The organism is Parachlamydia acanthamoebae, assembly GCF_000875975.1.
GTDB classification, from domain to species: Bacteria; Chlamydiota; Chlamydiia; order Chlamydiales; family Parachlamydiaceae; genus Parachlamydia; species Parachlamydia acanthamoebae.
The window spans coordinates 1-57,671 of the sequence record NZ_BAWW01000055.1 but is presented as its reverse complement, the minus strand read 5'-3'; the positions used below and the strand labels follow the sequence as shown (position 1 = coordinate 57,671).

At 39.1% G+C, this 57,671-nt stretch carries 59 protein-coding genes, 1 tRNA gene and 3 pseudogenes; 27 read left to right on the top strand and 36 right to left on the bottom strand.

Going from position 1 to position 57,671, the window contains the following annotated elements; genetic code table 11:
- Window positions 1-72: 72 nt before the first annotated feature.
- From AOM43_RS08955 to AOM43_RS08945, 3 genes are all read left to right on the top strand, one after another.
- Window positions 73-816 carry a DnaB-like helicase C-terminal domain-containing protein gene (locus AOM43_RS08955; protein ID WP_059359931.1) on the top strand — a complete coding sequence of 248 codons (744 nt, stop codon included), beginning with the start codon at window positions 73-75 and terminating at the stop codon, window positions 814-816.
- Window positions 817-909: 93 nt separating this feature from the next.
- A complete protein-coding gene (locus AOM43_RS08950; protein ID WP_226987466.1) occupies window positions 910-2,103 on the top strand; it encodes an ATP-binding protein in 1,194 nt (397 codons plus the stop codon).
- A gap of 63 nt (window positions 2,104-2,166) precedes the next feature.
- Window positions 2,167-2,442, top strand: a complete 276-nt coding sequence (locus AOM43_RS08945) for a hypothetical protein (protein WP_059359929.1) — start codon at window positions 2,167-2,169, stop codon at window positions 2,440-2,442.
- Window positions 2,443-2,527: 85 nt separating this feature from the next.
- Here the strand turns inward: AOM43_RS08945 and AOM43_RS08940 are convergent, their stop codons facing one another.
- The 4 genes from AOM43_RS08940 to AOM43_RS08925 form a co-directional block, all read right to left on the bottom strand.
- Entirely contained in the window at window positions 2,528-2,758 is a 231-nt protein-coding gene (locus AOM43_RS08940; RefSeq protein ID WP_059359927.1) for a hypothetical protein, read from the bottom strand.
- A 114-nt stretch (window positions 2,759-2,872) separates the two neighbouring features.
- Complete coding sequence (locus AOM43_RS08935) at window positions 2,873-3,628, bottom strand: SDR family NAD(P)-dependent oxidoreductase (RefSeq protein WP_006341469.1); 756 nt, start codon at window positions 3,626-3,628, stop codon at window positions 2,873-2,875.
- A 171-nt stretch (window positions 3,629-3,799) separates the two neighbouring features.
- Window positions 3,800-4,804: a cupin domain-containing protein gene (locus tag AOM43_RS08930; protein WP_013925543.1), complete on the bottom strand. Its 1,005-nt coding sequence runs from the start codon at window positions 4,802-4,804 to the stop codon at window positions 3,800-3,802.
- Window positions 4,805-4,914: 110 nt separating this feature from the next.
- Window positions 4,915-5,613: a pirin family protein gene (locus AOM43_RS08925; RefSeq protein ID WP_152618861.1), complete on the bottom strand. Its 699-nt coding sequence runs from the start codon at window positions 5,611-5,613 to the stop codon at window positions 4,915-4,917.
- An 82-nt stretch (window positions 5,614-5,695) separates the two neighbouring features.
- Between AOM43_RS08925 and AOM43_RS08920 the strand changes: the two genes are divergently transcribed.
- Together AOM43_RS08920 and AOM43_RS08915 are read left to right on the top strand one after the other, a co-directional pair.
- Window positions 5,696-6,616 carry an NAD-dependent epimerase/dehydratase family protein gene (locus tag AOM43_RS08920; protein ID WP_059359922.1) on the top strand — a complete coding sequence of 307 codons (921 nt, stop codon included), beginning with the start codon at window positions 5,696-5,698 and terminating at the stop codon, window positions 6,614-6,616.
- Entirely contained in the window at window positions 6,609-7,643 is a 1,035-nt protein-coding gene (locus tag AOM43_RS08915) for an NAD(P)H-dependent flavin oxidoreductase (RefSeq protein ID WP_059359920.1), read from the top strand. Before AOM43_RS08920 ends, AOM43_RS08915 begins: the two co-directional genes overlap by 8 nt.
- Before the next feature lie 113 nt (window positions 7,644-7,756).
- Here the strand turns inward: AOM43_RS08915 and AOM43_RS08910 are convergent, their stop codons facing one another.
- From AOM43_RS08910 to AOM43_RS08885, 7 genes and pseudogenes are all read right to left on the bottom strand, one after another.
- Entirely contained in the window at window positions 7,757-8,335 is a 579-nt protein-coding gene (locus AOM43_RS08910; RefSeq protein WP_059359918.1) for an IS200/IS605 family accessory protein TnpB-related protein, read from the bottom strand.
- Window positions 8,269-8,646: a hypothetical protein gene (locus AOM43_RS08905; protein WP_059359916.1), complete on the bottom strand. Its 378-nt coding sequence runs from the start codon at window positions 8,644-8,646 to the stop codon at window positions 8,269-8,271. The genes AOM43_RS08910 and AOM43_RS08905 overlap by 67 nt, the downstream gene beginning before the upstream one ends.
- Window positions 8,647-8,817: 171 nt before the next feature.
- Window positions 8,818-9,258: a hypothetical protein gene (locus AOM43_RS08900; RefSeq protein WP_059359913.1), complete on the bottom strand. Its 441-nt coding sequence runs from the start codon at window positions 9,256-9,258 to the stop codon at window positions 8,818-8,820.
- Window positions 9,248-9,340, bottom strand: a pseudogene (locus AOM43_RS14190) (IS607 family transposase); the annotation flags it as partial. The gene AOM43_RS08900 and the pseudogene AOM43_RS14190, both read right to left, overlap by 11 nt.
- A 40-nt stretch (window positions 9,341-9,380) precedes the next feature.
- On the bottom strand, window positions 9,381-10,370 hold the full coding sequence (locus tag AOM43_RS08895; RefSeq protein WP_013925535.1) for a zinc-dependent alcohol dehydrogenase family protein: 990 nt from the start codon (window positions 10,368-10,370) through the stop codon (window positions 9,381-9,383).
- A 78-nt stretch (window positions 10,371-10,448) separates the two neighbouring features.
- A complete protein-coding gene (locus AOM43_RS08890) occupies window positions 10,449-11,462 on the bottom strand; it encodes a hypothetical protein (RefSeq protein WP_052234784.1) in 1,014 nt (337 codons plus the stop codon).
- Between the two features lie 459 nt (window positions 11,463-11,921).
- Entirely contained in the window at window positions 11,922-13,277 is a 1,356-nt protein-coding gene (locus AOM43_RS08885; RefSeq protein ID WP_059359910.1) for an outer membrane beta-barrel protein, read from the bottom strand.
- A 181-nt stretch (window positions 13,278-13,458) separates the two neighbouring features.
- Here AOM43_RS08885 and AOM43_RS08880 point away from each other — a divergent pair, with 181 nt between their 5' ends.
- Window positions 13,459-14,310, top strand: a complete 852-nt coding sequence (locus AOM43_RS08880) for an oxidoreductase (RefSeq protein ID WP_013925531.1) — start codon at window positions 13,459-13,461, stop codon at window positions 14,308-14,310.
- 2 nt (window positions 14,311-14,312) lie between these two features.
- On the opposite strand, the gene AOM43_RS08875 is transcribed toward AOM43_RS08880, so the two are convergent.
- The 9 genes from AOM43_RS08875 to AOM43_RS08835 form a co-directional block, all read right to left on the bottom strand.
- Complete coding sequence (locus tag AOM43_RS08875) at window positions 14,313-15,260, bottom strand: hypothetical protein (protein ID WP_006342500.1); 948 nt, start codon at window positions 15,258-15,260, stop codon at window positions 14,313-14,315.
- Between the two features lie 104 nt (window positions 15,261-15,364).
- Window positions 15,365-15,574 carry an alkylphosphonate utilization protein gene (locus AOM43_RS08870; RefSeq protein WP_006342499.1) on the bottom strand — a complete coding sequence of 70 codons (210 nt, stop codon included), beginning with the start codon at window positions 15,572-15,574 and terminating at the stop codon, window positions 15,365-15,367.
- Between the two features lie 216 nt (window positions 15,575-15,790).
- The gene (locus tag AOM43_RS08865) at window positions 15,791-16,756 is read right to left on the bottom strand and encodes a DUF2156 domain-containing protein (RefSeq protein ID WP_006342498.1); all 966 of its coding nucleotides are present in this window, start codon (window positions 16,754-16,756) and stop codon (window positions 15,791-15,793) included.
- Between the two features lie 914 nt (window positions 16,757-17,670).
- Entirely contained in the window at window positions 17,671-20,067 is a 2,397-nt protein-coding gene (locus tag AOM43_RS08860) for a hypothetical protein (RefSeq protein WP_059359909.1), read from the bottom strand.
- Window positions 20,068-20,383: 316 nt separating this feature from the next.
- Entirely contained in the window at window positions 20,384-20,842 is a 459-nt protein-coding gene (locus tag AOM43_RS08855) for a hypothetical protein (RefSeq protein ID WP_006342496.1), read from the bottom strand.
- 41 nt (window positions 20,843-20,883) lie between these two features.
- Window positions 20,884-21,786 (bottom strand): NUDIX domain-containing protein, encoded by a 903-nt coding sequence (locus tag AOM43_RS08850; RefSeq protein ID WP_059359907.1) that lies wholly within the window; start codon window positions 21,784-21,786, stop codon window positions 20,884-20,886.
- Between the two features lie 125 nt (window positions 21,787-21,911).
- Complete coding sequence (locus AOM43_RS08845; RefSeq protein WP_059359905.1) at window positions 21,912-22,685, bottom strand: SDR family oxidoreductase; 774 nt, start codon at window positions 22,683-22,685, stop codon at window positions 21,912-21,914.
- Between the two features lie 575 nt (window positions 22,686-23,260).
- The gene (locus AOM43_RS08840; protein ID WP_059359903.1) at window positions 23,261-23,509 is read right to left on the bottom strand and encodes a hypothetical protein; all 249 of its coding nucleotides are present in this window, start codon (window positions 23,507-23,509) and stop codon (window positions 23,261-23,263) included.
- A gap of 74 nt (window positions 23,510-23,583) precedes the next feature.
- The gene (locus tag AOM43_RS08835; RefSeq protein WP_059359901.1) at window positions 23,584-23,928 is read right to left on the bottom strand and encodes a hypothetical protein; all 345 of its coding nucleotides are present in this window, start codon (window positions 23,926-23,928) and stop codon (window positions 23,584-23,586) included.
- A 124-nt stretch (window positions 23,929-24,052) separates the two neighbouring features.
- Here AOM43_RS08835 and AOM43_RS08830 point away from each other — a divergent pair, with 124 nt between their 5' ends.
- From AOM43_RS08830 to AOM43_RS08820, 3 genes are read left to right on the top strand one after another with little or no spacing between them, the layout of a single operon-like run.
- On the top strand, window positions 24,053-25,276 hold the full coding sequence (locus tag AOM43_RS08830) for an AAA family ATPase (RefSeq protein WP_059359899.1): 1,224 nt from the start codon (window positions 24,053-24,055) through the stop codon (window positions 25,274-25,276).
- Window positions 25,273-25,536, top strand: a complete 264-nt coding sequence (locus AOM43_RS08825) for an RloB domain-containing protein (RefSeq protein WP_059359897.1) — start codon at window positions 25,273-25,275, stop codon at window positions 25,534-25,536. The genes AOM43_RS08830 and AOM43_RS08825 overlap by 4 nt, the downstream gene beginning before the upstream one ends.
- A complete protein-coding gene (locus tag AOM43_RS08820) occupies window positions 25,467-25,883 on the top strand; it encodes an RloB family protein (RefSeq protein ID WP_079978254.1) in 417 nt (138 codons plus the stop codon). The genes AOM43_RS08825 and AOM43_RS08820 overlap by 70 nt, the downstream gene beginning before the upstream one ends.
- An 84-nt stretch (window positions 25,884-25,967) precedes the next feature.
- Here AOM43_RS08820 and AOM43_RS08815 read toward each other — a convergent pair whose 3' ends face one another.
- The 5 genes from AOM43_RS08815 to AOM43_RS08795 all read right to left on the bottom strand — a co-directional run bounded on the left by AOM43_RS08815 (window position 25,968) and on the right by AOM43_RS08795 (window position 31,303).
- The gene (locus AOM43_RS08815) at window positions 25,968-26,303 is read right to left on the bottom strand and encodes an ASCH domain-containing protein (RefSeq protein WP_161792765.1); all 336 of its coding nucleotides are present in this window, start codon (window positions 26,301-26,303) and stop codon (window positions 25,968-25,970) included.
- A gap of 72 nt (window positions 26,304-26,375) precedes the next feature.
- Window positions 26,376-26,458, bottom strand: a tRNA-Leu gene (locus tag AOM43_RS08810).
- Between the two features lie 72 nt (window positions 26,459-26,530).
- On the bottom strand, window positions 26,531-29,041 hold the full coding sequence (locus AOM43_RS08805) for a bifunctional UDP-N-acetylmuramoyl-tripeptide:D-alanyl-D-alanine ligase/alanine racemase (RefSeq protein ID WP_013925521.1): 2,511 nt from the start codon (window positions 29,039-29,041) through the stop codon (window positions 26,531-26,533).
- 31 nt (window positions 29,042-29,072) lie between these two features.
- The gene (locus AOM43_RS08800) at window positions 29,073-30,164 is read right to left on the bottom strand and encodes an LptF/LptG family permease (RefSeq protein WP_013925520.1); all 1,092 of its coding nucleotides are present in this window, start codon (window positions 30,162-30,164) and stop codon (window positions 29,073-29,075) included.
- Window positions 30,164-31,303: an LptF/LptG family permease gene (locus AOM43_RS08795; RefSeq protein ID WP_013925519.1), complete on the bottom strand. Its 1,140-nt coding sequence runs from the start codon at window positions 31,301-31,303 to the stop codon at window positions 30,164-30,166. Before AOM43_RS08795 ends, AOM43_RS08800 begins: the two co-directional genes overlap by 1 nt.
- Before the next feature lie 195 nt (window positions 31,304-31,498).
- Between AOM43_RS08795 and AOM43_RS08790 the strand changes: the two genes are divergently transcribed.
- From AOM43_RS08790 to ftsH, 3 genes are all read left to right on the top strand, one after another.
- The gene (locus AOM43_RS08790; RefSeq protein WP_226987465.1) at window positions 31,499-31,852 is read left to right on the top strand and encodes a DUF4339 domain-containing protein; all 354 of its coding nucleotides are present in this window, start codon (window positions 31,499-31,501) and stop codon (window positions 31,850-31,852) included.
- A gap of 9 nt (window positions 31,853-31,861) precedes the next feature.
- A complete protein-coding gene (gene tilS / locus AOM43_RS08785) occupies window positions 31,862-33,142 on the top strand; it encodes a tRNA lysidine(34) synthetase TilS (RefSeq protein ID WP_059359893.1) in 1,281 nt (426 codons plus the stop codon).
- 517 nt (window positions 33,143-33,659) lie between these two features.
- Entirely contained in the window at window positions 33,660-36,407 is a 2,748-nt protein-coding gene (ftsH, locus tag AOM43_RS08780; RefSeq protein WP_006342484.1) for an ATP-dependent zinc metalloprotease FtsH, read from the top strand.
- A 69-nt stretch (window positions 36,408-36,476) separates the two neighbouring features.
- Here the strand turns inward: ftsH and tal are convergent, their stop codons facing one another.
- Window positions 36,477-37,433, bottom strand: a complete 957-nt coding sequence (tal, locus tag AOM43_RS08775; protein WP_006342483.1) for a transaldolase — start codon at window positions 37,431-37,433, stop codon at window positions 36,477-36,479.
- Between the two features lie 15 nt (window positions 37,434-37,448).
- On the bottom strand, window positions 37,449-37,823 hold the full coding sequence (locus tag AOM43_RS08770) for a hypothetical protein (protein WP_006342482.1): 375 nt from the start codon (window positions 37,821-37,823) through the stop codon (window positions 37,449-37,451).
- Between the two features lie 247 nt (window positions 37,824-38,070).
- Between AOM43_RS08770 and AOM43_RS08765 the strand changes: the two genes are divergently transcribed.
- A complete protein-coding gene (locus AOM43_RS08765) occupies window positions 38,071-40,056 on the top strand; it encodes a hypothetical protein (protein ID WP_226987464.1) in 1,986 nt (661 codons plus the stop codon).
- Here the strand turns inward: AOM43_RS08765 and AOM43_RS08760 are convergent.
- The 3 genes from AOM43_RS08760 to AOM43_RS08750 form a co-directional block, all read right to left on the bottom strand.
- Window positions 40,045-40,572: a hypothetical protein gene (locus AOM43_RS08760; RefSeq protein WP_226987463.1), complete on the bottom strand. Its 528-nt coding sequence runs from the start codon at window positions 40,570-40,572 to the stop codon at window positions 40,045-40,047. The two genes, AOM43_RS08765 and AOM43_RS08760, sit on opposite strands and share 12 nt — an antisense overlap.
- Complete coding sequence (locus tag AOM43_RS08755) at window positions 40,544-40,789, bottom strand: hypothetical protein (RefSeq protein WP_006342479.1); 246 nt, start codon at window positions 40,787-40,789, stop codon at window positions 40,544-40,546. The genes AOM43_RS08760 and AOM43_RS08755 overlap by 29 nt, the downstream gene beginning before the upstream one ends.
- A 197-nt stretch (window positions 40,790-40,986) precedes the next feature.
- A complete protein-coding gene (locus AOM43_RS08750) occupies window positions 40,987-41,544 on the bottom strand; it encodes a hypothetical protein (protein WP_059359888.1) in 558 nt (185 codons plus the stop codon).
- 318 nt (window positions 41,545-41,862) lie between these two features.
- Here AOM43_RS08750 and AOM43_RS08745 point away from each other — a divergent pair, with 318 nt between their 5' ends.
- From AOM43_RS08745 to atpC, 10 genes are read left to right on the top strand one after another with little or no spacing between them, the layout of a single operon-like run.
- The gene (locus AOM43_RS08745) at window positions 41,863-42,087 is read left to right on the top strand and encodes an AtpZ/AtpI family protein (protein WP_006342477.1); all 225 of its coding nucleotides are present in this window, start codon (window positions 41,863-41,865) and stop codon (window positions 42,085-42,087) included.
- Window positions 42,077-42,448: a hypothetical protein gene (locus AOM43_RS08740; RefSeq protein ID WP_006342476.1), complete on the top strand. Its 372-nt coding sequence runs from the start codon at window positions 42,077-42,079 to the stop codon at window positions 42,446-42,448. Before AOM43_RS08745 ends, AOM43_RS08740 begins: the two co-directional genes overlap by 11 nt.
- Window positions 42,449-42,454: 6 nt before the next feature.
- Window positions 42,455-43,213 (top strand): F0F1 ATP synthase subunit A, encoded by a 759-nt coding sequence (gene atpB, locus AOM43_RS08735; protein ID WP_006342475.1) that lies wholly within the window; start codon window positions 42,455-42,457, stop codon window positions 43,211-43,213.
- A 14-nt stretch (window positions 43,214-43,227) separates the two neighbouring features.
- On the top strand, window positions 43,228-43,461 hold the full coding sequence (gene atpE / locus AOM43_RS08730; protein WP_006342474.1) for an ATP synthase F0 subunit C: 234 nt from the start codon (window positions 43,228-43,230) through the stop codon (window positions 43,459-43,461).
- Between the two features lie 4 nt (window positions 43,462-43,465).
- A complete protein-coding gene (atpF, locus tag AOM43_RS08725) occupies window positions 43,466-43,951 on the top strand; it encodes a F0F1 ATP synthase subunit B (protein ID WP_006342473.1) in 486 nt (161 codons plus the stop codon).
- Complete coding sequence (atpH, locus tag AOM43_RS08720; RefSeq protein ID WP_013925515.1) at window positions 43,948-44,499, top strand: ATP synthase F1 subunit delta; 552 nt, start codon at window positions 43,948-43,950, stop codon at window positions 44,497-44,499. The genes atpF and atpH overlap by 4 nt, the downstream gene beginning before the upstream one ends.
- Complete coding sequence (atpA, locus tag AOM43_RS08715; protein ID WP_059359886.1) at window positions 44,496-46,010, top strand: F0F1 ATP synthase subunit alpha; 1,515 nt, start codon at window positions 44,496-44,498, stop codon at window positions 46,008-46,010. Before atpH ends, atpA begins: the two co-directional genes overlap by 4 nt.
- Window positions 45,994-46,854: an ATP synthase F1 subunit gamma gene (atpG, locus tag AOM43_RS08710; protein ID WP_059359883.1), complete on the top strand. Its 861-nt coding sequence runs from the start codon at window positions 45,994-45,996 to the stop codon at window positions 46,852-46,854. The genes atpA and atpG overlap by 17 nt, the downstream gene beginning before the upstream one ends.
- A 15-nt stretch (window positions 46,855-46,869) precedes the next feature.
- Window positions 46,870-48,279, top strand: coding sequence for a F0F1 ATP synthase subunit beta (atpD, locus tag AOM43_RS08705; RefSeq protein ID WP_006342469.1), 1,410 nt, complete (start codon window positions 46,870-46,872; stop codon window positions 48,277-48,279).
- The gene (atpC, locus tag AOM43_RS08700) at window positions 48,272-48,523 is read left to right on the top strand and encodes an ATP synthase F1 subunit epsilon (protein ID WP_006342468.1); all 252 of its coding nucleotides are present in this window, start codon (window positions 48,272-48,274) and stop codon (window positions 48,521-48,523) included. The genes atpD and atpC overlap by 8 nt, the downstream gene beginning before the upstream one ends.
- 1 nt (window position 48,524) lies before the next feature.
- Here atpC and AOM43_RS08695 read toward each other — a convergent pair whose 3' ends face one another.
- Complete coding sequence (locus tag AOM43_RS08695) at window positions 48,525-49,088, bottom strand: GNAT family N-acetyltransferase (RefSeq protein ID WP_036746585.1); 564 nt, start codon at window positions 49,086-49,088, stop codon at window positions 48,525-48,527.
- 319 nt (window positions 49,089-49,407) lie between these two features.
- Between AOM43_RS08695 and AOM43_RS08685 the strand changes: the two genes are divergently transcribed.
- The 4 genes and pseudogenes from AOM43_RS08685 to AOM43_RS08670 all read left to right on the top strand — a co-directional run bounded on the left by AOM43_RS08685 (window position 49,408) and on the right by AOM43_RS08670 (window position 53,545).
- A complete protein-coding gene (locus tag AOM43_RS08685; RefSeq protein WP_059359880.1) occupies window positions 49,408-50,271 on the top strand; it encodes a hypothetical protein in 864 nt (287 codons plus the stop codon).
- Window positions 50,272-50,593: 322 nt separating this feature from the next.
- Window positions 50,594-51,570 (top strand): annotated as a pseudogene (locus tag AOM43_RS08680) (IS256 family transposase); the annotation flags it as partial.
- A gap of 298 nt (window positions 51,571-51,868) precedes the next feature.
- Entirely contained in the window at window positions 51,869-52,210 is a 342-nt protein-coding gene (locus AOM43_RS08675) for a hypothetical protein (protein WP_059359878.1), read from the top strand.
- 106 nt (window positions 52,211-52,316) lie between these two features.
- Window positions 52,317-53,545: pseudogene (locus AOM43_RS08670) on the top strand (IS256 family transposase).
- 106 nt (window positions 53,546-53,651) lie between these two features.
- Here the strand turns inward: AOM43_RS08670 and AOM43_RS08665 are convergent.
- The 5 genes from AOM43_RS08665 to AOM43_RS08645 form a co-directional block, all read right to left on the bottom strand.
- Complete coding sequence (locus AOM43_RS08665) at window positions 53,652-54,128, bottom strand: hypothetical protein (protein WP_059359876.1); 477 nt, start codon at window positions 54,126-54,128, stop codon at window positions 53,652-53,654.
- The gene (locus AOM43_RS08660; RefSeq protein ID WP_059359874.1) at window positions 54,118-54,588 is read right to left on the bottom strand and encodes a polymorphic toxin type 24 domain-containing protein; all 471 of its coding nucleotides are present in this window, start codon (window positions 54,586-54,588) and stop codon (window positions 54,118-54,120) included. The genes AOM43_RS08665 and AOM43_RS08660 overlap by 11 nt, the downstream gene beginning before the upstream one ends.
- Window positions 54,589-55,070: 482 nt before the next feature.
- Complete coding sequence (locus tag AOM43_RS13540; RefSeq protein WP_193374864.1) at window positions 55,071-55,715, bottom strand: hypothetical protein; 645 nt, start codon at window positions 55,713-55,715, stop codon at window positions 55,071-55,073.
- A 337-nt stretch (window positions 55,716-56,052) separates the two neighbouring features.
- Entirely contained in the window at window positions 56,053-56,286 is a 234-nt protein-coding gene (locus tag AOM43_RS08650) for a hypothetical protein (protein ID WP_013925500.1), read from the bottom strand.
- On the bottom strand, window positions 56,286-57,671 hold a 1,386-nt coding region (locus AOM43_RS08645), incomplete at its 5' end, for an RHS repeat domain-containing protein (protein WP_275452239.1). The genes AOM43_RS08645 and AOM43_RS08650, both read right to left, overlap by 1 nt.

The following is a 57,671-nucleotide window of genomic DNA, read 5'->3' as shown; positions in this document are numbered from 1 at the left end:
TAAATGAAGGGCTGCGTGCGCACTCTCTACTGACAATTGGAGCCAGGCCATCAATGGGTAAAAACAGCTCTGATGGTAACAATGGCTTCCCATTTAATAGAAAATGATGTTCCATTTGCATATTTCTCTTTTTGTGAAAGTGAAAATGAAATCGCAAGAAAGATGATTTCCAATACTTCTGAAGTGCCACTTGAGAAGTGTATTCTTCCGTTGAATGATAAATCTCAGGCTAAAACTGGATTAAAAGCAGAAGAATTTCAGTGGGTTGTTTTAGCTATAAATATAATGCAAAAAGAGTCGCATGTTCTTATTTCCGATGATCGATGTTCAATTAGCGAATTGATTGAATCGCTTGAATCTGCTGTAAAACAAGAAGTTTCTGTAATTTTTATTGATTATTTTCAGGTTTTAGGCGGCATACGTACGGGAGATGTATATCAAGAGAGCTCTAAAATGATAAACGAGCTAAAGCTTTTTGCTAATCAGCACAACGTTTCTATCGTAGTTGCTTCCCAGCTTTCTAGAAAGGTTGAAGAAAGACCTGGTCATAGGCCAATGATGACTGATTTTTGCGATACTGGAGTCATAGAAGAAGCCTCAGATCAAATTTTATTTTTGTTGAGACGAGAATATTATGATCCTATAGACAAGCCTGGAATTGGAGAGATTATCGTTGCTAAAAACAGGTTTGGTTTGACAGGGGCAGTTAATGTAACGTTTCGAAAGGAAGTGGGGAAATTTGAAAACTACACAAGCTATAAACAGAATTATATATCTAACATCGAGTTAGATGAGTTCAGCCATTTTAGATCGTAATACTGTAATACAGTAGATCTTGACTTTACTCAATGCATTGAGTAAAATTACTCAAAACACTGAGTAAATTTAATCAATGCGCTGAGTAAATCCATGATGAAAAAAAGACCTTCCTTTGAGTTGCTATTGAAAAGGGTTCAAGAGCCTCGTCGCTTTATCCAGTCTCTTATAGGTCCTCGGCAGGTTGGAAAAACAACGTTAGCGCGTCAAGTGGCAGACGGATTGAGAATACCAAGCCGATATATCACAGCCGACCTTGCTACACTTCAAGATGTCTCTTGGTTAAGACAGCAATGGGATGTTGCCAGGGAACTAGCAAAATCTGAAGGAAAAGCCCTCCTAATTGTAGATGAAATTCAGAAGATTCCTCATTGGTCAGATATGGTCAAACTTCTTTGGGATCAAGATACTGCTTCTGGGATTGATCTGTCTGTAATGGTTCTTGGTTCTTCGCCTTGGCTAATGCAAAAAGGATTGTCTGAAAGCCTTGCTGGTAGATTTGAGACTATCCCTATTACCCATTGGTCCTTTAAAGAAATGCATGAAATCTTTGGATGGTCTTTAGAACGTTATCTTTATTTTGGTGGCTATCCTGGAGCGGCTCCTCTTGCCGATGAAAAAAATCCAGAGCGTTGGACTAACTACATTACCGAATCTATTATAGAAACAACGATTTCTCGCGATATTTTATTGATGAGCCAAGTAAATAAGCCAGCTTTATTGAGAAGGCTTTTTCAGTTGGGATGCCATTACTCAGGGCAAATTCTTTCATATAATAAAATGCTTGGCGAATTGCAAGATGCTGGTAATTCGACTACTTTGGCGCACTATTTAGATTTACTTAATGGTGCTGGGCTTCTTACTGGATTACAGAAATTTGCGAATCAGAATGTAAGAAGAAAAGGATCTAGCCCTAAATTTGCCGTTTACAATAACGCTCTTATGAGCGCGCAATCTGGGAAAAACTTTTTTGAAGCTATGTCGGATAAAGTCTTTTTAGGCAGGCTTGTCGAATCGGCTGTAGGGGCGCACTTGCTTAATAGCATTCGAGGAACACAAATAGAACTTTTCTATTGGAGAGAAGGAGATAAAGAGGTCGATTTTGTCCTTCAATTAGGGGACAAGCTCATTGCCATAGAGGTTAAGAGTAATCAAGAGTCTATCCAAAACTCGGGAATAGATTCTTTTGTAAAACAATTTAATCCAGATAGAATTTTGTTGGTCGGAGATCAAGGAATCCCACTAAAGTCATTTTTATCAACAGCTCCAAGTTCCTTATTTGAATAGAGTCAATCTATGTATGAGAATGTGACTGTAATACGATAATACACAATGCACCAAGGAGTTTCAATGAAGTCTAGCCGTGACCAGTTTGCCTTTGACGATAGATGCTTTATAGATAGCTCTCTCTTCCATCAACTTCCGATAGAATTAGCCCCTGGAGTTTTCTTAGCTTCTACCCCTCAACATACGCTAGCACAAGCCGCTGGGAAAGGTTCAACGGAACGAGAAAACATAGCTTTAGCTGAATGGGTCTATCCAGGCTTTGGACTAGGAATGGGCATCGTTAATGCTTGCGAAATCAGTATTGTCGGGGTTCATCTATGTTTTAATGAGATCGGTTGAACAATGTTAACGGTGATTTCTTTAGGAGCGAGATCTCGAGCCCATCCTCTTGTATATCCAATCAAAGCCGCTTGTGGCACATTAGTCAACATTTCCTGGGTTTACCCCTACAGAGCCAGCCTTCATGAATGGACAGTCGTCCTACAGCTGTGACAACACCATCGACATGGATGATTTGTTGACGTGCCAAAGCTTTAAGATCTAATTCAAAATTTCCGAGAGTCTCAGGGAGAAATATCTCGGCATTGTTGACGAGGATATTGAGTTTCCCAAAATACTTATACTGATCGGCTTGAATTAGAATGGCTAATGGCAATATTTGCACCTTCTTCAGCCAACCTTTTAGTGATCACTGCACCAATGCCACGCGACCTCCACGTAATTAAAGCGACTTTATCTTTGAGTTTTTTTATTATGTTCATATCATTTTTTAAATTTGTGCAAAACCACCATCTACAAATAGTTCAATGCCTGTAATGTAGCTGCTGTCATCGGTTGCAAGAAATAAAACAGGCTTTGCGACCTCTTCTGGTTTGCCTACTCGCCCCAAAGGCGTCACTACGGCTGTTTGAGATTCATATTGGCTAATTTGCTGTGCGGTTAATTTTAAGGCATTGCTATAGCCTTCAGTGGGGACCGTGCCTGGGCTTATCACGTTTACCCGAATTTTTCGTTTCTTTAGGTCAAGGATCCAGCAACGTGCAAATGAGCGTATGGCTGCTTTACTTGCGCAATAGACGCTAAAAGCCTCGATCCCTTTTGAGCTTACCATAGAAGCATTTAAGATAATTGAACCGCCTTCACGCATTAGGAAGAGCGATTTTTGCACACTAAAAAGTAATCCCTTTACATTTGTGTCAAAAATTTTATCGTAATGTTGTTCGGTTATGTTTTCTAAGGAAGCGAATTCTCCTGTCCCGGCATTCGCAAAAAGGATATCGATGTGACCACTTTCTTCCTTGACAGTGGCGTATAACCGGTCAAGATCCTCTAGATTGGAGACGTCGCCCTGTATTCCTTTAACGTTGTAACCAATGCGTTCAACGGCTGCATCCAATTCTTTTTGTCTACGTCCTGTAATATAGACATAAGCCCCTTCTTCAACAAACAATTGCGCTGTGGCAAAACCAAGTCCACTATTTCCACCAGTAATTACTGCAATTTTTCCTTCAAGTTTTTTAGTCATTCACTGCTCCTACAAAATGGGTATTTTTCAGTCTATATAGACCAAGACGATGTTTTGTAAAAGAGTAACCATAAAAGACGAGTAAATGTGGCCCGAATCAGTCCTTAAAGAGATAAGAATGGCCAAATTAAATGGAGGGGCGGGAGATAACCCGCCTGCAGATTGCTACAATTAGATAGGCACAATCACGAGAGGTTCTTCTTCTTTTTTGAATGCATCGAAATAGCTTGGGGACACATTGAAAATAGATCCTAGAACTTCGTTTGAGTAGGAACCGATCACTTCACCAATTCCAATATAGTCTGGAGTTGCATGGCTAAAGAAGGCAATCACTTCCACATTTTCTGAACCGACATTTTCGATATTATGAAAATGGGATGCCGGAGCAAAAGCGCCTTGTCCGCCATTCACCTCCATGACATTTAATTGTCCATCAGGTGAAAGTACTGTAATACGAGTTTTCCCCTTCACAATAAAAACAAGCTCACCCGCATTTGTATGCCAGTGAGGTTCGACAATTCCTTTTGGATTCAATCCAAATCCCAAAATGCCCAATCCTTCTAGTTTGGGCAGAGTAGATTTTGTTCCAATTTGAAGATAGCCACCCTTGGTTAATATCGGTTTATTGCTATCTTTGATGTCAAATTTATACTCATTCTTTCCATTTGTTTGTGGATGAGATGACTGAGAAAGTACTTTAATCAGTTCATTATTTTGTGTTTTTTTAAGACCATCAACAAAATTAGACGAGGTATTAAATGTAGAGTTAAAGACGCTATCTGCAAGAGATCCGATCGCTTTCGAAATACGCATTGTTTCTGGATGTGTATGATTTAATGCGAATTGAATGACACTATTTTTTTGACTGATGTTTTCTACACGGTGTATGTATCCTTGAGGAATAAAGAAGATTTCCCCTGCTTGCACTGTAAATTCTTCCGCTTGATCAGGGGTGCGCATTTGCACCAAAACTTCACCTTCTGTGCAATAGCCGATTTTATTCGCATTTGTATGCCAGATAGGTTCTGTGGACCCTCTTGGATTTAACTTTAGGCTGGCAAACGAAATGTTGACAAAGCCGGGGGTTTCATTTGAAGTGACATGTATTAGACTTCCACCAGAATTATTGATTTGAGGCTTAATCGAATCTAGACTAAAAAAATATTTGCTAGTCATAAAACACCTCATAAATAGAGCTATTTATTTAAATGCTTCATAATACTCAATTATTTTCAAATAAGATCCCTTATCATTTTAATTTAGTTTAAAGAAATTAATTAATCAATTTAATTCATATCAAAAAATAAAATGCGTGATGGTTTTATTGCTTTTAATATTAAGTTTGTATCGGGATTAATGGCAACGCCATCGCCTGATTGAATGGTATCTGCATTTAAAGATAATTCACCTTCAATGACTTGTATCCAACCATAACGATGATCAGGAATATTTTTTTCAAAGGATTTTCCAATTTCGAGTGAGGCGGTATAAAGCATCACATCTTGTTGAATTTTAATGGAATTTTGTTGTCCGTTTTCAGAGGCAATTAATATCCATTCATTTAGACTGGTGGGCAGTGGCATTTGTTGGTAACGAGGCTGAATGTTTTCCTGATTTGGCAAAATCCAAATTTGTAAAAAATGCACAGGTTCAGTGCTTGAAGGATTGTATTCGCTATGATTAACTCCAGTGCCTGCACTCATTTGTTGAATATCATTGGCATGAATGACAGATTCTGTTCCCATGCTATCTCGATGAGCAAGACTTCCTTCTAGCACAATGCTAATAATTTCCATATTTTCATGATGGTGCATGGGAAATCCGTTGCCTGGAGCAACCCGATCTTCATTGATCACACGTAGGCTTCTAAATCCCATAAAATTTGGGTCGTAATAGTGTGCAAATGAAAACGTATGGAATGTTTTTAACCAACCATGATCGAAAAATTTACGCTCATGACTTTTTCGAATTTTATAGCTCATCATTTCTCCAAAAGTTGTATTTTTCTTTATAATCTGAAAAGATCATTCATAAGAAATGTAAGTTATTTTTAGAAAGAGGTTTTTCATGAAGATTTTGATTGCTGGTGCTACAGGGGCGATTGGACAACCTTTAGCTAAAGAACTTTTAAAAGAAGGCTATGAAGTTTATGGAATAACTTTGTCGAAAGAGCGTTCTGCTAAGTTAGCCAAAGAGGGAGCAAAGCCTGTGATTTTGGATGTTTTAAATACAGAGGCGGTAGCTGCGGTTTTGAGTGATGTTAAACCAACGATTGTGATCGATATGTTAACACGTTTACCTAAAGAATATACACCGGAATCCATGCGTCAAGCAGCTCTATTAGACGCACAGATTCGAATGGAAGGTGGGGCTAATCTCTTGACGGCTGCTGTGCAACAGGGTGTGAAGCGTTATATAGCGCAATCAAGCGGATTTTGGTATGAGCCTGGCGAGGGAATGGCCGATGAAAATACATCGATGGCTTTTCAAGCATCACCTGGAATTGCTGCGGGCGTACGGTTATATGAAGAAATTGAAAAACGTCTCTTTAAAGCAAGTTCCTTAGAAGGAGTCGCATTGCGATTTGGTTTTTTTTATGGACTTGGGACATGGTTTAATCCAGAAGGTGATGTTGCAGAGCAAATTCGGAAGCAGCAGTTCCCCATTATTGGGGCGGGAGAGGGGGTGTGGAATTTTGTACATATTGAAGATGCTGCTCATGCTATTGTGTCTGCTATTAAAAGTGTGCCAGGAGTTTATAATGTTGTAAATGATCACCCGTCACCTATGCGTGAATGGCTACCTGCTTTCGCAAAGTATTTAAAAGCGGCCGCTCCTCCTTTCATTTCAGAAAAGGAAGGATTTAAGCTAAGAGGGGCTGACTCTGTTTATTACGCAACAAAATTGCGGGCGGCATCAAATGCAAAAGCTAAAAAAGAATTACACTTCAAACCTAGACTTTTTGAATGGATTAAACAAGATGGATGAAAGATTAGCCCTTAAACTTCCTTTGATTCAAGCTCCCATGGGAGGTGTAGCGACTCCTCAGCTAGCTGCTGCGGTATCAAATACAGGCGCTTTAGGCTCTTTAGGTGGAGGATATATGACACCAGAGGAGCTTCAAAAGGTTGTTCGGGAAACGAAAGTGTTGACGAAGCATCCTTTTGGAGTGAATCTTTTTGTTTTGGAAAAAGACATTCTCCTCCCTGACCTACTAGCAGCTCTCGAATTCATTAAACCCTTTTGGAAAGAGCTTACAGATGAACCATTAGAAGTTCCCACAGAGCTAAAGCTTCCAGCCTTTGAAGAGCAAGTCGAAGTTTTATTAGAGGAAAAGATTTCTGTTTTTAGTTTTACATTTGGGATCCCTTCAGAAGACATCATTCAACGTTTTAGAAAGCAGGGAATATTAGTGTTTGGAACAGCCACTAACCCACGCGAAGCCATTTTATTGGAACGAGTGGGATGTGATGGAATTGTTTGTCAGGGCTATGAAGCCGGAGGGCATCGAGGATGCTTTTCAAATCCAGATCCTTGCTATAGCTTATCCGTGCTACTTTCATTAACAAAGCGGGTTGTTAAATTGCCTTTAATCGCTGCGGGGGGAATTATGGATGGCTATGGGATCGCAGCGGCTCTTGTGATGGGAGCAAAGTATGCGCAATTGGGAACGGCATTTGTCACGACTATCGAAAGCGGAGCAAACCAGGCCTATAAAAAAGCTTTACTTGAAGAAAATGCTCCAACAAAATTATCTAAGGCTTTCACTGGAAAATTGGCACGGCTAATAGAAAACCGATTCGTGGCGGAACTAGGCAAGAAAGCTGTACTCCCTTATCCTGTACAGCATTTTCTTACGGCAAAACTGCGAGCATTGGCCGCACAAAAAGGGCGCATGGATCTCATGTTTCTTTTGGCAGGGCAGGGTTATCCCTTATGCCAATCGATTTCAGCGCGTGATTTGATTCAGCAAATGGCTTATCAGCTTTTCATAGCTAAAGCGCGGGGGGAGTAGTGCAAACCGCTACTTAAAATCTATACATATCTACTCTTTACTGAGCTGAATGATAAAACGCTAGCCAAGCAGTTTTGCTAACGATTCACATATTGGAATCTCACCAATAACAGTCAGGAGCTATTCGCTGTCGCAAGAGCCGGAATAGGCGGACTCGAGGATCGATGGATCGCCTGAAAGTGTGCTACAAGCACTGTTGTTAATTTCTTCTTCACACTACCCCAGAAATGCCATACGTGTTTTATTCGATTCCTCACGGGTAGAACAAAAGCGACATGGCCTCCTTTCCCATCGGGAATTTGTCCATGGGAAGAGCAAGGTGCTTCAGAAAATTTTTGGTAACGTCTTGCTATGCAAAGAGCTGCTGCAAGATGGATACTTAGGCCATAGCGTTTCGCATAATTGATACGCCCGATGGTTGAGGTAAATGCCGGATTGACTCGGTAGATCTCAATCCCTTCTTTGAAGGCGCGTGCGATGAGACATGCGAAGAAGAGCCCGTAAGCAAAACCGGATAACAGTCGTGAAAATTTCTTATTTCCACTGTCTTGTAAAGTGAGCTTTTTCTTTCGAAAATCTAAGTTTTCAATGACAAGTGGCTTCTTTGTGGCTTTTGCTTGATCGATTATCTTCTTGCAGAGATCTCCTGTGATCGCTTTAAGCTGTTCTTTTCTCTTTCCATAAGAACCCAAGAAAGTATTCTTGATTTTATCGGCTTGCCAAAGCGATCTGTTTCCATATAGGCGATATGATCGGCGTTAAGATCGATTCCAATGACTCCAAGTCCCTCTTGTGAAATACAGTCAGCCTTTGGAAGGGCTGTCGAAGTGAACACTCTCCAGCTCTTTGCATCTTTTTTAAAGCGATAGGATATCGCCTGTCCCTTGGGATTATTCATTGCAGCTAAGACTTGTTGTTGGCCGTAAGCGAACATAACGTCTGGATGTAGAGGTATTTCCCATGCTTGTCCTCCAAGGCTTTGGGAAGGCGCAAGCGCAAACACAACGTTTCATTGCTCTGTAAGGTAGCCACACATGTCTGATTGCCTGAAGATTCATCCTTAGATCCCAAGCCAAAAAACTCGCTATTTCGGCTTTCTTGCCATACCTTTTTCCATTCCAAATGAGAGGAAAACCCATTTTTCTCAAGATAAAATTGAGTGTTAAATAGCTTTTTACTTCCAAAGCAGAGCCTGACGCGTTTTTGCTTGCGATCTCTCCTCAATGGAATCACGACGTTGGAACAAAATCGCTCGGCGCCGTCTCTTTTGATGCAGAATAAATTGCTTTGAGGGCTTCTTTTCCAAAAGTTGAATCCTTCGGTCTAACAAAGCGATTTGTTGATTAAGACTCTCAATGGCACGATCTTGTCCAACTCGACATCCTTCCACTTTGCTGTCCAAACTCACTCGACAGGCATTAAATTGTCGTGCTGTGATATTAAATCTTGTCAGAAACCGATTTTTGCAGGAAGCAGACGCTTTTCCCTGAGCAACTTCTGCGTACAACGAACGTTCTACTTGGCTGAGCAAATCCGCGTATTGTTGCAAGATGTTGTCTTGTTCGTCATTCAGCACAAGGCGTGTTTGGTAGGTGAACATCATCTCAGTTGTCATGGTCAATCAACACTTTAGCGGCTTCAATCAATTTTTTGTTCTTTTTGCTTCTGCTGCCATACAATCTTGCTGAAAACTTTGTATATGTTTTTGCAAGCTGTTTCTAACCCCGCTTTTTCTCTCTAGACTGTTACAATAATTTTTCCAATTTGTTGATTCGACTCTAAATATCGATGTGCGTCCACAATTTTATCAAGAGGAAAAGTCTTGGCGATGACTGGCTTTAATTTTTTAGAGGCGAGTCCGTTGAGAATAAATTTTTTCGCTCTCTCGAATCTTTCAGGATCACTCACAATTTCAAAAAGAACATATCCGCGCATAGAAAGAGATTTGGCTAGCGCGGGCATCAAAGGAAATGGGGTAGGATCTGGACTAAGAGCTCCATATTGAAATAAGATACCGCCATTCGCCATTCCTTCCGCTAAAGCAAGCACAGTTTTCCCTCCAACGGGATCAAATACGATTCTAGCACCCTTACCGCCTGTGATCTCTTTTAGCTTTGTTGCAAGATCTTCTTCTTCCGTCGCAATAACATGTGCAGCTCCTTCATCCAGCAGAGCTTTCTTCTTATTGCTTTTACGAGTTGTAGCGATAGGGATGGCCCCAACCATGTTACACAGCTGGATGGCTGCTAAGCCAACGCTGCTAGAAGCGGCTGGGATGACAACATAATCGTCTTTTTTCATTTCGGCAATATCATTAAGAGCCCCATAAGCTGTCATGTATTGCATCCAAACGGCGGCAGCTTCTTCAAAAGATAAAGATGGAGGATTTTTGACTGCATACTGTGCGGGGATAATTGCAATTTCACCATAAACACCATATTTACCTTGATCTGCTGCAGGAACAATACTAATACTGTCGCCAGGTGCGAAATCCTTAACATCCGGACCAACCGATTCGACAATCCCTGAGGCTTCGTAACCTATACGAGAAGGGAATGTTGGTTGAAAAAAATAGCGTCCACTTCTAAACATGGCTTCTGCTCGGTTGAGGCCGAGAGCCTTCACTTTTATTCTCACTTCACCAGGACCGGGAGAGGGAACTTCTACTTCGTCAATTTGCAAAACTTCAGGTCCACCAACTTTATGAAATCGAACAATGCGTGCCACAAGAGCCTCCTTGATATGAATAATCTTTAGAGATGGTATGATAGATTTGACGATATTTTTCAAATAATTTATTTTTAATTAATAAAAAGACCACGCGAAATTAAGGTTTAGAGCAAAATCCACTTTGTGCTGTTTTCCAAATAAATTTTGAGTGACAGGAACACTTACCCCAAATTGTAATAACCATTCTTTGGTTGAAATCCAAATGGAGGGGGTTACATAAACGACATTTCCGCCTGAATTGGGATCGATCACTCGGTCGATTCGATTTTTTTTGTTATATTGGCCATCAATTTCTAACATCCAGGCATAGATGCGATCTGTCGTGCTGGGAATATTTCTGCCAAATCCAAATTGGTAGAGGAATTGATCCCCGATGCGAGTCCCCCCATTTGAACTCATTAAAATAGCTCCATGTGAGGTGAATGCAAACCAATCGACCATTGTATGGTAAAAAGTGCCTCCAATAAATACGCTGGGTGCTCCAAAACCAGTGGGTGGGTTTTTTTTAGTCGATCCAGTAGGTGCTGTAATGTTCGCAACAATAGTGGCTTCATCAACATAGAAAGCTGTCGACTTGTTATAAAAAGCATACTCAAATTGTATGAAGAAATCCTCTATACCACTTGATCGGTTTTTGCCGTCTCTCAAATAGGGATTAACTGGGAAATTGAAATAGATAGAAAATTCATTCGTTACGCCAAACAAAACGCTTGGAATTATGTCTGAGTTAACTCTTTTCTTTCCGCTAAAATAATCTGCAAAGAGATAGAGCTGCACTTCATCTTTATCAAGAATATTTCCTCCAAATCCAAACAGTGCAGCAGGTTGTTGGGAAGTAGGTAACGCGAAATTTCCAACTTTTGGGGGTTCTTCTTTAATCTCTTCGCTGTTCTTTTCTTTCTCTTCCTGTTTTTTTTCACATGGATTGGTTACTTCTTTTGTTTCTGCTTTTTCGTCGGTTTTTTCTTTTTCTTCTTTTTCACAAGTTGTTTTTAAATTCTCTTTTTCATCTGTTTGCCCCATTGCTTGGTTATTGAAAAAAAGGATCCACAAAATACAGAAAAACAATAATCGGAAGTCTTTATTCATGCATTATCTCATTGTCGTAGGATAGAGATCAAATTTATCAGGCTATTATTTTTGATAACACAACCCCTTATTATATTTTAAGAGATGTTAATCTCCTAAAAAAAATATTGAGATTATGCACTAAAGGACCTAAATTTTTATAAACCACCTCCAGATAGCTCTATGTGATGACTTCTGATTTGGAAGATATTTGCACGCCAATTTTTTGGTGATGTCGCACATACTCGGATTCGTCCAACACCTGACATTTCGAAATTATTAGTGAGAAGGTGAAAACACTCCGAGTCTATTTCCCCAGAATTGCCGCTCATTGGAATCATGCAATCCCAGTACACACGTGCGCGATCGCATACCAGCACGTTTGGTGTTTTGCGTATACATGTAAAAGAAGCACGAACAATTTTGCCCTAGCAGGCCCTTAATTTGGCTAATCGCTAAAGTTAACCTGAGGTACTATTCTCAAAAACGTATTGTCATATCCAGGCCCGCCAAAACAGTTCCTTTTCTTTTTCCCCGATCAAATGCATCACGATTCCAATTTCTATAGTAGCCAATTTCAGGGCGTATTTGAAGTTCTTCGGTGAAATTGTATGTAAATCCAACCGTATGACCCGTATATGTACCTGGATAATTCGTTCTTTCTCCTTGTGCATCTCTCCAAATTTCGTTGCGCAAAGTCACAAAACCCTTTTCTGAAAATTTAAACAATGCATAATTCACAAACCCATATGTCAAAGATGTTCCATGGATATTTGGACCGATGCCTCCGCCTCCGCCAAAAGAGCGAACCGGTCCGGCACTTGGTGTTCCCCCGCGTACGGCATTCCGCTGCCACATAAAATAACCTTCTGTTTTTGTGTGAATATCATCAGAAAATTTATGCTGCCAGGTTGCGACAACATAGTTGTAGTTATCGTGACCAAGTCGTTGACCGTACATGCGAAATCGACGAAATTTTGCGCTGTTGATAGAGTTTAGCATCAGATACACAGAGTCTAGATTATCGCAGGAAACCCATCGAATTCCGAGCATTCCAGTAGGAACAGCTCCTTTATACCAGGGTGCCATATCGGTGCCAGCGTGTAAAGCAGCTTGCACTGTCCAGTACTTATTGAGCATGACTGTTAACATGGCCCCTGTCTGAGTAGAAGTATCAAAGGTAAACATCAGCGAGTGAGTTCCCAAGTAATTATCTGGAACAAACTGCGTCTCAATATCTGGACAAGAAGCCCAACGACCTATTCGGATGATCGCACCTTGAGCAATCTTTGGGATGTACGTATCTATGTATTGCTCGGTAAAATCATATCCGTATAAATAGTTGTGTTTTAACAATTGTCGGCTTGTCCAACCCCCAGCTGTTGTATAACGATAATCAATCCCATAGAGAATGGTGGAACGAAACCCTATGTCAATGTGATCAGTTTGGAGAGTATCAACTTCTCTTTCCAGGCGAAATACAAATTGGTCGAGCTCGACTCGATTTGGAACAATCCAGTAACCTTCAGGAGCATTTGAGTGGCTACAGCTACTTATATTGCCCGAACCGTTAATCCAACCATAAGCTTTTACCCTGCTTTTTTTAATTCTTTCTCCACAAGGAAGTTTGTAAATCACTTTCATTAACGGATAAATTGTGTCACTGATGGGTATCCCTATTAGAGGAGTGCCTAGAAATTCTCCAGAAGGAAAGGGAGGAGAGTCAAAAGGTGCAGGAAGAGCTCTTCTAGTCGGTTCTTTTTTCTCAGATTCTTCTGCATAGAAAACCGTTGGTGATAAAAAGAAAATCCCAATAAGAAGGTAGAGGATATTCATGACAGCCTTTTAAAAATTTTCATTCGTAGTAATGATGTCTGTTTATTTAGATCCATTCAATCATTTTCCAAAAATATTTAAGAAGCAAGCATAACTAACTTTTTGTAAAAAAATCTATTGAAATTTTAAAAGGATTGATTACTCTAACACCAACAACAGGGTTCAAGAAGGAGTATTTTTTATGAGCGATAATCAAAGCAAACAGCTCGTTTGGTTTATTACAGGGACTTCACAAGGATTTGGTTGGGAAATTGTTAAAGCTGCTCTTGAAAGAGGTGATTTTGTGGTGGCTACCTCTCGTTCGCCCCAAAAAGTGGCTGCCGATTTTGTGGAATTTTCTGATCATTTATTAGCCATCACATTGGATTTGCATGATCCAGATATGGTTTTAAGAGGGGTGCAGTCTGCAATCACGCGGTTTGGAAGAATTGATGTTCTAGTCAATAATGCGGGGTATGGTTTGTTAGGAGCTGTAGAAGAGGCAAGTGATTCCGAAATTAGAAACGTTTTTGAGACAAATGTTTTCGGATTATTACGTGTGACGCGCGCTATCCTGCCCTACATGCGTAAGCGGCGGAGCGGACATATTATTAATCTCTCATCGATTGGTGGTTTAGTGGGATTGGCGGGATGGGGAATTTATAATTCCACCAAATTTGCCATAGAAGGGCTTTCAGAAGCTCTAGCTTTAGAGGTCGCTCCCTTGGGAATACATGTCACCATTGTGGAGCCGGGACCATTTCGCACCGATTTTTTAGGAGGGTCCTTAACACCTGCAACTAATGTATTATCAGATTACGAACAGACATCCGGTCAAACACGATCATCCGCTGTTGAGAGAGATGGAAATCAGCCGGGTGATCCTGCAATAGTTGCAGAAGCAGTTGTACAAGTGGTGAATTCTGAAAATCCACCCTTGCATTTACTGTTAGGAAGGATCGCTTATGAACTCGCCAATAAAAAATTGGATGAATTGCGTAAAGAGTTTAAAACTTGGCAAGAGTTGGCATTGTCTGCAGATTTTAAGGCTTAAACTTATAGATAGATTAATGTTTCCACATGGCGGGATTGAGGGGAGAAATGCTTGTGCGATTTTAGCAACAAGAAACGTTCACAAAACGCAAGGAGTTCACTCCGTAAGGAAGAGGCCCTCTCTGCCAATTGTTGCTGTTCGTTTTGGTACTGTTTTCGGCCTTCTTCTGTTTCTATGCATAAGGGGGCGTAACCTTCTTCGAGCAAATCATAGGGACTTGCACGCATATCTAATTCTCTGCCTTGAACAGCCAGAAAGAACGTTTTTGCGATGAAATCGGAGCCTATCCAGGGCCATAATTTTGTGGACCATTTGTATAAATCCATATTGGCATGTAAGCAGCCTCCTTGCTCCATTTCTTGCCGGGTTTCAAGTGTTGGATTTAAGGTATTCAGGGGGCGGGCTTCATCTGTGAAAAAGCGGAATGCATCATAATGGGAGCAACAAATTGTTTGACTTTCAACAAAAGTTACGAGTTCTTCTTGAGACAGTCTAAGACGATGTTTTTTATGTCTGATTGTTTCTGGTGATAATTTGTAAACCATGGCCCATTCGTGAAGACCAAAACAGCCAAATCGAGGAGGCTGCTGCAACACTTTTTGACATAAATTTGCCACGAATTTTGCAAGTCCTTTGGTATTTTCGTGGATCCGATTTTGATTGAGGGACAGCACATTGCCATTGAGCTGAAACCAATAATCATTCAACCAAGGATAGTCTTTACGGAAGTTATCTGAAATGGTGAGATCTTCTTCAAAAGAAGGCACCCATTGTTTTAACTTTTGAGGGGAAAAACTGTAATATGTAAATAAAAAGTCATGCACGGCATGTGTGAAACCTAAAGAACGTCGCTTCAGAAAAGAATCTGCGAACGGGCTGATTCGTTCAGCATGCATTCTTGCTCGCTGAGTCCAGCTATCCAGGGAAAGTTGAAAAGGTGAGAGAGTCATACAATCGCTAAATTTATTAAATATCTACGGGTTTCTTACAAAAACGAATGCTTGTGACCAACTAAGCGGGGCTAGTTTTCACAAACATTCTAAAAATGGAGGAATTAAGCTTTCTTTAAAAAGCAGGTTTTTAATACGATGGTATTTCTGCCTTTACCGCATTCTACCTCTTCATCATTGTCAGTTAAGCGAATGTCCTTATAAAGTGTTCCTCTTTTGATGGTCATGGAAGCACCTTTCACTTTTAAATCTTTAATAACAGTAATGTTATCACCATTGTTGAGCTCGGCACCATTGGAGTCTTTAACGCTCATGAAATTCCCCTTTATTAATAGAGTTGTTTTGGATAATGATCGAATGACAGTCTCGCTTATTATATGCTTAGAGATAAAAAAAACGAATGATTTGTTTATAAGTCCTTGAAGTAAAAAGAATCATTTAGGTAGTTTTGCTTTAAAGACATTCTCGTCATTAGAATTTTAGAATAACACGATACCGAACACGTTCTTCAAGGACTACGGCTGCTTTCATCATATAATGGCCTTAAAGACTTTCATTAGCGCTCTTATCTCATTAAAACCGATGTGAGGGCGATGAAATAAAAGGTAAGAAGGGACTATTTTTGGATCATATCTTAACCAATATTCTTTACGTTTTTCAAATTTAAATACTTTGCTAATGACTTTGTACATACCACTTAAGAGATGTGTGGAAACGTAACCTAAACCACTCACTTCTCCCAATAAATTAGCAGGTGCAGTCCCTTTTGATAAAAAGCGACAATTTTCTTTTCTTAAAACATCCAAAACAGAAGTCATTAAAAATTCAGATGTGGCTTGTGGTGCTTCAGGGGAAGTAATTAAGAATTTGAGTAACCAGCCATCGCTAGATTCCACTCGGCTTAACATAATCATTGCTGTGATTTTGTCCCCTTCTTTTGCATAAAACCACCGTTTTCCGATGTAGCTCTCAAAAAAGTTAAGATGTCCCAAATAAATATGAGGGCCTCTTATGGCTTGCTGCCATGCAATTCCAATCTGTTTAAGAGCTTCTTCTATTTTAGCGTCAAAAGGAATATACTCATGGATCATTAACCCACGTTTTGAAGCTTTTTCTACACGATGTCTTAATCTATTGCTGGTTTTACATGGATCAATTTCAGGATCAAAAATAAGCTCGGAACATGCTTCAATTAAAATATTGCAGTAGGAATTTTTGGCCCATTTGGCAAATTTTTCTGATACAATAATGTAAATGACATTCAAATTGGATTTTTGACAATGCTGATGAAAAGCTTCTGCTAGCTTGGCTGTTTCTTCAGGAGGACAGATCGGCTCTCCAAAAACGACAGCGCATCCGTATTCGATACGATAGGCAATGACTCCTTTGCAGGCAGGCACTTGAAAGAAATGGCAGGGGAAATCAAACATCGCTTCGGAAGCAGCTGAACCGTAGCGAATAAATAACTTTTTTTCTTTTTCATCAATTTCGTTCATAAAGTCAATCCTTCAAAGATATTTAGTTAATTCTATTTCGGTTGAGTAGTTCTGTTAATTTAAATTTTAAATAAAGTTAATTAAAGTTCAATATATCTTTAATTATTTGTTGTTTTGTTAATTCAGATAATTCGAACAATTTTGCTGGAAGAAATGAACAATCACATAGGTTGCTGGAAAAATGCGGATGGCATTAGCCTAGCAAGCTAAAAAGTGGGATCTCATTAAAAAGAGTTGATCTATAGTATTGAAAACCAGGCAAATCTGCCTCTTTCTCTAATTAGGCTGATTGTTTAGATGGCAAAAAATAGCCTTCTACGGAAAACCAACTTTTTGACCTATTTTACAAATTGTGCCTCATTGGCTACTTCTATTTAAAAATTTATTTGGAACTGAAAATAAACTGATAAGTTTGTATTGCCCTAAAGATCTTATTTAGTTGGAAGCGGATGCCTGCTAAACAACAGGAATTAGAGAATATGCCTATCCTGAATTGCTAAAGATGCTCGATTCTCAAAAATGTTCCTCAAGAGAAAAAGACGTAAACTACCTTCAAAAAGATTTATTTGAACTGTTTTTCCCATGATTTAACCGAAGCAATGCGCAATGAATTGAGTGAAGAATATGGGAAGGTTACGACGAAGAAGCTTTTCCAACCGCCGAAGGTACAAGGTGATTGTTTTACAATATGAGCCAGAGCCATACAAGCCCCCATTCAGATTCCAAGGAGATAAATTTTATCATACGAATCGGAGGTCGAAATTTTTATAAACTTAATCTTGGTGGAATAATGACTGTGTTTTAGTATAAAGAGATCAAAAAATGTGAGTGTGATTTACAATTTTTTAGCGACAAGGCGAGTCTCCCTAAAGAGACTCGCCTTGTTAAAAACAGGCAATATCTAGAAGAAATGACTAGACTTTCTGTCGCAAGCTAAGAATTGACCAGTAGGTTAGATCTGAGCCTGGTCCCCTCTGAAATCTATCTTTAGGTGGATTTATTTCAAGCGTTTGAATCGGGGAAAAAGGATCAAAAGGTGGATGCATAAGTTCTTCGAGAATGCGTATTTCCTCACTTTTTTTAGGTATAAAAATAAATTCATTTTGCTTTAGGCATGGCTCTGGATCAACAGTTTCCATCATCCATGTTTTATCAGCTGTCATGAGCCATCCACCGGTGTTCATAGATTTTGCAATGTGTGGTAAAAATTGGGAATAAGCCTGCGCTGCAAAAAAAGCAGCCTTCATATAAAATATATCGATGCCTGTTTCTAATAGTCTTTTAAGAGATGCTGGATATAGATCAGGTTTTGTAATATCGGCAGTCATAAATGTAATGCTTCTTGATCTAGGCGAAGTGGCTCCATGGTATTGCCAAGGAAAGTCAATGCGTATTCCATCTTCAATAGAAGAGAGAGCCACTTCATTTACATCGACGCCAAGTCCTGTTAAGTCAGAAAATAATTTCATGGCCAGCTTGTCCATATGGTGCTTGCCTTGACCTAAGTATTGGCTTACACCCCCTCCATATCGTGCTCGTAAGCTAAAAAAACTATGCGTTTTTTCAAGCTGATTGAGTTGGTCTTCAAGCAAAGAATTGCGAGCCTTAAATAGAGCTAATGCAGTCTCAAATTCGGCAAAAGAAACGCGTGTTAGGTCCACAAGAGTTAAATTATAGGCATCGGTGGTGGCAAGGATGCTCATACAATCTCCACCTGAACAACCATACATCACACTTAGATCTTTCCCATCAGGATTTACTGTTTGTCTGAGAGCGCGATAATAAGCATTTAAACTAATATCTATTCCTATATTGATTTGCATCCGAGGGTCTATATCAAGCAAGGACGCATATTTAGCTCGCATTTTTCTTGGGAATTGTGCGATCAAGGTCAAGGCTTCAAACGAATTTTTGTTTTTTAATGTTGGATCTTTAAGTAACTCGTCTAAACGCATTTCTAGCTCCGCATAGGAATGACGATAGGTTTGAGAAGCAATTCCCATTGCTTTGACATATTCATGCGTTTTCTTCCCTATCCCTACACTGTTAAAAATCTCTTGAAAGCCCATGTCTGAAAGAATTGGACTATAGGTTGAAAGTCCCCAGATTTTTTTGAAAGATTTTCTTACCCATTCTTCTGGGCTAGAGAGAATGTGTTCTTTGGCAAATTTGGTTTTGTGAAATGTGTATAATAGACTTTGGTCTTGCGTGTACAGTTTGTTAAGCGTAGGCTTATGATCCTCGGAGACTAACTTGAAAGTAGCTTTCCAATGAACCATAATGTTATTCTCTATGTAATCATCGAGTTCATTTTCAGACAATATGAGAACAGGTGATTTTGGAAGCTGAGCGTAATCTAACAAAACATCCTTATGAAATTGAATGTAACTGGGATCGATCATATATCTTAAATGATCAGGGCCCTTCACTTCTACGACATTATGTGCGGTTGCGAGAGTTACTCTTGGCTCAAGGTCGCTGCGCCCCATAATTCTTGTATTGTATCCGAGTACATTCAGACAAGACTCCAAAACAGTAGCTGCAACAAGCCCGTGATGGTTATATCCAGTGGGATTTCGGAATGTTAGAGGGTTTTTCGGGCAGCTTTTCGCATTTTCTCTAAGATAGATTTTTGTAATTTTTTGAACAAAAGGGATTAATTGTTCCACATTGGACAAAAGATTTTCTCGGAAAGGGCTTTCTTTTCTTTTAAGAGTATGAAAATGAAGGCTTAGTGATTCTCGAATAAAGCTCATCCCCTCTTCTTTGATACTTGAGATACTTTGCCTAGGGATTTTATTTTGAATCTGGTTCTTATAAATAGCTTCAGGGGTATGTATGGCAATCAGAGCATTTTTTAAGGTGAAAATACGTCCTTCAATGGCTGATTTCAGATTACTTGGAAATGGCTTTTGATTTAGTACATCTGCGCAGGCTTCATAGAAGGTTCTCAGATGAGGGCTTGAATCTAGTCTGAACATTTTTTTGATCTCAGCTAGAATTTCGCTGTTTTCAAAGTGCTTAGCAATCAAAGCGCAGTCAATTGAAGCCGACTCGGCCAGTGAAATGAGAGATATTGCGATTTGCCTAAGAAATATTTGATCTTTTATAAATAAACTTAAATCTATTTTTAATTTCGGAGTAAACAATGTTGAGATAGGCATATTATTTCGAATGGTATGAAGTACCTGAGCTCTAACTGAAGATATTTTACGATCAACTTCTTGGCAAATATCGTGATGAGATTGAGATTGACTTGTATTCCAATTTGGTAAAGAACTGCATATATGAATCGTGGGATCAGAAAACATTAGATACTCCTTATTTTAGTGTGAAAAAATAAAGTAAATAATGCATTTGTTCAATCTTAAAATTATTTGAATGATTAATTGTGACGATTTTTAAATAAAGAATTATATTTACTGGCAGAGTAGCAAACAAAAAGGATTTTTAAAGTTCTTTATGTCACACGTCTTTCCATTTTTTGAAAGAGGTGCGACATTTTCTTTTCAAATGTTTTGGTGCAAGTGGATAACTTTTGAGATATTGTGTAGTTATGTCTATTCATGGTGGATTTCATCCACGTTTATGGCGAGTCTGTAGTTTTAAAATGATGAAAATAAACTCTTATTTAACATTTTTTTTGACATAGCCATCAGCAAGGCCTGGAGCAGAACCCCACCAAGGTGCACCGCTAAAGAAAACTGCATCGCCATGATAGAAAACACGTGTGTAAGGATCAACAACATCATTATTTTCTAAAATCATTTGATAACCTTTAACAAAGAAGAAATAGGTAATGGAAGGATCTGCTTCCGCAATCTTTTTTGCCTGAAAAACTGTGATATTTTTAGCGCGCCCAATCACATTATTCCAATCCGCATGTTTATATTGGGCCACATCTTGGATAAATTCCCATCGGGTATCAGTTTCACCGTCTTCATCATCAACAACAATTTCAGGAATGTCATTTAAGATCGTCCCTTCAATGTAAGTTCCGCAATCTTGAATCCAACTGTCGCTTTGAGCAGGGGTTATATTGATCAGTAAGATTCCCATCAGCAATGTAAAAAATAATTTTTGCATAAACCCTCTTATTTGATTTTTGTATGACTAGATGAAAAAAACTAAGTTTTTTGAAATAAAATAGCTGGTTTACCAGATCCCCAATAAGCAGGAGCGGCACCCCAGCCTTGATTTTTTTCTAGGCATTCTTTTGCGATGCTTACGACTTGTTGAAGAATCAGTGGTCTTAATTCATGCTTCACAGGCAGTTCTCCTTTTAAAAAATCGTTGACGGATAGCCATGCTACATCTTTAATGTCTTTCTCTTTAGGTTTAATATCGCCAGGATGATTGCTTATACCCGCATAGACAAAATTATAGTCGGGTTTATTCCCACGAAAATTCCTTGTAGATATAGTAGAGACTAGATGGAGATGTTCAAGGGATATTTCCAAATTCGTTTCTTCTAGAACATCGCGAACTGCGGCCTCAAGAGGTGTTTCTTTCTCTTCTTCGACGCTACCCGTAGGAGCTTTCCAGTCTATATAAGGGCCACTCATTTCTTTAATAGCCAAGAACTCTGTCAAATCTTTATTGAAAATGACAGTGGTGACACCAATCGACATTGTTTTATAACGAGGGTAAGTGCATTCATTTTCTTGATGTCCTAAGCACCGTTTTAAAAAAAGATTCTTCCCTTCGCTGTGGTGTAATTCAAAGTCATTATTCACCATCCATTTATAAAGGCGATTTTGCTTTTGAGAAATTTTAACGATTAGATGTTGATAATTTGTTTGATTTTCGAGGAATTCAGAAAAAATGGTCTGCACAGTTTGCTGAAGCTGTTTTTCATTTGTTTCAGGCTTGCCGGATAAATCGATTATGCAATTGTTAAACGGATCTTTCGCTGTGCTCTTTTCAAATAGCTCTCTAATAGTCTTGTGATAAGGAATGATAGAATTTGTGCCTGAATCAGAGGCTTGTCTTTGGGGTGAAGATGTACTTAGTTGGAGTGATGAAGTCATAAAATTCCTCTGTTATTTTTTAATAAAAATATCTTTTCTCCAATTTGAAGTACATAAAAAGTATATCAGGTGCTAGCGAGGAGGTATTGTTAGCTTTTGCATGCTAGAATGAATTTTCAGTTTTTTCATGAGTTTTTACCTTGTATACTTTTTTGTTTCTGGAACCAGGTTTTAAAATCAGTAGAACCAAGACGTGGATTTTTGCTGCTAGGAGTGAGACTATTCTCTTTCAATTCCATTCCAAAATAACGTGCCTGAGCATCGGGGACAACTGTGCGCGGATCTTGAGTCTCTTTCAGGTACTGCCCCACTATTTCTGGAAAAAGGAAACATTCAGGGCCTGCGATTTCAATGATCCCGTTAATAGGAGCTTCTGATATAACACGGAGTATTGCCTCGGCTACATCCTCTGCAGCAATTGGTTGAAGGAAAGCCGTAGCTGGTAAATGAATCACTTCTCCAACCGTGCTTGCTTGAGCGATGCTTCCTAAAAATTCAAAAAACTGAGTAGCCCTAATGATTGTGTAGGGAATATTGGATGCTTTGATCAGATTTTCCTGAGCAATTTTTGCGCGAAAATACCCACTTTCGGTAAGAAGATCTGTTCCGACAACTGAAAGAGCTATATGATACCTTACGCCAGCTACTTTCTCTGCAGCAAGAAGGTTACGGCTTGAAGTCTCAAAAAAATCTAAAACGGCTTTGTCTTCAAATGATGGTGAATTTGCAACATCAACAACAATATCTGCTCCCTTAAGCGCTCCGGAAAGGCCTTCACCAGTCGTGGCATTAATACCTTTAGACGGTGATGCAGCTATTACTTCATGCTTAAGATTTCTCAGCTTGCTTACAAGCTTTGACCCTATGAGCCCAGTTCCACCAATTACAACGATTTTCATTCCAACCCTCCTTTTATTTAGTCCTGCCTCATTTGGACACTAACAATATCGACATTATTTTATCTTTCATTTTTTCAAAATTTTTTGATGAGTTGTCCGGGATTTGGGGATGAAAATTTTTATAAGACGGGGAGTCTTAATTCATTTAAACAAAATTAAGATTCCGATATCATTCACATGTGAATTTGAACAGTTTTTGTACCTCGCTTCCCATAGAAAAAAATGTTGGTTTGCTAGAATCGTCTGAGAGAATAAGCGAGATCTATGAATTAGAACCATGGAATCTTAATTGCTGATGAGCGAAGTAAAGAATCTATGATCTATTAGCGGGCTGTTTAGCTAGATTTTAAGACGTTTTCTTTCTTTTTCTTACTCCCTTCATATAAATAGAACGACAAAGTCAACAACAGAGGGCGCCAAGAGAGGAGAGTCGTCGAAAATGTTTATTCATTTTTTGATGAAATTACTTGAGACTTGTGAAGCATGAATGTTAACCGACTTTGACAAGTCGATCACCCTCTCTTGTCAAATCGTTCGCTTGCATCAATAAATCTGTAACTGCCGCAGGAACATTTTTATAATTTGGCAACCTGTAGCTTTCCCCTAAATTCTTTTGGGATCACTGATTTGATCTTGCAAGTGTAAGGTGATGTCAAAATAATAAGATCCCATCCACTCCATAAAATGATTCGTCCCGTACGATGAGCTTGGTTGCAGAGATCTACAAGGCAAGGAGGATAATTCATCCCTTCGGGAAGATCTAAAAATTGGAAACCAAGCAGCAAGTCTTTCATTTTCGTTAAAGACGGTACTAAAATGAACATAACGCTGAAGCCTAAAGATTCTTCTAAATTTAAAATCTGTTGAGTTTGACTGGAGTTCCATCCATAAGAGTGTTCTATCTCCTGTAAACAAGGTAATTATTATTGAAATAGATAGATTCAACATAGAGTGGTGTTACAACTGGCTTCTCGCAGAAAAGCGGGCCAGGGTTTAAATCAATACGTTCAATAGCAACATCATCTCGTCTTTTTATATGCACATTATTTCGATGCCAAGTTATATGATCAAATCTGGCGGTATATAAACCTGTATCGCAATTATAATGATCTATTGGTGCTTTTGCAGGATATGTAAAATGATAAGAAAATTCGTGCTTTTTTGTATTAAAACTTAGCATCCCAAGAACATAAGTTTTATTTGACACCGTTACAATTAATTTTATAGCCTCTGGCTTTGCCATTTTCCCCCAAAGGTTAAATTTTTTCCTATGCTACTAATGCAGGTAAATTGATAAAATTTCTAGGCATTTTGCAGAAAATATGCAAAAATAAGGAAAACACAAGAATTATACAGGAGAAAATCCCTTGTTATTGCAATTTTCTGTCAAAAACTTTCGATCTTTTGAGAGTGAAGAGGTCTTAAATTTGTCCGCAGGAAAAGGGTCTGAGTTGCGTGATTCAAATACATTTGAATTTTCTCAAAATCAGCGCCTTGTTTGTTCTGCTGTGATTTATGGGCCGAATGCTGGCGGTAAAAGCAATTTGATTCGAGCAATTTTTTTTCTGCAGCAGTTTGTTCTTGCATCTTCCACGGCCTATCAAGAAAAGCAAAAAATTCCCCTGCAGCCGTTTCGACTCAATGCAAAATCTCAAAATGAACCGAGCGAGTTTTCTATCGATTTCGTTTGTAATGATACTCGGTTCACTTATCATGTGGCTCTTACCGAAGATCAGATCATAAGTGAAGAGCTTTATGCATACCCTAAAAAGTATCGACAGACATGGTTTACCAGAAAATGGAATGCATCTTCAAAAGCATATGAGTGGTATCATGGGCCAAGCTTTAAGGGGGAGCATAAAGTTTGGGAACAGATGACGCGTGCAAACGCTTTATATCTTTCCACAGCAGTGCAATTTAATAGCGAGCAGCTAAAACCCATCTTTCTTTGGTTTAGAGATCAGCTTGTTATTTTGTTAAAAAATGGCCCGGCGCAAGAAATTTATTTTAATCCTGATCTAACTTTTCAGTTTTTAAAAGACCCTAAAACGGAGCCTTGGATCCATAAATTCATGGAGTGTGCAGATATTGGGATTGAGAATTTCCACTTAATTGAAGAAGAAGTTCCTCCTATAAAAAAAGTGGCTGTAAGAACACAGCATAAAATGCTTGATTCTGATCAAAAAGTGTTGTTTGACTTATTCTTGGATGAATCTGATGGAACGCAAAGACTTTTTTCGCAAGCGGGAGGGTGGCTGAAAGCCTTACGTGAAGGTTTAGTGCTTTTTGTTGACGAACTCGATCTCCATCTCCATCCTAATATTGTGAAATATTTGATAGAGCTTTTTCATAATCCTAAAACAAATCCTAAGAATGCTCAACTTATTTTCACCACTCATGACACCTCTTTGTTAGATAGTGATTTATTTAGAAGGGATCAGGTTTGGTTTGTGCAAAAAGATGAGCAACATGGATCACGTCTCTATTCTCTTTTGGATTTTAAACCGCGCAAGGGGGAAGCAATTGGAAAAGGTTATCTACAAGATCGCTACGGTGCGCTTCCATACATAGGAAAATTTCTTTTTTCATGATCAAAAGAATTTCCATACGTTCCTATAGGCATGCAAATCCTCTGTATTCACCCCTTGATTTAGTGGTATGCGAAGGAGAAACAGAAGTCGATTATCTCTCTGAGCTTGCAAGAAGTTTGCGCATTCGTGTTCATATCATTAAAGGAGAGGGAACCGATCCAAGAAGTATTATTAATACTGCTAAAACGAAATCAATAGGGATGAATATGATAGGATATATTGTGTTTTCGACCGTGACAATGATCTCTCTGCTTTTTTAAACGGAATTGAACTTTGCAAACGCAAAAACTTTGTTCCAATTATCTGCAATCCCTGTTTTGAGTTATGGCCCTATCTTCACTTCCAGCTGCGTGAATCAGGATTTGGGAGCCCTCAGCAGATGTTAAAATCTTTAAAAAAAATACCCCAATTCGCTGATTATGAAAAAGATGGTGTTCAGATCTTCAATTCGACCAACCATCTTATCAATACCGCATGCAAAAATGCTTCTAAATTATCTTTAAAACAGTTTGATGATCCAAAAGAGGACCCTTTTACAAACATGCACGAGCTCATTGCTCGCTTTATCGATCTAAAGACAGCACAGAATTTTCTAGAAAAAATTTGATGATAAACAAAGTAGTCTCGGATGATAAATCCTCTATTGGTGGGCCCAATTTATGGTGCCGATTTTGACTGCAGAGTGCCTCTTTTATACAGGTTTAATAAATAAGCCCAAGAAACCGTACTGTCTGATTTTTTCTTCGGGAGTCCATTCATAGTAAATGTTTAATCCCTCTTCAATCGATTTGACGCCAGGCAAGGCTTTCTCTAGGGTTACATCTTCAAGATATTGCTCAATTGTGCTATATTCCCGGATCTCTGTCACATTTGCCACAAAGCTTTCTTTGCCATTGCTGAATTTGATTTGATCGCCTACCTTAATTTTTTTATACGTATGGGTGCTTTTTCTTCCCTCCACAGGCTTAATGCCTTGACGGATATAAGAAAACCAAGGATCGTCGCAATGAATGTTAAAAATAGCCATGTATCCAACTTCAAAAAAGGTTAAAATAAAAAAACCGAATGTTTCGTGATTCACAAAACATTCGGTTATCATTGCCGGCGACCGGACTCGAACCAGCACCTTGTTGCCAAGAGTAGATTTTGAGTCTACCGCGTCTACCATTTCGCCACGCCGGCTGATAGAATGATCCATTCTATCTGTTCTCTTCAAAAAGAAGCAATAGAAAAGTAATGGAATCAGCCACTAAGTCACGATTCTTCATAAATGAAAATGCGCGGGATGCGCGGTCCAATGCATGTGACTAACTCATGTACAATCGATTCTCCTTGCATGGCGAGATCTTCTGGAGAAAGGAAATTTCGATGCTCATCTTCTCCAAATATCAAAACGGTATCTCCAACTTGCGCGGTTGGAATATCTGTAATATCTATCATCATAAAGTCCATACAAATATTGCCGATCATGGGCGCTTTTTGACCATGCACGAGCACCCATCCCTTACCGCTATAGTGGCGGTGTAAGCCATCAAAATAACCAATGGGAAGTACCGCAATGCGTTGAAGGGGTTTTTCAACTGTATAATTTCGACCATAACTGATTGTCTCTCCTTGCTTACACACGTTGATGCCGACAATGCGGGAAAGAAGAGAGAGGGCTAATTTGAGTTTAAGCGAATCCCGTACGATTGGCGATGAGAAGAGTCCGTAGACAGCTAATCCAATGCGAACCATATTATATTGGGGAAGATGGAAACGTGTCGCGGCGCTAGAATTTGCAGCATGTTTCCAGGGAATCGAAATACCGAGTGCTTGGATCTCAGCTACAGCTGCATCAAATTTATTGATTTGTTGATGGGTAAAAGGATCCTGCTCTAGATCTTCTGCGCAGGCAAAATGAGTCATGACGCCTTCTAACTTAAGAAAAGGGGCTTCTTGAATCATTTGTGCCAGAGGCAACGCTTCTTCAGGTCGACAGCCAAAACGGCTCATCCCTGTATCAATATGTAAATGCACTTTAATTTCTTTTTGCTGTATAGAAGCTTCTTTGGCTAATGCTTGAATAAAGGCTTGGTCGCCGACCCCAACTTCAATTTCCCACCTGAGAATTTTAGTGATTTCTGCAGGTGTTGCCGAAAGTGCGAATATGGCTTGCTTGACGCCTGCTCTTTTTAATGCAATTCCCTCGTCCACGTAGGAAACGCCTAAAATATCAATCTGACAGGATGCTAAAAACTTTGCGATTTGAATGTCTTCTGTTCCATAAGCAAGGGCCTTTACCATGACCATCAAACGCGTTTGAGAAGGTAACTTTTGTCTGATGAGATTCAAATTGGATTCTATGGTTGCTAGATTAATGACACTTTGATTTGTGCAAATACTGTCGTTGTAGGTTTCGGTGAGAAAATCTAGAGGGACTTTTTGAGCACCTTTAATTAGCACAACTTGTCGAGGATCTTCTACCTCGCGCAAATGGCGAAGGGCGTGTGCGATTGTTGGATAGAACGAGATTGTGGTATGGGGAAGAAGTTTTGAAACTAAAGATTGAAAATCAGATAGAGGGCCAATGAGCATGAGATGTTGAATGTGGGATTGTGCAATAGCCAAGCCAATTCTGCGGTATTCATTCTCTCGCTGATCGCTAATTCCTTTAAGCCCTCCAAAAATCAACGTCTTTTTTTCATTAGAGGCTAAGTATTGGAGGCGAGTCAAAGCTTGGTCCATCGATTGCGGATCTGAGCTATAAGGGTCATTGATAAACAACATCCCCGTAGGAGCTTTCCAAATTTCTGTACGCATTGGCTCAAATTGGTACGTCTGCAAAACTTCGCTGATTGTGTGAGATGGAAGGTCGAATAGCCAGGCAGATTTGCAGGCTGTATTGATCAAATCGAGGGAATAAGAAAATCCTTTCGTCATTTCTCCTTGAAATAAGTATTGATCAGGAAAGTGGACGGAATAGGGGAGCGTCATTTGGGGAGTGGTAGAGGCAGAAATGGCATGAGGAAGGCGTGAATCAGGTTGAGTCCAAAATAAGCAGCGCGATGTCCGTTCTTGAAGATGGGGGCCAAACAAAGGTGTCGAAGGAATCAATGCCCAATTATCTTTTTTTAAAGGTTGCAACAGCTTAACCATTTCCAACGCGGTCGTTTCTAAACTTCCTAATGTGTGCAGATGTTTAGCTCCAATCGATGTCAAAATCACATGTTCTGGCATAATGATATCTGCAAGAACTTCCATCTCTCCAGGTTCTGAAAAAGCCGCTTCGACTAAGGCAATTTCATGGGAATCTTTAATTTTAAACAGGCTTAAGGGCACGCCGATTTGGCTATTAAAGCTTTCTGGAGAGGCCATGACTTTGTATCGTTTGGCGAGCATGGTCTCCAGCAAGTCTTTTAGCATAGTTTTTCCATACGAACCTCCAATTGCCACTACTTTACATTGTGTTCTTTCCTGTCGATAAGCTTTTGCTAATGCTTGAAAAGCTTTTAAGGGATCATTGACCCGTAGCAAGATGATATCTTTGAGAGGATAGGGAGGTTGCCAATCTTGATGGACTAAAGCATATTTTGCCCCTGACTTAGCGGCTTCCGCCACGAAGGCATGTCCGTCATGGGCTTGTCCCTTTAGGGCAACGAAGAGAGTGCTTGGGGAAAAAATGCGGCGAGAATCAATGGAGATGTGTTTGATAACAGCCGGAGAATGAGCATCTCCGCCAGCTTGTGCAAAAAAAGGCCATGAGCGTAAATCAAAGCATTCCATGTGGTTCTCTCGAAGGAATTAAACGACTTTTCTAAAGCTTAACAAATCGATAGAAAAAAAATGCAAAAAAAATGGAGAAAGGCATCCAGATAGCCCAAATCGGATCTAAAACTTGTCGTTTTGCTAAAATAAGTGCGGCATCCATGGTTAAATAAAAGGTAATAAGTCCAAAAATGCTGCAGGCATAAATCATAAAAACAGGGAGCCCGCGTGAAAATCGCACACAAAAGGGGGCAGGTGCGATGACTGCAAATAGGCACAGCCAGGGGAGTGCCATTTTATGGTAAAAATGGGAGACCACCTGGGCCTCTTTTTCATGACTAATTCGATTATTATGAGGAAGTTGTTGGACAAGATCCGTTAAGGATTGTTCTTCGGGAAGTGATAAAGTTTCCTGCAACTTTTTCTGGTTAAAATAAATTTGAGGAAACTCTTTTTCTACAAAAGAGGCGCTTTCGACAAGTTCATCATTTTGGTTGCGTGTTAAATGGTGAACATAGCGACCCAAGGGCACTTCTAAATGGGGGAAAAGGTATTTAATTCGAAAAATATCGTCGGCCGATTTAATCCAATAAGAATCAAAAAAGAATTGACGTTCTTCGTCATAATATTGAAAAAGAATTTGGGTTTGATCGTCTAAAATAATGTGTTGGACAAATCCTCTGTTTTCCAATTTATTTTTTAGGGAAGTGTGACGGTCATGGATTTGTTTCAGCCCTTTTTGAGCTTTGGGAAGTAAAAATTCCGCATTGCCATACATGAGAACAGTAAAAAACAGGCCAATGATAATAAATGGGCGAAGCAGGGATTTCAAGCTCATTCCACTAGCCATTAAAGCCACGAGCTCATTATTTGTAGATAATGAACAAAGCGTTTTGATCGTTGCAAGCATTAAGGCAAACGGAAGAATGACATCTAATCGGCGGATCAGTTCATAGAAGTAATAAGAAAAAATTTCGCTCCACTGAAAATGAGTGCTAAATTGTGTCGTGTGACTGGAAAAGTCAATGAGGACATAGAGGCCATAAAAACTTCCAATAAACACACAAAATAATTTGACTACTTCACGAAAGAAATAACGTTCCCAAATGGATTGGAAAGGAATTTTAGATTTCATATACATTATTCAATTCCTCTCGAAACACGGTATAGAATAAAGCTTGAAATGCCCAAAATCAGCAGATGGGGGATTAAGTAAAGTAGTGTAGCCGAAAATAAATGATGCTCAATGCCTTTAGCAGTGAAATAAGAGATTAAATAAAAAACGGCTAAAGCAATCACGAAAACAACGCCCTTATTTGAGCGATGGCGGCTGATGTTCATCCCAAATGCACATCCCATTAGCGTGAAGCTAAATACTGCGATTGCAAGTGAAAAGCGGCGAATGATTTCTGCGTAGGAGCGGTTTTGCTGTTTTTGCAATTGTTTCATTTCTTCACGTAAAAGATCAGGCTGGCGGAGGTGCAGTGCCTGTTCTTTCATCCGATAAATTAGCAGTGATAGCTTAAGATGGTCATTGCTTAAGGAAAAAACATTGCGTTGAAAAATAAGGGAAAAATCCTGGATGGGTGTCATGGTCTTTTCCAAATTTTCAACGACAAAATGATCAAAACTCTCCCCATTTTCCACGGGTAAAGTGGTCATATTGGTCACGCTATTGCCTATAAAAAGGACGGAATCCGCATGTAAAGATTTGGCTATCATCAATTGAATGCGATTGTTTTGTTTGCTTGGCATTGCAAAAAGCGCATTTTTAGCAAATTCTCCCACGCGTGAATTGCCCATCGCATGAAAATAGGCTCCTTTCACACGCATTAAATGCTTATTATTGAGCAGAAGCAGCGGATTAATAGAGCGGAGTTCTTTTTTTAAAAGACTCGCTTGTAAATGGGAATTTGTGGCTAATTCAGAGACAATATAAAAATTCAAAAGAGCAATAAAGGCTGCTGCGATTAAAATGGGATATAAAATATCTCGAATAGCCCAGCCCGAAGCCCTCAGGGCGGTTAATTCATGAGTCTGAGATAATCTTTGGATCAAAAGTAAAGATGCAATCAGGCTGGAAATGGGGATCACTATGGGTAAAATATAAGGAATTTGAGAGACGATAAACCAGATAATGTGAGACCCGGCCGCTCCCAAAGCTGCAAAATGCGCAATTTCATCAAACCGCGTGGTTAACAAAATTGCTACAAATGCCACTGTACTTAAAGACAAAACTTGAAAGTATTGTAAAAGTAAATATCGCCAGATCAGAAGCATTGCCTTGGACTTTCTCCTTAAAGACGGGTTTATATGAAAATAGAAATGAATGACTCGTTTTTAGGGTTTTAAGATACAATAATCAAGTAATTTGCTACAATGTGTTTACGTTCTGTTTGATTTCTTGGATAATAAAACCTATAGACTAATTTGATGCACGTTGATGAAAAAGCGGACTATTCCAACGAGGGTTTTGTGAACAAAAACGATCAAACACGCCAAGAATGGTGGATTAAATTAAATGAAGTCTCAGAAGGTCCCTTTTCGATCAATCAGCTTAGATATGATCCGCGAGTGACTCCGGATACCTTAGTTTGGAAAAAAGGTTTTGAAAAGTGGATTCCCATCCGTGAGGTTAAAGAGTTAAAGGATTTGTTCGTTGATTCTGAAGAACAAGACTTACCCCTGAACCTTAAGCGCAATCTGGGCTCTCGTGGAAATAACGAGCTCGTTATTGATACACAGAAAGACCCTTTTGATTTTTTCTATTGGTTAATTCTTGCCGTCATCATTATCAGTTATGTTTTATATCAATTGTACTGGATTTAGTGAAGCTGAATGGAAGAAATTGTTCTCCGCTTTCTTAAGATGCGTTGTGATGAGGCCCGCCCAATCTTGGTAGGATTATCGGGAGGGCCAGATTCTATTGCTCTTTTATATCTTCTTTTAAAATGTGCCAAAATGATCCCTCTCAAGCTTGGTATTGCGCATATTGATCACCGATGGCGTCAAGAGAGTGAAAAAGAAGCGGAGACCTTAAAAACTTTAGCGGAATCTCTCCATATTCCATTTCACTTAAAGGTTTTGGATCCAACATCCATGCACGGCAATTTAGAAGCTGCATGCCGAGATTTGCGTTATCAGTTTTTTGCCGAAGTGGCCGCAATCTATGATTATCAAGCTGTTGTTTTAGGGCATCATCAAGATGATCAAGCTGAGACTATCTTAAAAAGAATCCTAGAAGGTGCTTCTTTAGTTAAATTGCGTGGGATTGCAGAAACGAAGCAGCAGGGGGGGCTTGCGATTTGGCGTCCATTGCTTGAAGTTGATAAGGCTAAGATTTTAAGCTGGCTTTCTAAGCACGACATCCCTTTTTTCAACGACAGTACGAACCTTGATCCGAAATTTCTACGTGGAAAAATGCGTTCTCGCATGATGCCTTATCTGGCTAAAGAATTTGGCAAAGAAATTAAGTCGGCCTTGCTTTATTTGGGAAAAGAATCGGAAGAATTGGAGCACTTTTTTCAAACTCATTTGCAACCCTATTTTGAAAAGATTTTGCGAACTCCAATAGGGGTGTGGGTTGATTTATCCCAAAAACAGCCCGGGACTTCTTTTGAGCTGAAACAACTTTTACGCTATGTTTTGAGCGAAGAGGGAATTAGCTTTTCTCGATCCCAAATGGACGTTGCTGTGAAATGCATTCGAGAAAAACGAGCTAACTGCTGCATTGAAGCAGGGGATCACGAAGTTCAATTCGATCGCGGTAACATTTTTATTGGCAAAAAGCTTTGGGCTGATTGGAAGGTTGCCTATGAATTTGTGGAGTCTGATGAAAAAGACTTGAAGCTACCAACTTGGCGGGATGTCTGGCAGGGGCATTTTTTTGCAATTATACCTTGGAGTGACGATTGTAAGGTCGATTTGCCGGTAACTGGAACTGCAAATTGGCTGGATAAGTGGTGGACAAACCATAAGGTTCCCGCTTTTATGCGCTGGAAAATTCCTGTTGTTTGGCAAAACAATCGCATCGTTTATGAGTTTCTTTCTGGAAAAATGAATACGAATCATGATAAAATGAGGAAATGGGCGAAGGTGACTCTGGAATATTCCATATAGATAGTCACTCCCTTTTCTTAAATGTCTAGAAAGATTGAAAAACCATTTTCAGATTCATTTTTTTCATTTAAAAAGGTTATGAGTTGGCTATTGAAAGCGAATGAGTTATGTGATAACCTGAGCTAGCGGGAGAATGTGCCGCTTTATCCATAAGATCTTCGATAGAATCATCGAAAATGTTCAGTAAAAATCGAAGACTAAAGAAATTCATGATATATAAATATCTGAAAGGCATTCTGTTAAGACTGAAAGTTAAGGTGACAAATATAAATCTTTAACATTATTTTTTGTGGAATGCTTTTCAAGAAAGCTGGAATAGAGTAATTGAAAGTTTAGATAGGCTTTTCTTAAATGTGCACATCATTTGGTGTAATCAAAAAAGAACGGCATGAAATCTCAAACTTGAGGTGTCTTTTTAGCGAACTTCAGGTTCTTAGGGTGTCTGGGGGAGAATCATCTGAGCTCTGGTACCGCTTGAAAAGTATCGTTTACAATTTTCCATTTATCTAAGGTGAATATGAGCGACGACAATAAACAAGACTTTAAGAAAAATTTTCCAAACGGATTTATTTGGTTTCTGATGGCCGCATTTTTGCTTGCCTTGATGGTCCAAAATTTAATCGACACGAGATTTGCAAAAGTTTCGTTTAATTATCAACTCGAACATCTTGCTAATCTAGATCTTATTCAACCTGAGGACAACCGCAAAACTGCCGTTGATAATTTGGTCACATTTAGTGGCAAATTCCGAGATCGGCTGACAGAAGAAGGTAAGCGACGCTATAAATTCCTGGAGCTACTCAACACAAACCATGAACTTGAGGCTGAAAAAGAGCACTCAGATGGTGAATTGGTAACCTTGGCCGAGAAAGCCGTGGATGCTTCAGAGTCATTTTTGACATTGAGTGGAATTCCACTTCCCAAAGATGGCTATATCGTTGTAGATGACATGTATCATACACAGGATAAGGATAATAGTATTATTGTTCGCGCCCTAACTCATAAGGGGGGACAAAGCCTACCCAAATTAGAAGCGCAGCTTGCGGACTTGAAAAAGAATCCAAGTGATGCAGAGCTTAAACTGTTTGGTCAAACCTTAGCAGATTTCGTGCGCAGTTTCCGATCTCCAACTTTGGGAATTGGTAACGAAACACTAAAACAAACTTTGAGACAAATTGATTTAGATCTGAATCAAATCAATCAATCAAAAGAAATTTCAGCGAGTGTTGTAACGCAGTATGAATCTTTCTTAAGTCAACTGCAAGGAATTGTGACTAAGCTGGATCACATGCAAGATAATTCTCGTCTTTCAGACTTAAGGGCGATTAGAAATTATAACATCGCTTTAGGGGATTATAACACCCTAATGAAAAAATTAGATGAGAATCAGGCTCAATTAGACAAAGCGCGCCAAGCCGTTTCGCATGTGATATGGTTCTTTAATAACAAGGAGCTATCGACTAAATCCTTGGAAAAACAAGATCCAGAATTATTCCATCAGTGGTTCATTAATGCGAAAGAAGAGTGGAATAATTTTTCTCATAACCGTGGCGGTGTATTTAAAGCTCCTGATCAACCTTTAAATACAGTTTTGGAAAAAACCTTCCGCAGTGAAGAGCCTACGCCAAATTATTTGAGCTACTTGTTTACACTTTTACCTGTATTGCTGGTTGTGTTTCTTCTTTATTTCATCTTCTCCCGCCAAATGAAAGGGATGGGAACTAATGCGATGAATTTTGGAAAATCTCCTGCAAAACTAATGGCAAAAGGATCTCACAAAGTAACATTCAAAGATGTTGCCGGGATCGATGAAGCTTTGGAAGAGCTACAAGAAATCGTCGAATTCTTACGCAGCCCACAAAAATTTACAGCACTAGGTGGGCATATTCCTAAAGGTGTTCTATGTATTGGACCACCGGGAACCGGGAAAACTCTCATAGCCAAAGCTGTGGCAGGTGAAGCTGATCGCCCCTTCTTCTCAATCTCTGGTTCAGACTTTGTGGAGATGTTTGTTGGAGTGGGAGCAAGCCGTATTCGCGACATGTTCGATCAGGCTAAAAAAAGCTCTCCTTGTATTATCTTTATCGATGAGATCGATGCTGTGGGAAGACACCGCGGTGCCGGTATTGGTGGCGGACATGACGAAAGAGAGCAGACCTTAAACCAGCTCTTAGTTGAGATGGATGGTTTTGATACCAATGATGGTGTGATTCTAATGGCTGCGACCAACCGTCCGGATGTACTTGACAAAGCTTTACTGCGTCCGGGTCGTTTTGACCGTCGAGTTGTCATTAATCTCCCAGATATTAAAGGGCGCTATGACATCTTGAAAGTGCATGCGAAGAAAATTAAAATGGATACATCAGTCGACCTGATGATGATTGCAAGAAGTACACCAGGTGCCTCAGGTGCTGATTTAGCAAACTTGCTAAATGAAGCAGCATTACTGGCAGCTCGTCGAGGAAGGACTGCTGTGACAGCTCAAGAGACTGTTGAAGCACGCGATAAAGTTCTTTATGGAAAAGAAAGACGCAATCTTGAATTGGATGAAAATGAACGTAAGTCGACTGCTTATCATGAATCAGGCCACGCCGTTGTTGGTGTGACAGTTGAGCATGCTGATCCAGTAGATAAAGTGACCATTATTCCAAGAGGCTATTCCTTGGGCGCGACCATGTTCCTTCCTAAAAAGAATCGGACGAGCTATTGGAAGAAAGAGCTCATTGATCAGCTTGCTGTTCTCATGGGTGGGCGTTGTGCCGAAGAGATCTTCTTAGAAGATTTATCAAGCGGTGCTCGTCAAGACATTGAACGTGCGACTCAGCTTGCGCGTAGCATGGTTTGTGAATTTGGAATGAGTGAAAAGCTTGGTTCTGTTGCTTATGATGACAAAGGGGAAAGTAGTTCTTACTTTGGAGCAGGGCATTTTGAGAAAAAATATTCTGAAGAAACCGCTCGTCTCATCGATGCCGAAGTGAAACGTATTCTGGACGAAGCAAATGAACGTGCGAAAACAATCATTTTGCAGCATAAAGATGAAATCGAACTCATGGCTGAGATGCTTATGGAATTTGAAACATTAGATAGTGAAGATGTGGGTGAAATTCTGAGTAATAAATGGGATATTGAGGAAAAGAGAAAGCGTTTAAAACGTGCAGATGAGTTGCACAAAAAGCTAGGCTCAGTGCCTCCTCCTGTTCCTTCAGATTCAGACGATGCTTCCTCACCGATGCAACCGACCTCTTCAACGATGTCACCGGCTTAAATGTAAAAGGGGAGTTTTTTAAACTCCCCTTTAAAACAAGGCAAAAAAGCAGAGACTTTTCTCTGCTTTTTATTTAATTAGCTGATTTTCTAATTTAATGGCATCTGCAGCAAAATGACGAATTCCTTCTGCTAACTTTTCTGTGGCCATAGGACTTTCATTTAACATCCAACGGAACGTTTTTTCATCTACAGAAAGCTTTTTGATATCCAAGTCTTTTGATGTGTGAGCGGATAGTTTTTGCTCTAATTTTCCTTCCATTTGTTCGAGTTGAGCAAGTAGATCAGGGGCAATGGTCAAAAGATCACATCCAGCTAGTTCAATAATTTCTCCGACGTTTCTAAAGCTAGCGCCCATTACCTGCGTTTTATAGCCGAATTTTTTGAAGTAATGGTAAATTTCTGTTACTGAGTTTACACCAGGATCTTTCTCGGGTGGAATTTCAGAAACTCCCTGGCTTTTTTTGTACCAATCTAAAATGCGCCCAACAAATGGGGAGATCAAGGTTGCTTTTGCTTCTGCACAAATAATGGCTTGGGCTAAGCTAAAAAGAAGTGTCATATTGCAATGAATCCCTTCCTTTTCCAGCAGCGTAGCTGCTTGAGCTCCTTCCCATGTAGAGGCAAGCTTAATTAAGACTCGCTTCCGATCGATTCCAGCTGCTTCGTATAGTCCAATCAAGGTTTTAGCCTTTTTGATGCTGCCTTCGACGTCAAAAGAAAGGCGTGCATCGACTTCTGTTGAAACACGTCCTGGGACGATTTTTAAAATCTCAATTCCGAAATTCACAAAAAGTTTATCCATTAGGTGGTGTTTTTGTTCTTCTAGTGAACCACCTTTGGCTTGGCTATATTTTTGCGCATCCTCAATGAGATGTTGATACTGGGGTTTTGCGGCCGCCTTCAAAATCAAGGACGGATTTGTTGTCGCATCGGTTGGTGCATAGGCTTTAATAGAATCTATGTCACCTGTGTCACAGACAATTGTCGTGACTTTTTTTAACTGGTCTAAAATTGTATTTGCCATAGAAATAGTCCTTTGTTAAACGCCGCAGCAAGGGCCTTCTTTAAGTGGTTCGATTAAGAATTTAATAGATAAAGGTTCTCCATCTATAAGTAAATCTAATGTGGAGTTTAGCCGTGTCAACAAAAGTTTATAAGGAATTTTGACGTGGTGCTCTCCAATGTCAATGCCTACGGCTGTATGGCTTAAAATTTCTTCTGAGATAATCAGTTGTTGGCAAAGGTCTGCAAAAAGTTTAAGTTGTTTTTTTAAAACATTATCCTGGAGAGCGTACTTCTGATGGCATTTTTGACAGGGGAGTGGTGCATCTCTTTTTTCAAGTTCAAAAACAGAAAAAGTGATCGAGTGTCCACATTCTTTGCAGTTAAATTGTAACAGATTGCCCTTTTGCATATTAATCCTAAAAGTACGCGTGATTATTAGATCTATTTATAGAATAAACTAAGTATAACAGGGTTTATGCAAACAGGCAACCGTAAATCAATGCTGCAACTTAACTTCAAAGAAGAGGGGTATGGAAATGGACACAATTTATCTTGTTCGTTTTAAGTCACATATTTAACATGAAAGAGAGATGGATCTTCAAGGTGTTACACTTAATGACAAATAACAAGCATAAACGGATCGAATGATTCTTTATGTGAAACGACTGTATGCTTTATTTGACTATGTTGTCAAAAAACCTTATGATCCATTAGAACAAAACAATGCCTATCAATTAGAAAGAGTATGTCGTAAAATGATTTTGGAGCCTATTGATTTTCAGGGAAGGTTCGTATTTGATGATGCCTTAATTAAGCAGTTAGGGCGCTATCTCGATGAAAAAGAAACTTTTCTTGCTAACAAACTCATCACTAGTTTTAGCCCTTCGGCACATGAACCCCTGATTCTCCCTCCCCCCTCGATAGGATTAAAGCTGACAGATGCTTTAGAGGTTGTGAGCAAAAAAATCAGGGAAATAGCACCTCAAGATATCAAGGATATTCCTCTCCAAGATTGGCAAAGATTAAGTTCCGCATGGAGAGAAGCTTTATGGGAGTATGTGGGTACGATTCAGGGCTGCACGACAGAACTTTTTCAGCAGTTAAAGCAAATCGGATTTGAACGCTGGAATAAAGAGCTTTCCACAATTTTGTCGGGTCTTAAAGATCTTTTATTTTCGAAAATGGAAGGTGCACTATGGTGCATCCGGCATTTAGAAGATCTTTTAAAAGAATACAAAAAAAACCTTGCGAACCAGTCCGCCTCAATGTGGCCTAGAATCAAAAATTGGTTTGATTGGAGATCTTTACTAGATCCGACTTTGACGACAAATCTAGAAAGAAACGAAAAATTTCTGAATACGCAATCTCAGAAATTCGCTTTAAAACACATGGAATACTTGAAGCTTAATATTAAAATTGATGAAGCTTTAAGGAAATTCAAAGGGTATCAAGCTCTAGCACATCTTGAAATGAATGATCGCGAAACGTTTAAAATGATCTATCGCTTAGTTAAGCTGTGGAAAAAAAATCAACGGACTAAATCCCTTCCAGAATTAGAGCTTGTGCAAGCATTAAAAAATGTCATTCATCCTGATAAAGCGGTGGGACTATTTAAGGAATATTATGAAGAGCTGCTTTCCTCTCTATATGAACGAAGCCGATTAATAAAAGAAGGGAACTATCTACAAGCTAATGATCCTATAGGGCGGGCCTTGGTCCAAGAAGTTGTCAGTGGATATCGCTCAGAAACGCATACTTTAGGTGCTGTTGTTTCCAAATATCGAGAGTTTTTATTAAGAACTGATCCAGATCCTTATGTGCGTTCCCGTTGGGGATTCGCTGAATGGATTGTGGGGCAGGAGCCTTTAAATGCGAAGCAACTTTTGACATTGGGATATGAAATTGAAGGTTTGGATCAACTATTTGAAAAGCTTGGTGATTCTATTCAACAAGGGCCCTTATACCTAGAAGATTTTAATGTCGCAAAAATTTCAAGAGAGATTGAAAAGGCAATCCATGAAATGGGACAGCCTTTAAGTTCTCGACAAGTCATGCGTTTTCATGCAGAAGAGTTTTTAAAGCGATTGGAAGAGCTGAATGAATTGGGGTCTTTCAGTCCACAAGTTGTTGATCAGGTGGGAAAATATCTGTCACAGGCTTTACGGGCAGATTGGCAATATCACGTTTTGCATGACTTTCCTTTATATCACCAACTGTATGCCATCCACCATGGGATCATTGATCGTTCCATTGATTTAGTGCATCGGCAACGTCTCGGTGTTTTTAGAAAGATCATGGAGCATTTAGAACAACACATCAAAAATAGAGAAACGCAAAAGCATTCCATGGAAATTGATCTTGATATCAATGACATGAAAGGGTACTTGCAAGACTTTTATGCATCTGTTCAAAGGTTAGAAAAAGAATCGATCGATCAAGAGTCGCTTTCTGTGACGATCAAAGAAATGGAACTCCAGTTGCTGGAATATCGGCATCTTTTCGGAAATTTTTTCAATCAGCTTCCTCAAAGTGAGTCTGAAGGGAAATTATTGAGAAACACGTTCTTATTTGTGGATCAATATTTTGAATCAATTGAAAATCGATTGCAAGATCTTAAAAATCGATCTGAATTAGACCTCTGAAGGGGCAATGTGAATGCGATTTAGTTTTTGGAATGCTTTTTCAAATCCATTCGGCAGAATTACAGATTCAAATTGTCCTGATCGTATCACGACAGTTTGGTTGTTTAAGAGTCCAAGCGTGATTTTTTCAAATAAAGCTGCTGGAAGTTTCATCCGTTGCCCTCCCAATAACAGCTCTGTTTCATAGCTAAAGCAGTCGTCGTCCACTTGAACTTCGACAAATGAAAGGAGGGGATTTTCTGGGTCATGCGGGAAATTAAAAGAATGCACGTTTAAATACATTTCGGCACCATTTCCTCCGCGATCAATTTCAATACCTAATTCACGAAAAGGATTCGAAGGAGGTAAAAAAATTCTGCCAGAGTTGAAATAAGGGGTGCGAGTAATGGTATCTTGATATTGCCACTCGGGGCATGTAGACGAACAGGAAGAAAGGAGAAGGAAAAGGGGTAATACCCCCTTTCCGTAAAATAGATCGCGCAACATTTTAGTGGCTGTGGCTATGTCCATGACCATGAGAATGGCTAGAATTTTGAATAGCAACCGCAATAATTGCAGCCAATGCCATCGCTCCTAAAGCAATTGCAGGTCCAATTTGTGGAACTCTACGAGATTCTTCGTATCCATATCCGCCAGTGTCAGTTACATATTCTTGTGCGATCGCGCTGCTTGCAGATGAAGTGAACATTGCAAAAAGAGTTGCGATTGCAACAAATTTTTTAAAACTTTTCATGGGTGTACTCCTTTGGTACATGATTTCGTTTCATTAAATTGCCTTATATCCTTTTCAAGACTTGATATATGGCATAGTCTTATATTTTTATGCAATTGCTTTTCTCAATAATATCTTGACGAACGATTGAGTAAATTCATTTGTTATTGCTTATCAATTAGATAAGGAAATACGCCTGATTGTTTCTAAACTTAAATTTAAGCTTGGTTCTCCGCAGGTTTTTGTTGCTCCTTAATAAATCGCAATGATTTTAAAGATGCAAAAAAATCTTTGTAAAATTTAGGGAATTCATCTTTCAGAGCAGCTGCAGTGAGGATATAAGCTGTTTCGTCTTTGACCAAAACAACGTGCATCATCCGTAAATCTCCCCATTGCGTTTTCTCATCGACTTGTGAAAGATTGGCTTCTCCTGCATCTGTGTGGATAGAACCGAGGTTTTTCCATTCGACACCCTGTGACTGATTGATCTCTTTAATTCTCTTGAGATAATCATTTAAACTACGTGTGTAATGCTCTGTTGCAAGATTGATAGAAGGCGAAAATTCCCGTTCTCCTTGTCCCACAACCATGATTTTAACGTGTTTGGGAAGCTCTTTTGAATCAGCAATTCTCCAGCCATTGGGAGGTGTAAATGTGATTAATTCCAGCTCAGATACGGATTCAGAAGAGATATTTGGCGTTTCTGCATAGCCGTTTATAAACAGGCTAAGGCAAATAAAAAGAATGCCTATATGTCGATTAAATAAGAAGTTCATTGTGAAATTCTCTCATGTAAGTTGTTTATTTATTCATGTGTTTCGGCTTACTTGTGAAAGGGATTTCACGGCCGAAGATTGTAATCCATTGTCGAGATGTTATCAGGAGTGTGTGTTTTTTCGAAGAAAATCTTGTAGCTTTATTAAAATAATGGTTTTTGTTTGAAATGATTGTCATCATAATTCTCTCCCATTCTACACCCATTTTTCTCGATTTTTCTTGGGAAGAATGAGATGTTTCTCTTGATGATATTCAGGGAACCTGCAAAATAGATTTTTTAATAACATAACATTTTAAACGTCTTGCTGGAGAAGAAGGTGGCGAAAGATGACAACGAGAGAAGGATCCAGCAGCTAGGGGCTTTTGTCACGATTCCCTTTGTCTTATCTGTTCCACCGGTGATTGGTTGGTTAATCGGACATTGGCTCGACGGTTTTTTTGGGACCGCTCCTTATTTAATGTATATGTGCATTTTGCTTGGCTTATTTGCAGGAGGACGTGAGTTCTATCGCATAGTGAAAAGGTATGGCAATGGAGCTTGATTTTATCAAAAATACAATCAAAGTAACCCTTGGATTAACCTTTATTTTCTTAGTCATTATTTTGCAGGAGCGCGCTTATAAGAATGCAGCCTCTCTCTGTTTGGGGGTCATGTGGGGATGTGCCAATTTATTTCTCCTAAAATACCTGTTGAAAAGCATCTTAGGTAATGAACAGAAGAATGTACTAAAAATATTTACCTTGATGGGATTAAAAATTCCCTTACTTTACCTTCTTGGATATTTTTTATTAGCAAGTCCCTATTTAAATAGCCTTTATTTAGTGCTTGGATTTTCCCTCATTTTTTTGGGTATTTTTCTTCTTGGGTTGGGATCTCTTATGTTTCAAAAACGAACGGCATAAAGACATATGGAATCAGGATCACAGCAGATATCAGAGACACCAAATGCCATTACCTTATTGTATCAAAGATTCCATGATACAGCTTGGGCGACTTTTTTACATAGTTGGGAAAATATTGTGTTTTCCATCTTTGTTGCGTTTTTGATTTCGTTCGTTTTTTATTTAGGTACACGCAAAAGTGATATGATTCCTGAAAGATTTCAAAATACCTTGGAATGGGTGGTAGAGTCGATTTATAAGCTTGTCACAGATGTTTTAGGTCCACAAGGAGCCAAATTTGTTCCTTTTATAGGTACGCTGTTTATTTATATTCTGAGCATGAATTTAATTGGGCTTGTGCCTTTGATGAAGTCTCCTTCTTCTAGCTTAAACATTACTGTTGCCTTGGCTATTTGTGTTTTTTGTTTGGTTCAGTTTCTCAACATCAAGCACATGGGGGTCGGCGGCTTTATCTATCACATGGCGGGGTCTCCAAAAAATTTGATTGAATGGCTGCTGGCTCCCTTAATGTTTACTCTGGAAATTATCACCCAGCTAGCTAGACCTGTTACCTTATCGCTTCGATTGTTCGGCAATGTATTTGGTGAGCACATTTTAGTTACCCAATTTGTTATCATGGGGGTTACTTTGCTTGCTCCTTTGATTATTCCTTTACAACTTCCCTTTATGTTCTTGGGAATGTTAACGAGTTTAATGCAAGCTCTTGTTTTTTCGCTGCTGAGCACAGTTTATATTTTGTTGTCCATGCCTGATGATAAACACTAACAAAGGATGTTAACATGGAAATTGGAACCGCACTTGCCATTTCTGCACCCTTAGCAGTTGGTTTAGCTGCTCTAGGATCTGGCTTAGGCCTTGGAAGAGCGGTTGGTGGCGCTATGGAAGCCATTGGCCGTCAACCTGACGCTTCAGGAAAAATTTTAACGAACATGATTATCGGTGCCGCGCTAATTGAAGCGTTGACCATTTATGCGCTCATCGTATTTTTTATCGTTCTTGAAAGAATAAGATAGTCTTATGCATTTAGAACTTGAACAAATCATCTCTCAAATTGTCGCCTTTTTGATCATGGTTTGGATCTTAAAGCGTTATGCCTGGCAGCCTCTTCTTAAAATTATTGAAGAGAGGCGTGCAAAAATACAGAATGAATTTTCTAAAATTGAGGAACAAAAAAAAGAAATTTCTCAATTAATGGAAGATTATCAGGAAAAGCTTAAGGATATCGATGTGGAGGCCAGGCAAAGGCTAGAGGCTACTGCGGAAAGAGGATTTAAAATAGCGCAGCAAATTCGTGAAGATGCCTATCGTCAAGCTAATTACATCATGAATAAAGCACATGAAGATGCTCTTAAAGAAACTGAAAGGGCTAAGCTTCAATTGAAAGAACAAATTGTAGAACTGGTTGTAAATGCTACCCAAAAAGTGATTCAAGAAAAATTGGATCTCCAAAAAGACAAGCAAATGATCGAGACATTTATAGAAAAAATGGATGCTGCTAAATGAAAAGAGCCCTTTCTTTGCAGTATGCAAAAGCTTTATTTCGTTCCACAGATGCATTGGAACAATTAAATCAATGGCAATCCCATTTAAAAGCTTTTGAAGATATGCTGAAGCAAAGTTCCGATTTTCAACGCTTTCTTATTTCTACGCAATTTAGCCAAGAAGAGAAAAAGCGCGTTTTACAAAAATGTTATAAAGATCACTTTGACCTCAAATTTCTAGACTTTATTGCATACATTGTGAAGCAACAAAAGCTCTCTCACCTTCCTCTCATCATACAGGAGTTTTCCCGCATGCTTAATGAGAAGGCAGGTGTTTTGCAAGCCGAGCTGGTGACAGCACATCCCATGGATCCCAAGATCATCGAAGATCTAAAAGAAAAGCTAAAAAAAGCCTATCAAAAAGAAATCAAAATGGATCAGCAGATTAATCCTTCCATCATCGGAGGAGGCGTTTTGACAATAGGGAATCAGATGTGGGATTTTAGCATTAAAAGCCGGCTTAAACAAATGAAACAAACTCTTTTGACAGAGATTAGGCAGGAATCATGACCTTAAAACCAGAAGAAGTTTCCTGGGTCATCGGGAACGAAATCGAGAAATATGAAGAAAGAAGTGAACTGGAATCAGTCGGTCGGGTCATTCAAGTAGGCGATGGCATTGCCAGGATTTGGGGCCTTGACGATGTGATGATGTCTGAGCTATTAGAATTTCCCAATGGAACTTTAGGCATGGTATTAAACTTAGCTGTCGATCACGTGGGAGCCGTTCTATTAGGTTCTGAGCAAGGTATTAAAGAGCACGATGTTGTCAAGAGGACCAATAAAATCATTTCAGTACCCGTTGGAGAAGCTTTGCTTGGGCGTGTGGTAAATGCCCTCGGAGAGCCTATTGATGGAAAAGGAAAAATCGAGACCAATCATTTTCGTCCGATTGAAGCGCGGGCTCCCAATGTGGTGGAGCGGCAGCCGGTCAATGAACCCATTCAAACAGGCGTCAAGGCGATCGATGCCATGATTCCGATTGGTAAAGGGCAGCGTGAATTGATTATTGGGGATCGACAGACTGGCAAAACAACACTCATTTTAGACACCATTATCAATCAAAAAGATAAAGATGTGGCTTGTATCTATGTGGCGATCGGGCAAAAAAATTCGACGATAGCAAAAATGGTAGCGATTCTCGAAAAGCATGATGCCATGAAATATACGACCATTATTGCAGCTCCAGCTTCCGATCCCGCTGCATTGCAATATATTGCTCCCTATGCTGGAGTAAATATGGGAGAATACTTCATGTACAATGGGAAGCATGCGATCTGCTTTTATGACGATTTAACCAAACATGCGCAAGCATATCGGCAAATGGCATTATTACTAAAGCGTCCTCCAGGAAGAGAAGCTTATCCAGGAGACATTTTTTATCTCCATTCTAGGCTTTTGGAACGCTCAGCAAAATTGAATGATGAATTAGGTGGCGGTTCTCTGACGGGCATCCCCGTCGTAGAAACACAGGCCAATGACGTCGCAACTTACATTCCAACCAATGTGATCTCCATTACCGATGGTCAAATCTATTTGGAATCTGATCTTTTTTACGCCGGGATTAGGCCCGCAATTAACGTGGGAATTTCGGCCTCTAGGGTTGGAGGAAAAGCACAAACTAAAGCCATGAAGAAAGTAGCGGGAAGTTTACGCCTTGATCTGGCTCAGTATCGTGAATTAGCTGCTTTTGCGCAGTTTGGAGCAGAGTTAGAAGAAACCACCCTTGCTCAGTTAAGACGTGGAGAGCGGATGGTGGAGATTTTGAAACAAGACAAATTTAATCCATATCCATTGGAAAAACAAGTTGTGACGATATATGTGGGTTCTAGAGGGTATTTAGATGATATCCCCGTTGCATCTGTGCGCAAATTTGAGGAAGAATTCTATCATTTTGTTGAAAAAGAATATCCAGATATTCCAAAAACAATCGCGAACACTTTAGATTTAGATCCAGAAATAATGAAAGAACTTGATGAAGCTGTAACCCAATTTAAGAAAAAATATGACTTCTCTACGTGATATCCGCAAACGTTTACATTCAGTCGAAAACATTCGACAAATGACAGAAGCGATGGAAATGGTCGCCGCTTCTCAGCTCCGTCGTGCCAAAGCAAAGGCGGAGCAAGCGCGACCTTATGCGTTGACAATGAAGCATATTTTGGAAAACCTGAGCACTTCCGTTAATGAGCTCAATCCCTTTTTTATTCAACGTGAAGTGAAAAAAACGGCGGTGGTGGTCATTGCAGGAGATCGTGGATTATGTGGTTCTTATAACACGAGTGTGTTTACTGCTGCAGAGCGCTTTTTATCTAAGTACCGACATGACAATGTCGAATTGATTTTGATGGGATCTAAAACAGTTGAATTCTTTAAGCGTAAGCCTTGGGCAATACGTGAAGAGATTGTTGATTGGGGTGGTAAGCTGACGTTAGACCAAGTTAAAAAACTTTCAAATGAACTTGTACATTGGTTTGAAACGGAAGTGTTTGATGAAGTCTGGGTGATTTATACCCATTACGTACACCTGGCTTTGAGAGAAATAAAGGTGGAAAAATTCTTAAATATTCAACCTCCTGCAATGCTCAAAGGATTGCATCCCTTGGATTATATCTTTGAACCCAGTTCAGAGGTGCTATTGGCAGAAATTATGCCACGCTACTGCCTAACCATTATCTCTTCTGCTCTTAACGAAGCGTACGCAGCGGAGCTTTCCGCGCGTATCTTTTCCATGCGTACGGCTGTTAAAAATGCGGAAGAAATGATCGAAAAATTAACGCTAGAACGCAATAAAGTCAGACAAACGGGTATCACAACTGAAATGTTAGAGATTACCTCCGGAACGGAAAGTTTGCGTTCCCAATAAGCAAAAGGAGAGCATATGGCCACAGGTACCATCAGACAAGTGATCGGTCCTACTCTAGATATTGAGTTCCCCGAGGATCAAATTCCCAACATCCTCAATGCAATCGAAATCAAGAACGCAGAGCATGGCATTAACCTTGTGGCTGAAGTTTCCATGCAATTGGGTGATGGAATGGTCAGATGCATTGCGCTTTCTTCAACAGAAGGGCTCACACGGGGAATGCAAGCTGTTGATACAGGTGCACCAGTGCAAGTCCCTGTGGGACCTAAAACCTTGGGAAGAATATTTAATCTTTTAGGTGAGCCGCTCGATCATCTCGAACCTTTAGATAAGGATGTTCCCAGAGCCTCTATTCACAAAGCCGCTCCTAATTTCGAAGATCAGGAAATTCAGATTACCTTATTTGAAACGGGAATCAAAGTCATTGATTTACTTGAGCCCTATCCTCAAGGGGGAAAAGTGGGGCTATTTGGGGGCGCCGGGGTGGGGAAGTCTGTGATTGTCATGGAACTGATTCGAAATATCGCTAGTCAACACGGGGGATATTCTGTATTTTGTGGAGTTGGTGAGAGAACTCGTGAAGGGAATGACCTATGGTTAGAAATGAAAGAATCGGGTGTTCTCGCACGAACATCTTTGGTGTTTGGTCAAATGAATGAACCCCCAGGGGCACGTTTACGGGTAGCGTTAACAGGGCTCGCCATGGCTGAACATTTTAGAGATCAAGAACATCAAAATGTCTTGCTCTTCATTGATAACATTTTCCGATTTATTCAGGCGGGTTCAGAAGTTTCTGCTCTTTTAGGTCGGATGCCTTCAGCAGTAGGTTATCAGCCTACTTTGCAAACAGAAATTGGAGCTTTGCAAGAAAGAATCACGTCGACAAAATTTGGCTCTATTACCTCTGTACAAGCCATTTATGTCCCTGCTGATGACTACACAGACCCTGCACCTGCCAGCATCTTTTCCCACTTAGATGCAGCGACAGTGCTTTCTAGACAGATTGCGGAATTAGGCATTTATCCTGCCGTTGACCCATTAGGCTCTACTTCTCGTATTCTCGATCCTCATTTCATCGGGGAGGAGCATTATCGTGTGGCGAGACAAGTACAGCGTATTTTACAACGATACAAAGACTTGCAAAATATCATTGCGATTCTTGGCATGGATGAGCTGGCAGAAGAGGATAAAGTAACGGTCAGAAGAGCCAGAAAGATTCAAAAATTTCTTTCGCAACCCTTTTTTGTTGCGGAAACCTTTACGGGAAAACCCGGAAGATTTGTCAAACTTGCCGATACAATCAAAGGTTTTAAAATGATTGTCGATGGGGAAATGGACGAAATTCCTGAGCAAGCATTTTATATGGTCGGGCCTATTGAAGAAGTGTTTGAAAATGCGGAGAAGTTAAAAAAATCCCATGTTTGATTTAATGATTGTCACTCCAGAAAAAAAAGTGTACGAAGGGCAGGTGTATTCCATCAAAGCACCTGGAGAAGAAGGATCTTTTCAAATTTTATCTCACCATGCTTCAATGATCATTTCTCTGAGAAAAGGAGAGATGATCATTGAAGATCCCAATCACGAAAAAATCACCTTTAAAGTGACAGGCGGTTTCTTGGAAGTCTCCCACAACAAAGTTTCGGTACTTGCAGATTCGATTGAAGAATAAGTCAGCTGATTAATTTTTGTTTTATCAGTTCTTTCATGCTTAAGCGCATTTGATAATGGGGTACAGGATGCCATGCGGCAATGAATTCTCCTTCGATGTGAAAGCCTGCTTTTTGATAAGCCTGAATGGCCCGAGTATTAGCTGCTTCCGGATCAATAAGCACTTCTGCCACATCGGAAAAGTGGTGGATCAAAAATTCCTGAATCATCGGAACAGCAAGCTTTCTGCCGATGAATCGTTTATCGCAAATAAAAAGATCGAGAGTCATGGCTCGTCCCTCTTCTTGGCAGCGTTGAGCTAATTCTGCATCATCTGGTAAATCTTTTCGCACTTCTGAAGTGATCAGATACCCAAAAGGCAAGCCATGATTATAGGCTATCCAATGTTCATAAAAGGATGGGCTGCCTTTAAAAAAAATTTCCAGGTCATTCAATACATTTTGGTACCCGTCACCATGCAACCACTCTTGAATGTGTTCCTGCGTCAACCAATTCAATAAAAGGGATTTTTGATTTTCAGTGACGCGAGCGTAGCTGAGATTTGGAGTAAAATCTATTTCTTTCATTGTTTTGTCCTTAATTTTGTGCCATAAAATATAGCAAATTTGACAGATTACCATGTACTGGAGATAAATATGAAAATGAAACGGTGGAAAACCTATTTGTAAATGGCTTCTCAAAAAGTCATTTTGAAGGATTGCGAGTTGAACTCACTAAGTGTGCTGGAAGTTAAGGACTATAAAGATTCTCAAATTGTGGATTTGGGTGAAACGGTGCGATTCATTTCGAATCCTGTAGGGGAGAAGTCTGGATCTCTTCTAAGAGTGAGATTGCAGAAACTCAAGTTTCAGGAGCAAAAATTTATAAAAATAATGTGGAAAAATCATGATCCGCTCGACAACCATTCATGGCATTAAATTTTTTGATAGTGCTTCATCTTGCCTTTCTGATTTCAAAAAATTGCATTGGTCAAAGAAGGTGATTAGCTTCATTCAAAGTTTCGGCACACTTTTTATCTATGGCCTGAATAAAATTTCTCTGCGTTTACGCCGAATCCAAATGGCATCTTACACGGTTGCTCCAAACTCATCTCAGCAAAAACTTGTGGTTTGTTTACATGGGCTGAACAGCAGTCCAATGCAGTTTAAAAAAAATGTGGATGAAATGGAAAAGTATTCTCTTTCCGGAACGCACATTTATATTCCTCATATCTTTAAAAAAGGAAATGGGAAGCTGGATGAAATGATTCAACCCATTTTTGAAAATGTGAAAAAATGGGCAAAAACAAATGGGGATAAGGAGCTTGTTTTGGTTGGGATCTCGAATGGAGGAAGAATTGCAAGAGCTCTTGAAGCCGAATTTGCTAAACCAGAAAATCATGCTAACATTAAAAAGATTCGATTTGTATCTGTAGTGGGGGCTTGCAAAGGATCTTCTCTGGCTAAACTTGCCAACAAACTCAAATTATCTTGGATGATGTCAAAAAATATCTCAGAAGAAATGGCCACAGGCTCAATCCGTAACGCACAATTGGATAGAGATTGGGAAGAAGGGTTAAGAAATTCACCTGGAATTGTACGTGATTATACGTTTATTGCCTCACCGCATGACTGGCAAGTCCCCAATTATCATTCAACCTTGATGGAAATCCCCCAATATTCAGCACGTTATACTTTGATGAAAGGCCATGGACATAATAGCATTGTTAATGCAGCTTCCAAAGCGATAGCAGAAATTATAGCGCTCTAAACATGTAAATTCTGATGCCGATTATTCATCGCAAGTGAAATATGAGATCATTCCAAAAGGGGTCGTTAATTCGAGAAAAACAGAGCGGACAATTTTTTTGTGTAAATTAGTTCCACCTTTTGTCAGAATGAAAGGCTGCAATTTTTATCTTTACTAAAAAAATATATTTAATAAATGGTATAAAATTGTTATCCCTTCAAATTCTTTTCTAAGTCTTCATCAAAAATGTACGAGATATGATCAAAAGTTGTGTATGAGATGAAAAAAAGAGAGCGCATCCTTAAAATGTTTTTTACGACAAAAACTAAATGGGAGTGCGCTCATGGAAGATTTTCGCTTTTCTTCAGAAAAAATGCCATCAACAAATGAACAAAATGATCCTCTCGAAGAAATTCTTCGCAAAGGAGCTCAAAAATTGTTACAGCAAGCTATTGAATTTGAAGTACAAGAATATCTGGAACTTTACAAACAATCGAAAGAATTTACCCATCAATCTCCAGCAGTAAGAAATGGTTACTTACCAGAAAAAAACATTTTGCCACCTTATTTGAGAAGGACACAAAGTATAGATGCGGTTATTCCTGCTTTGTATCTTAAAGGAATATCCACCCTAGATTTTCCGAAAGCTCTAGAGGCAATTTTGGGAGAAAATGCTAAAGGACTATCACCCACAAATATCGTTAGACTGAAAGATTCATGGACAACAGAATATCAAAATTGGCTCAAAAGTGATTTATCCGCAAAAAAGTATGTTTATATATGGGCGGATGGGATTTATTTTAACATTCGTTTAGAAGAAGATCAACCCTGTGTTCTGGTTCTGATAGGTGCTTTAGAGAATGGAAATAAAGAACTTATCATGATCCATGATGGGCACCGAGAAAGCAAGCTGTCTTGGAAAGAAGTTTTGCAAAATTTAAAACATCGAGGTCTCAAAGAAGGGCCGAAGCTTGCGATTGGAGATGGAGCACTTGGCTTTTGGGCAGCTTTAAATGAAGCGTTTCCAGCAACAAAGCAGCAAAGGTGTTGGGTGCATAAAACGGCTAATATTTTAGATAAAATGCCAAAAGTGTTCAAAAGTATGCCAAAGCAATCATTCACGAAATTTATATGGCTCCAAGAAAAACGGATTGACTAAAAACTTTTGAAAAGTTTCTTGGGACATATGCATCAAAATATCCAAAAGCTTGTGAATGTTTGAAAAAAGACAAAGATCAATTATTTAGCTTTTATGATTTTCCAGGCATGCATTGGCAACATATAAGAACAACGAATCCAATCGAATCAACATTTGCAACTAAGAGCGTGTCAAAATCTTATGAAAAAAAAATCTATAGGAAACCTGGTTACTGTATAGATGACATCCGGCGTATAGATGGCTTGAGTCTGATTTGGGCTTTAAAATGGAACTGCGGGAACCCGTTACTTGATGAAAAGGGAGACATTCAAATGGAGACAACCATGAGAATAAGAGTACCAAAGCAAGGCACTGGGGTGGACTAACTTGTAATAGCTAAGAGGGCTAGTAATGTAGCCGGAGCAACGAAGTTGGATTAAGTAGCAACATTTATAATTCAACTGAAATCAGGAGGAAATTATGAATGAAGCAAAACAATTTATCATTCCAAAAACACTGGTAATGGAAGCCTATAGACTTGTAAAAGCAAATGTTGGAAGTGCTGGCATAGACAAAGAAACGTTAGAAAGCTTTGAGCAAAACCGCACCGTTCTAAGAGAGGCTCAGGAGGAAGTTTCCTGGGTCGACTCACCATATCTCAAAAAAATCTGTACACTCCTTTCGCAGGTACTCTTTTCTGAATTGACAGGATCGTGGGGGCACCGTGGAATGTGGGTTAGAAGCTGTTCTGAAATCTATAACATGTTGGTTGAGACTATCCTTTTTTTACACGAGGGTCTGTCAATAAATCTGTGTAAATAAACTTGAGGGATGAATAATCTTTATTTCTCCCTTCAAGAGAAAATGAAGCTGCGACGAAGCGAAGCGGAGTTGCAGCGGCTAAATTTACACAAATGGAGATAGACTTATGTCAATTCCTCAAAATTTTGATCTGCAAGCCGAGCTTGCTAAATGCAAAACTGCAAACGATCTTACCGGTAGAAATGGACTTATCCAACGTTTAATCGGTGGAATGCTCGAACAAATGCTTCAAAAAGAAATGGACGAGCACCTCGGTTATGAAAAGCACTCTCCCGAAGGACATCATTCGGGGAACAGTAGAAACGGACGTACAAAAAAAAGCACTTAAAAGCAATTATGGTGAAATTGAAGTTGAAGTCCCAAGAGACCGAAATTCAGAATTTGAACCGATTGCCGTAAAAAAGCGGCAAAGAAGCATCAGTGATTTTGATGATAAAATAATTTCAATGTACGCAAAAGGCATGACCACAACGGATATTCAAGCACATATTCAGGAACTATATGGCTTTGAAATGTCTCCCGCTCTGATATCTAATTACAGATAAGGTAATTGAGGTTGCAACCGGCTGGCAAGCAAGACAGCTTCAGTCAGTGTATTCTATAGTTTTCTTTGATGCTATTCATTACAAAGTGAAAGAAGGTGGAAAAGTTGTTTCAAAGGCCGCTTATACATGCCTGGGAATAGACAATGCCGGGAAAAAAGATGTTCTGGGTCTTTGGGTCGATGAATCGGAAGGGGCAAATTTTTGGCTTAAAGTTTGCACAGAGCTAAGCAATCGTGGAGTGAAAGACATCTTGATTGCATGCATAGACGGTTTAAAAGGGCTTCCTGATGCGATAAGATCGATGTTCCCTGATGTTAAAATTCAACTTTGTGTGATTCACATGATTCGGAATTCAATTAGGTTTATTCCAACAAAACATTCCAAAGAATTTGTAGCTGATTTAAAAACAATCTATGGGGCTACGACGAAAGAATTGGCGGAATTAAATCTGGAAAGGTTAAAAGAAAAATGGGATGATCGGTACCCGCTGGCTATGAAGCCTTGGATAGCGAACTGGGAAAACCTCTCTACTTTTTTTGAATTTTCTCAACCAATTCGTCGTATCATTTATACCACAAATGCGGTAGAATGCCTTCATAGACAGTTTCGAAAGGTCACAAAAAATAAGGCTGTTTTTCCAACAGATGACGCCCTATTTAAGATGTTATTCCTGGCGGTAAGGGACATTTCTAAAAAATGGACAATGCCTCACCGAGAATGGAAAGCAGTCGTTTCTCACCTAGCTTTGGGCATATGGCGAAAGGCTTGGTTTAGAAATCGGCTAAAATGATTTACACAGAAAAAATTGACAGTCTCTTACACGAACTTCTATTTTTAATTTATTGGGAATAGGTCACTTTCTAGCGGTTTTCTTCATCTCATTTATAAAACGATTATTAATCATAAATAGAAAATTTACTTTCCTCACAAAATTGAACACCTAAACTCTCTCCAGTTCCTTCCACATCTATTATTTCTACTATAAATTTTCGACTTGGATATTGATATTTTAACCATGCATCCCAAGCTGTTTTTATTATCTGCGCAAATACAATGTCTGCATCTTCAGCAAGATCTCTTCCTCCTCCATCGAAAAGAAAATCCACTTCTATAAAGTTAAATTTTTTTTCAACCTCGGTGATATCCTCGCCATCTTCAAGCATTTTTCTTATTACATCTTGATCAAGAACATTTCTTTTTAAAAAAATACGAGAATCGATTTCTACAAAATCAGGAAAAAAAATTATTGACGCCAATAAAACCTGGCTTGCCTTTCCAAAAGCATGCAAATAATCATCTTCAGTATAATTAAAAGCATTTTTAAATTGTTCTTGAAGTATTTTAAGTAATTTATTTTCTTCGTTAATACCCATTCGGCAACTCCCTTAATGATGGTTTAGTAGGAACAATAGGGGGCGATCCTGGACCTTTACCCGGAGTTCTAGTTAAAATAAATGGTGGATGGACATTACCGTGAGGTTTTCCCATTCCTCTGAAACGTAATACAGCACTCCATATACCTGTAATAGAATTCCAGTCATATGTTTCATATCCGCTTATTCTTTGAGAAGAAGGATCTATTTTAAAAGATGTATGAGGTCCTTCAGCATTTTTATTCGGTCTTAATTTGTTAGTTCTTGGTTTTGCTTCTTTTAAAATTCTTTTTGTTATTTCTGTTAGATTTTCAATTGTTTTTTCTTGTTCAGTAATTTTTGAATTGAGAGACCTACTATTGGTTTTTTGGTACAAGTCATCAATGAAATCTCTTATAACAGCGCGATTTTTAACAGTCCACTGAAGTATCCCCAATCCTTTACTTTTTGTTAATATCAAACCACCAATAGCTATCCCAGATTCTATAGCTGCTTCTCCAATTCTCTCATAAATAAAATTTTCTTTCTGTTGGTCATTTAATTGATCCCACTGTTTTAAAATGGCGAAAATTAAAAGGTCATGAGTTGGTTAGCAAACTGATTTTGGGGGTGCAGTTTAAAGATGGGGAAGAAGTCTTTAATATAAAAAACATAGCTTAATTTTTAAAAAGCTTGGATGCGTTATTAGATTCTCAAAACACAACATTTGACAACATCTCTTTAGGCTCCCATGTTCCGTCTAGGAATAATCTTTCTCCGTATGCCTCTCCTGTGAGACCTTTGGCGGAGAATGTTTAAAATTTGGGTGCTTAGCAGCATCTTTACAAAACTCTTTCGCTTTCTTAATCTGACCTAATCCAGATATGTAACAGACTCAAATTAGTCAGAATTTCTATTTAAATTTGGTATGAAAAGGGAATAGCCAAAGTTGTCTTTTTATTCTTATTCTATTTTTTCCCATAAAACATAACCTTCACCATCATAGGCGCCAATTAGAATCATCCTTGTTTTTTTACAGATGTGTTGGATATCTTCTAGCGAAAGGGTATGGTTATCATTTTTGAAACAATCAGCCTCTGTTAAAACTCCCACAGAGTGCCAAAAAGAAAATGCAATCCACATACAATCTGATATAAACTCGCGATTTTTATTATGCTCTCTGATTACATACATAATTTCATCTTCATGCAGATAAATACTTTTCTTTTCGTAGAATTCTTTTAAAGGAGGGTCGTCGGGGCTGCTCATTACATCATCAAACACACAAGAAAGTTTTTCATCGGAAATAAGCTTATGAAAAACAAAATCACTTAACTCTTCCTTTATTGTAGATATTTCTTGATGACGCGATTTTTTCCCATCAATTTCGGTGACAATTATGGGATTTTGAGGAAGAATAATACCGCTTTTAAATTCATAAAGTCTTTCCAAGTCGGAACCTAATGTCAATAAAGTAAAAAAAACACCCGACTTAAAATTGACTAAATTAAGAAGCTCGGAAGATAATACATTTTTTATATCTAAGTTTTTTTTAACAAATTCAATCGTACGATCAAAATCTAATTCGTGTCTATACAATGTTTTCATTTTTTAGGCTCCCATGTTCTGTCGAGGAATAGTCTTTCCTCGTATGCCCTTCCAGTGAGACCTTTGGTGGAGAATGTTTAAAATTTGGATGCTTAGCTGATCTTTACAAAATTCTTTCGCTTTCTTAATCCCTGATCCAGATATGTAACAGACTCAAATTAGTCAGAATTTCTATTTAAATTGGTATGAAAAAGGAGCCGCCAAAGTCATTTTTATTCTTGTTCAATTTTTTCCCATAAAACATACGCTTCACCATCATACACAACTTTTGATCATATCTCAGATTGGTCTAGCAAGATGCAAGGTCATCGTCATGGGGGATTTCAGCTTACATGAATTATTCACTTAAAAATCTTTCTTTAGCCTTAAGTAAAGTTGCTAAAGCCTCATCCAAAGAAAACTCCCAATAATCCTGAGACGGATGTGAATAAAATTGAATAATTATTTCTTCTTCTTCTTGTGAAATTTCAGCCCATTGAAAACGATTAAAAAAAATTTCGCATACACATTTTTCACGATCAGGTACGCTAGCAATAAAAATGCTAAAATTATCCTCTTGATTGTCTAACATTATGGCTCCAAAAATCCAATTAAATCACCGTTTATAGAAAATCTTGCTCCCCCATGCTTGGGAATTGTAATGTTAATAACTTCCCCAAAACTTCTATGATTCCATTCCTTAATTATACTATTGGGATGCGTCAAAATATCGTCTAAGCAATTTTGGCCTAGCGCATTTATGTTACTTGCTTTACCGTTAACCTTTGGAAAAAAGCTACCTGGGCGAGAACCGTGTTTTTGCAATGCTCTACCAGCCTTCGTCAAAGAATTTCGATCTAAAACTTGCCCCGCTTTGGATAATAAATCAAGGTTATATTTTCCTTCTCCAGCAAGAAAAAAATTCTCTTTTATTGCTGTAGGCAGTTTTAGATTAGTACCTATTTTTGTGAAATCCAAGGCTTTACCAGACATTTTAAATAGTTTATTTAAATGTCTAATTCCTTTATAAGCACCATAAGTACCCGTTGCTAAAGACCATATCTCCAATCCTAATTTTGTGTTATTGCGGAACGATTGATAAATTTCGTCCGAGGGATCAATGTTGAATACACCCATAATCTTATTGTCAATAATTTTTCTTTGACGGGTTTGAGATTCTTCAATACCTCCAATTATACCCCTTCTTTCCTCTAAACAGAATTCGTCAGCTCCTATATAGGCCATGGAAGTTTGTAAGCCATGGATGGTTTCTACAGCAAAATCAACTGTGCCATGTGCCATCCCTTTCAGCTTGCGACCTAGCTCTGCATCTCTTGCACGTCTAGTTTCTTCATCATAAATACCATCAATATCAATGAGGCCATAAATATCGATGTGAGTCAGTGGACTATTATTCACATAAGCATACAGATTAGGTCCAGCTTCATAACCAAGGGGATCAGCAGTGATCCAACGAGCTATTTGAGGGTCGTAGTAACGTCTGCCAAAATAAATCAGGCCCGTTTCTGGATCAGTTCGTTTGGAACAAAAACGCCAAGATGTTGTCGGATCTTTAGCATCCCCAGATGGATCAAAAATGGTTTCTTCTCCGAAAGCCGTGTAGCGATAGATATCGACAGGTTCACTTTTAGAGTTTAAAAGAACTTGAACATGCCCTGTAAAGTTAGTTAAAGGAATATATACTTGTCCTTGAATTTCAAAAGCAACCGCAGCACCGATTTCAGCACCACGTCCATGGCCAAGCGGTCTAAATTCCATTAAGTGTTGCTCTGCATCACAAACTCCTACTTCATTATCTCCTTGATAGAGGAAATACTGTGTATCTTGTGCCACCCAATTATCTGTTAATGGATCCCAAAGCAATTTAACTTTAGAAAGGCGCCGACTTAGATCGTCATAGGTATAATGAAAACGTATATTGCCGATGGTAACAGAAAGCAATCTATCCCAGGCATC

Coding starts and splice junctions, on each gene's coding strand:
- AOM43_RS08955 (WP_059359931.1), top strand. CDS start 73: ATGGTAACAATGGCTTCCCATTTAATAGAAAATGATGTTCCATTTGCA.
- AOM43_RS08950 (WP_226987466.1), top strand. CDS start 910: ATGATGAAAAAAAGACCTTCCTTTGAGTTGCTATTGAAAAGGGTTCAA.
- AOM43_RS08945 (WP_059359929.1), top strand. CDS start 2,167: ATGAAGTCTAGCCGTGACCAGTTTGCCTTTGACGATAGATGCTTTATA.
- AOM43_RS08935 (WP_006341469.1), bottom strand. CDS start 3,628: ATGACTAAAAAACTTGAAGGAAAAATTGCAGTAATTACTGGTGGAAAT.
- AOM43_RS08930 (WP_013925543.1), bottom strand. CDS start 4,804: ATGACTAGCAAATATTTTTTTAGTCTAGATTCGATTAAGCCTCAAATC.
- AOM43_RS08925 (WP_152618861.1), bottom strand. CDS start 5,613: ATGATGAGCTATAAAATTCGAAAAAGTCATGAGCGTAAATTTTTCGAT.
- AOM43_RS08920 (WP_059359922.1), top strand. CDS start 5,696: ATGAAGATTTTGATTGCTGGTGCTACAGGGGCGATTGGACAACCTTTA.
- AOM43_RS08915 (WP_059359920.1), top strand. CDS start 6,609: ATGGATGAAAGATTAGCCCTTAAACTTCCTTTGATTCAAGCTCCCATG.
- AOM43_RS08900 (WP_059359913.1), bottom strand. CDS start 9,258: ATGACAACTGAGATGATGTTCACCTACCAAACACGCCTTGTGCTGAAT.
- AOM43_RS08890 (WP_052234784.1), bottom strand. CDS start 11,462: ATGAATAAAGACTTCCGATTATTGTTTTTCTGTATTTTGTGGATCCTT.
- AOM43_RS08885 (WP_059359910.1), bottom strand. CDS start 13,277: ATGAATATCCTCTACCTTCTTATTGGGATTTTCTTTTTATCACCAACG.
- AOM43_RS08880 (WP_013925531.1), top strand. CDS start 13,459: ATGAGCGATAATCAAAGCAAACAGCTCGTTTGGTTTATTACAGGGACT.
- AOM43_RS08875 (WP_006342500.1), bottom strand. CDS start 15,260: ATGACTCTCTCACCTTTTCAACTTTCCCTGGATAGCTGGACTCAGCGA.
- AOM43_RS08870 (WP_006342499.1), bottom strand. CDS start 15,574: ATGAGCGTTAAAGACTCCAATGGTGCCGAGCTCAACAATGGTGATAAC.
- AOM43_RS08865 (WP_006342498.1), bottom strand. CDS start 16,756: ATGAACGAAATTGATGAAAAAGAAAAAAAGTTATTTATTCGCTACGGT.
- AOM43_RS08860 (WP_059359909.1), bottom strand. CDS start 20,067: ATGTTTTCTGATCCCACGATTCATATATGCAGTTCTTTACCAAATTGG.
- AOM43_RS08855 (WP_006342496.1), bottom strand. CDS start 20,842: ATGCAAAAATTATTTTTTACATTGCTGATGGGAATCTTACTGATCAAT.
- AOM43_RS08850 (WP_059359907.1), bottom strand. CDS start 21,786: ATGACTTCATCACTCCAACTAAGTACATCTTCACCCCAAAGACAAGCC.
- AOM43_RS08845 (WP_059359905.1), bottom strand. CDS start 22,685: ATGAAAATCGTTGTAATTGGTGGAACTGGGCTCATAGGGTCAAAGCTT.
- AOM43_RS08840 (WP_059359903.1), bottom strand. CDS start 23,509: ATGTTCATTTTAGTACCGTCTTTAACGAAAATGAAAGACTTGCTGCTT.
- AOM43_RS08835 (WP_059359901.1), bottom strand. CDS start 23,928: ATGGCAAAGCCAGAGGCTATAAAATTAATTGTAACGGTGTCAAATAAA.
- AOM43_RS08825 (WP_059359897.1), top strand. CDS start 25,273: ATGATCAAAAGAATTTCCATACGTTCCTATAGGCATGCAAATCCTCTG.
- AOM43_RS08815 (WP_161792765.1), bottom strand. CDS start 26,303: ATGGCTATTTTTAACATTCATTGCGACGATCCTTGGTTTTCTTATATC.
- AOM43_RS08805 (WP_013925521.1), bottom strand. CDS start 29,041: ATGGAATGCTTTGATTTACGCTCATGGCCTTTTTTTGCACAAGCTGGC.
- AOM43_RS08800 (WP_013925520.1), bottom strand. CDS start 30,164: ATGTATATGAAATCTAAAATTCCTTTCCAATCCATTTGGGAACGTTAT.
- AOM43_RS08795 (WP_013925519.1), bottom strand. CDS start 31,303: ATGCTTCTGATCTGGCGATATTTACTTTTACAATACTTTCAAGTTTTG.
- tilS (WP_059359893.1), top strand. CDS start 31,862: ATGGAAGAAATTGTTCTCCGCTTTCTTAAGATGCGTTGTGATGAGGCC.
- ftsH (WP_006342484.1), top strand. CDS start 33,660: ATGAGCGACGACAATAAACAAGACTTTAAGAAAAATTTTCCAAACGGA.
- tal (WP_006342483.1), bottom strand. CDS start 37,433: ATGGCAAATACAATTTTAGACCAGTTAAAAAAAGTCACGACAATTGTC.
- AOM43_RS08770 (WP_006342482.1), bottom strand. CDS start 37,823: ATGCAAAAGGGCAATCTGTTACAATTTAACTGCAAAGAATGTGGACAC.
- AOM43_RS08760 (WP_226987463.1), bottom strand. CDS start 40,572: ATGGTCATGGACATAGCCACAGCCACTAAAATGTTGCGCGATCTATTT.
- AOM43_RS08755 (WP_006342479.1), bottom strand. CDS start 40,789: ATGAAAAGTTTTAAAAAATTTGTTGCAATCGCAACTCTTTTTGCAATG.
- AOM43_RS08750 (WP_059359888.1), bottom strand. CDS start 41,544: ATGAACTTCTTATTTAATCGACATATAGGCATTCTTTTTATTTGCCTT.
- AOM43_RS08740 (WP_006342476.1), top strand. CDS start 42,077: ATGGAGCTTGATTTTATCAAAAATACAATCAAAGTAACCCTTGGATTA.
- atpB (WP_006342475.1), top strand. CDS start 42,455: ATGGAATCAGGATCACAGCAGATATCAGAGACACCAAATGCCATTACC.
- atpE (WP_006342474.1), top strand. CDS start 43,228: ATGGAAATTGGAACCGCACTTGCCATTTCTGCACCCTTAGCAGTTGGT.
- atpF (WP_006342473.1), top strand. CDS start 43,466: ATGCATTTAGAACTTGAACAAATCATCTCTCAAATTGTCGCCTTTTTG.
- atpH (WP_013925515.1), top strand. CDS start 43,948: ATGAAAAGAGCCCTTTCTTTGCAGTATGCAAAAGCTTTATTTCGTTCC.
- atpA (WP_059359886.1), top strand. CDS start 44,496: ATGACCTTAAAACCAGAAGAAGTTTCCTGGGTCATCGGGAACGAAATC.
- atpG (WP_059359883.1), top strand. CDS start 45,994: ATGACTTCTCTACGTGATATCCGCAAACGTTTACATTCAGTCGAAAAC.
- atpD (WP_006342469.1), top strand. CDS start 46,870: ATGGCCACAGGTACCATCAGACAAGTGATCGGTCCTACTCTAGATATT.
- atpC (WP_006342468.1), top strand. CDS start 48,272: ATGTTTGATTTAATGATTGTCACTCCAGAAAAAAAAGTGTACGAAGGG.
- AOM43_RS08695 (WP_036746585.1), bottom strand. CDS start 49,088: ATGAAAGAAATAGATTTTACTCCAAATCTCAGCTACGCTCGCGTCACT.
- AOM43_RS08685 (WP_059359880.1), top strand. CDS start 49,408: ATGATCCGCTCGACAACCATTCATGGCATTAAATTTTTTGATAGTGCT.
- AOM43_RS08675 (WP_059359878.1), top strand. CDS start 51,869: ATGAATGAAGCAAAACAATTTATCATTCCAAAAACACTGGTAATGGAA.
- AOM43_RS08665 (WP_059359876.1), bottom strand. CDS start 54,128: ATGGGTATTAACGAAGAAAATAAATTACTTAAAATACTTCAAGAACAA.
- AOM43_RS13540 (WP_193374864.1), bottom strand. CDS start 55,715: ATGAAAACATTGTATAGACACGAATTAGATTTTGATCGTACGATTGAA.
- AOM43_RS08650 (WP_013925500.1), bottom strand. CDS start 56,286: ATGTTAGACAATCAAGAGGATAATTTTAGCATTTTTATTGCTAGCGTA.